This window comes from Parasutterella sp. (genome assembly GCF_057870745.1).
In genome coordinates, this window is record NZ_DBMALT010000002.1 from 57672 (window position 1) to 115342 (window position 57671).

Below are 57671 nucleotides of genomic sequence, written 5' to 3' on the forward strand. Positions count from 1 at the left end.
CCGTAAAGCACGGAAGCCGGTCCTTTGATCACTTCAATGCGCTCAATAGAACTCGGATCGATCAGAATCGAGGCGCCGGACATGGATTTCTGTTCGGAAATCTTCTGGCCATCAATAAGAGTCAGGGTTCTGAAGGTATCCTCTCCGCGGATGGAAACGCGCTTTAAGCCCTGAGAACCGGCGTTATTGACCATGACGCCCGGAATGTCTTCCAGGAGCTCGCCTACGTTGCGGGCGGCAGATTCCTGGATTTCCTGGTTAGTCACAACCGTCACAGCCATTGGAACTTCGAGAAGCTGCTGTTCCACGCGGCCGGCGGTTACCGTCACTTCAGAGGTTTGAACGGTTTCTTCGGCCTGAAGTGCGAGCGAGCAAAAAGTCAATGCGGCTGCAGCCGTCAATTTGAAAGTAAGATTAGTGGTCATTTTGTCTGAGATTTGAAGTAGTCGAGGATGTGCTGAGTCATGCGGCCCTGCCAGAATTGACCGGGAACCGTCAGTTCAAAACGGTTTCCGACGGGTGCCAGGAGCCCTGCCTCAGTCCAGTTATCGATTAACGGATTCCACAAAGTTGCAAACTTCTCAGAAAACTCGTGAGCCAGTTGGGAAGGGTTAAAGAAATTCAATTCGAGCTGCTCAGCGACCGCGCGTCCCAGTTCCCAGAACAGAGGTGGTTTGGTCATCATGGCAATCGGTTTGACGCCGCTTTCGACGGCCTTGGCCCATGCATCCGGCTGGCGGTGCTGCATGAAGCCGTAACCGCTTAAGTTGCCGCCGGCGCCGGGACCGAAAGCTAAGCAGTCGGTGCGGGTCTTTGCGTAGTAGTTATAGAAATTGCGTTCACGGGTGTTTGAAGCCCAATGGGAGATGGAAAGACGCTTCCAGCCTGCTTCGTGCATGCTGTTTACCGCTTCCTGGAACATCGCAGCGCGAAGTTCATGATCCGGTCCGGGAGGAAGTTTGCCGTTCTGAATATATTTATAAAGAGGAGACTTCTCAAACACGCGGAGCTCGTAGCAGTCGATACCGTCAAGGTTGAGTTCTCGGCCTATCCGTAAGTCTTCTTTCCAAGTTTCCAAGGTCTGGAACGGAAAGCCGTAAATCAAATCAATCACGACAGCCGCCTGATCATAGCTCATCAGTTTCTCGAGCTGGCGAATCAAGGTTTCCTTATCTGAGCGGCGGCCGACAGCCTGACGAATCTTCGTATCAAAACTCTGGACCCCCAAAGAGAAACGGTTGGCGCCCCCGGCCAAAGCGGCTTCCATTTTGTCGGTTCCAAAACCGGACAAACGCCCTTCATAAGTGATTTCGCAGTCATTGGCGAGCGGAAGATAGCGGCGAACGGCTTTGATGATTCTTTCAATATCACAAGCTTCCAAAGCAGTAGGCGTACCGCCGCCGAAATATACAGCGTGTACGGGCTCACCCTTTTGCACCGGTTTGTCTGACCAAAGCTGAAGTTCTTTGATTAAAGTATCGGCAAAAGCGTTGCTTTCTTCTTTGTTTCGATACGGCTTGATATAGAACAAGCAATACAAGCAGCGAGTTTCGCAGTAGGGAACGTTGATGTAGGCAACGGTTCGGCGTGTACGAGGTTTAGAAACGAGTTCGGAAAGCACCTCCGGCATTTCCGTAGGCAGGAGCATGGAGCTGTCCATCCCCGGATGGATATCAATCTTTTCCGGAAACGCTTCGACAATCGGATTCTCAGAAACTTTGGCCAACCAACGACTGATGTCGTCCGGCACTCTTCTCTGGAAAGCATTAAACATCGGGACTGCTTTCTCTCGGTCAGTGTGTTGTGCTTGCATAATGCTAAAATATCGTATTGATAATGATTATCATTTGAATAAATTTAGCGCTAAGACAATTTTAATACAAACGATTATTATTATCGTTTACCCGAGTTTTAACCCTCAAAATGTATAAAAATTTAAAAACTCCCGATACAAATAAATTTTTGATAACCAATTACTCCGTCGAGTTAACTCGTTGTTCATAAAAATAATTATGTTTAGTGAAGCAATTTAAAGAGGAAATTTCAGTGGCTGATTTCAGTATTCCTGCACTTCGAATTGCCGGCATTTCAAAGAGTTTTCACGCCGGTAAAAATCAGAAAAAAGCACTTTCGGATGTCAGCTTTTCGATTGAACAAGGCGATTTTTTCGGCCTGCTCGGCCCTAACGGAGCCGGAAAAAGCACTTTGATCGGTGTACTGGCCAAGACTGTAACGCCTGACAGCGGAAACGTTTCTGTTTTAGGTTACGACATTCGCCGTGACTGGCAGCAATTCAAAATGGCGATCGGCATCGTCCCGCAGGAAATTACTTTCGATCCGTTTCTGAGTGTATGGGAGACATTAAGACTGCAGAGCGGATATTTCGGCCTGCGTCACAACGATAAGTGGCTCAACGAACTGCTTGAGGTTCTGGATCTTGCCGATAAAAAGAAAGAAAGCGTCATGCGCTTGTCCGGCGGTATGAAACGCCGCGTTCTAATCGCCCAGGCGCTTGTCCATAAACCGCCTCTGATTGTGTTGGATGAACCGACAGCCGGGGTCGACATCAACCTTCGCCACTCGCTTTGGACCTTTATGGAAGAGCTAAACCGCAAGGGACACACGATCATTCTGACGACCCATTACCTTGAAGAAGCAGAACGACTCTGCAGAAATGTCGCCATGCTCAATCACGGACGCATTGCAGCCTTAGAGAACACACGCGATCTTCTGAAGGAATACTCCAAAGACCGTGTTGTTTTTACCCTTTCGGCTCCTCTGCCCTCGGACTTTCCGATTCAGGTAGAAAAGCTTCAGGACGGATTCTATTGCCTGAACTACGACACCCCGGAAGGTTTAAGAATCCTGCTCGACGAGCTTCATAAGCGAGGCTTAGAGCCCGAAGGTTTAGAACTCGGCAAAGCCAATCTCGAAGAAGTCTTTATGAGGATTACCTCTAAATGAAATTCAAAATAGAACCTCAGCCTTACCGTCCCGGAGCTTCTTTTCTTACGCTTTTGGAAAAAGAGATTCTCCGATTCAAAAAGATTGCATTGCAGACGATTTTTGCACCGGTTCTCATGGGACTTTTGTATTTGCTCGTGTTCGGGCAAGTCTTAGCCGGCAAAATGCCGACTTTTGACGGCGTGAATTACCTGCACTTCCTTGTTCCCGGTCTCGTAATGATGACGATGCTGCAGAACGCTTTCGGAAACAGCTCTTCTTCGATGTTGTCTTCGAAAATCATGGGAAGTCTGATTTTTATCCAGCTGCCGCCCTTTGCCGGCTGGGAGCTGTCATTAGCGATGATCGGCGCCTCTATTGTACGTGCCTTAATCGTCGGCGCAGGTGTTTTGCTTGCTTCGTTCCTTTGGTCTCCTCCTCCGATGGACCATATTCTTTGGATTTTGGTCTTTGGGTTTATGGGCGCCGCTCTTATGGGGTCCCTAGGCCTTATCTGCGGATTATGGGCTGATAAGTTTGATCAGGCCGGAGCTTTTCAAAGTTTTGTTATTCTGCCGCTGACATTCCTGTCGGGTGTCTTTTACTCGATTAACCAGCTGCCGCCAGTTTTCCAGACGTTGTCGAGATTTAATCCATTCTTCTACATCATTGACGGATTTCGGTACGGGTTCTTCTCCCAAAGCGACTTCAATCCTTGGGTCAGCCTGTTCGTTGTAACGATCTCCGGCGTAGCAGCTGCAGTCTTTGCGACATATTTATTGCAGGTCGGTTACAAAATCCGCAAATGATTGTTAACGGAGATTAAGCACGAACAGGCTATTTGGACAGTCGACAAAATAAAGAATCGCCGGTTGCTCAGGTACCACGGCATATGAATACTCAGATCACTGCCGTTCCTTTCGGTTCCTGAGAGCCAGCTGGCTTCTTCCTTGCTCAACAAGCAGCGCTTGCGCAACAGAATGATCAACGCAAACTTTACCGACCGGCTGAAGCAGAGTTCCAAGCGATTTAGCCATCACAATGGCAACCGGAATACCGATAATGCTGCAAAAACAGCAGACAATCTGTACCAGAGAGAGTATGACCATCGGGATACCTAAGAAGATGACGTAGACTGCCTTCAGGATAAATCCATAAGTTCGCCAAAGGATATTTTTATTTGCATCGCCGTCTATCTCAGATTTAGAAACCATGTCATAGGAAAACGGCAGGAGCAAAAATTTCGAATACTGGATGAGACCTAGACCGATCGGCGCTGCGATGATCGTAACAACAAACAAAAGGCCAATCAGAAAAACGAGAGCCGCCGTAACAAAGCCTAGAAATGGGATGTTCCAAATAATATTTCCTAAGGTACGCATTCAATATTTCCAATCAAGTAAGAGGCAATTAAGCGGAGATATTTTACTGAAGAGGCCTTCCTGAACTCGGGTTAGACGGCGATAGGTCATTGTCCGCTACGAGTTTTTCTAGCCATCGCATAATTCAAATCATCGGCGCGAACTTGAGTAATCTTATTTCAACAAAAAGTGAGTTGTAAAAAAAAATCGACAGACGAATCAATGATTCTGCCTGCCGTTTTCCCAATGATTGCACGCTAGGTAAGATTGCATCGTTCAGGGAAAAAAAATCGTTTCACCACATATCTTGATTATTTAAATGGTATTTTCAAATTCTAATAATGATATTGCTTCTAAATCAACGTTTATTCTAATAAAACTGACAAATATGTCGCAAAAAAGCAAATAAGGTTAAAGAGTAAGGGATTTAAATCGAACAAATTCTTTCTTTGAGACATCAAATAGGATTTCTTGCTGCCTGCTGACAAAAACTCTCTTCTCGAGTTTGGCTTATATCTGTCGCCTAGCTATAGAGTTTAGGAGCCGCTCTTCTCTGAATCCTCTTTTGTTTTCCGAAGTTGCCAAAGCCAAAGTTCATAAAAAATAAAGAAGAAATTCTCTTTTCCTCCCCCGTACAGGGGTATCGATCAGCTGGCTGCCTCACTAGACTGACTATTGTCTATCAAGAGGTTTTCACATGAAAAAACTTTTACTCACTTCTGCCCTTCTAGCCGCACTTCCTTTGGTTGTCCAAGCTTCTGATGTCACTTTTAGAGCTGGGACTTATGAGGCTTCTGCCGATGGAATTCACGGCCCCGTTGTAGTCAAAACAACCTTTTCAGAGCATAAAATCGATTCCATTCGGATCGTTAAGCAAACGGAAACCGAAGGAATTGGCACTGTAGCAGCTTCCGAGCTTCCGAAAAAGATTCTTAATGCGCAGTCAACTAAGATCGACGGCATTGCAGGAGCTTCGATAACTTCCAAGGCTATTTTCTCTGCGGTAAATAAATGCATTGAACAAGCAGGCGTAAAGCCCGACCAACTCATCCCGGTAATCGCTAAAAAACAAACCAAAGAAGAAAAATTGTCAGCAGATATGGTTGTTGTCGGAGGAGGCGGATCCGGAATGGCTGCTACGATCGAAGGCAGAATGAGGGGATTAAAAGTAGTCCTCGTTGAAAAAATGCCTTACATCGGCGGAGCTGCCGCGATTTCGGGAGGCCAAGTCGTTGCTCAGGGATCAAAACTTCAGAAACAATTTGGTTCAACCAAAGACAGTCCGGAATCCATGATGAAGGACTTCCTTGCCAACGGGCATAATCTTAATGACAAACGCATGCTGTCTTTGTACGCTCATAATGTTGGACAAACAATCGATTGGCTGCATGACAAAGTCGGAGTGAAATTCATTCCAAATGATTTGCCTTATCTTGCGGAGTATTCGCATCGACGCGCGCTGGAATTCCAAGGGGGAGCCAAGACGATGGCTCAGCATCTTAAGAAAGTGATCAGCGAGAACGGTGCCAATGTTCTTTACAACACACGTGTACAAAAACTTTTGACAGACGACAAAGGAAATGTCACAGGGGTGCGCGCTGTCGATAATAATGGCGTGACTTACACTATCACTTCAAAGGCCACTCTGCTGACAACCGGCGGATTCGGAAATAACAAAGAAATGCTTTCCGAACCGGTCAAGAGTGCCCTGTATTATGGGCCTGTCTCTTCAACCGGCGACGGACATCAAATGGCCTTGTCTTTAGGCGCTAAGACCCAGCTGATGCAGTATGGAAAACGTTATCCAAACGGTATCGAAGTCTCTCCCGGAAAAGCAAAATCCACGATTTATGCCAACGTCGGTGCCTTCGACCACTCAGGAATCCTAGTAGACGTTAACGGGAAGCGATTTGTCAATGAAAAAGCGAGCAATCGCCATATCTTGGACCCGATGATGAAAACCTCCAACAAACAGGCCTACGTATTTATGGATGAAGGCTCTTGGAAAGGTTTTTACAAACGCCTTCCCGAAACAGGTGTTTTCCACGAAGACGCTGATAAGTATTTAGCACAAGACGGAAAGTCGTCTCCTCTCTTTGTTAAAGGCGCTACGCTCGAACAAGCTGCTAAGAAAGCGGGGATCAATGCTGAAAATCTTGCTAAGACCGTTGCTCGTTACAACGAATTCGTAAAAACCAAGAAAGACGCTGACTTTAACCGTCCCCTCCAATACATGAAGAGCGAAATCTCTTCTCACGGACCTTATTACATCGTAGAGCAGAAACCTAGATTCGCTACTACGATGGGCGGCTTAGTCACTAACGATAAACTCAATGTCGTTCGCAAGGATGGCAGTACGATCGGAAATCTATACGCTGCCGGTGAATTGGTCGGGGGCACAATGGGAGATGATTCTCCTGCCGGTGCCAATGTCGGTTGGGCATTAACCAGCGGTAAATTTGCAGCAGACCGTATTGCTGATCAAATTAAATAAGAGTTCCTCTACCGTCCTGGAAGACCTTGTGAGATCCACACAAGGTCTTTTTATGTCTTATCCCGAAAACGGAATAAACCTTAAGATCGAGCTGCATTTTTACCGCTGATGCGACCCATTACTAAGCAATTTGCCAACGAGCCTCCGCCGATCCTGTCTTTACCAAAAATACCTCCCACAACCTCTCCGGCCGCAAATAAACCGAGAACTACTCTGCCGTCCTTGTCAAGAACACGAGCCTCTTCATCGGTCTTCAGTCCGTCCAGACTCGTATGGACATAAATATTTTCTTTTCCCCAATAGAACGGAGGTTTTTCAATCCGCTGGGTAAATACCGTTTTACCGAATTTATCTCTCCCGGCTTCGACAGATTGGTTATATTCATCTAAAGTTTTACGAAGCTTTTCTTCCGGAATTCCCATCCCTACCGCCACCTCACGGATAGAAGAGGCTTTCTTAACAATTCCGCTCAGTAGTTTGACTCCAAGAGTCGCTCCTTTCTCGGACTGCGTATCTGTAATGACAGTGAATTCAGTTTTCGGCCATTCCAAAATGACCTCTACGATCTTATGCCATGGAAGATTTTCATCGACAAATCTTTCTCCCTCAGCATTTAAATAAATGTCGCCTCCAGCATAGTCAAGAACCCGACCGCCCCAAAAAGGAACAATCTGATACCCGTTCCCCTGAGTAACTTTTAAACCGATTTTCTCTCCGATATCTAATGCATCTCCGTCTGCACCGTCCCAATTATTTCCCCACGGATTAGCACTGGTTTTTAAATTGATTCCAAGGCGACGATCATAGTCGAGACGCCTAAAAACATTAGCAGTCGAACCGCCGGTTGCCAAAACCAACGACTTGGTTCTAAAAGTTTTATCCCCCTCTGGAGTGTCAGCCAACACAGACCAGCCCTCAGCGATTGGGATTAGCGCTAGAAGTCGATGCTCAAGAAAAAGCGGGATATTCTCCTGCACACGAGCATGATTCAAAATCATGACATAACTTCTGCCTGCTGAATTTCCCGGCATAGCAAACCCACGTGCGCGCAAGCCGGATTTAGCCTGAAAAGGTTCTCCGAAAACCACACCCTTCGCCTCTAACCAATCCAATCCCTCTTCCGAATAAAGGGCGATTTGTTCCAAAATTTCAAGATTTCCTTTTCTTTCACCTAATTCATAGGCATCTTTGACGAAAAGCTCGACGCTGTCTCGAAGTCCTTTACTACGTCGTTTATCCCCTCTAATCATGGCTGAAATTGTCCCGCTGGAAAAAAGGGTGTGTCCTCCGATTAAAGGTCCTTTTTCTAAAATCAAGACTTTTTCTGCACCATTTTCCTTGGCAGACAACGCGGCACAGAGACCTGCCATCCCGCTGCCGACAACGATCACGTCCCATTCAAGTTCTTCCGGGAAGGCTTTAGGCAAGTAAGCTGATGAAACGCAAAGAGGAAAATAAGTAATTAAACTCCTTCTGGAAATCATGGAGCCTTCTCCTTAAAAACGTCTCCGGGCACTTTCTGAAGCCATTGATAAGCTTCTAACCGAGATCTCACCCCCAGCTTGCCGTATGCGTTTGAACAATGCATTTTTACTGTTTCTTGTCCGATTCCCAGTTGATCAGCAATTTCACGATTGCTCGCCCCTTTGGCTGCGAGCACAATGACATCTTTTTCCCGGTTCGTCAAAGAATTGAAGGTTTCTTCAAACTTTTCCTCTTCTTTTTTCTGCCTCCAGTATTGACGAGATCTTTCGCAAGCCTTGGAAACAGAGTCTCGAAGTTTGAGAGGATCACCGCGTTTTTCGAAAAAATCTACAGCCCCATATTTCATGGTATATACGGCCGTTTCGATATCTCCGTGACCCGTCAAAAAGATAATGGGTAACTTATTGCCTCGTACGTAAAGCGCTCGCTGCAATTCAAGGCCCGTCATCTCAGGCATTCTTATATCGAGCACAAGACAACCAGGGACGCGGGGATCGTCTTCTTCCAAAAAGCGAACCGGATCAGCCCAATCTTTCACCTCATACCCGCACATAGATAAAAAGAGCTTTTGGCTCTCCCTGAACGCGTCGTCATCATCAACTAAACGAACCAGCGGAGAAATTTCGGACATAAACTTTCTATCCTCCTATTTGAGCAGACTGACCTTCCGGCAAGATGTCGAACCTTAATGCAGCTTTCAATTTTTTGTCAGCTAATTGAAAACTTAACGATGCTCCATGACGATCACAAATTCCGCGGCAAATACTCAAACCAATCCCAAGACCAGTCGTTTTTGTAGAGACGGAATAACTTTTCTCATTAATCATTTCAAGCTGAGACTGAGACATTTGAGAGGCTGGATTTTCGATTTCACACAGCCATTGTTCTGCTTTTGCGTCTTTTGATATCTTAACGTGAATCGTGCCGCTAACGTCGTCAGATAACGCATCAGCCGCATTCCTAAGAAGGTTCAAAAAAAGAATTTGCAGCTCCAAAGCATTCCCTTTTATCGGGTAGTATGTGCGGACGGACCAATCAAAAACAATCTGATTTTCCAATTGTCTTCCGCGCTCGGCGATCAAAGAACCGGCTGACTTCTTAAGCAGCAGAGCTAGATCACAATCCTCCTGGCGTGAATAATTATTTTTAGCGTACCCCCTAACACGGTCAATGATTTTTGACATAGTTAAAACCTGCTCTTCAATACCATTGAGTGCTTTTTGTTTTACTTCTTTGGAAAAAGGTATTTTGGACGAGCTCTCCATCTTCAGCAGCGTCACATAGGTTCTAATGCTTCCTAACGGAGAGCTGAGTTCGTGGGCAATCATGCCGCTCATCTGCTGCACAATAGAACGTTTCTCGTAAGCATTCAGCGCTTTTCTGACTTTGATGGCTTTAGCTTCAAAATTGTCTTTTTCCAAAAGAGCATTGGCAAGCATTGCCGTACGTCTTTTAATAAGAACATTCAAACGGAGTTCATTCAACAGCAAAAATACGAACAAAAGGAACACAAACCAGACGGCTCCTTTATGTCGTTCATACAATGCAGCCGGCGTAATATCTCGAAGATACCGGTAAGGTCCTTCTTTCAATCGCTCAAACAATTCCATGATCCGGCGTTCACTAACATTTGGCACCCACTGGCGACTCAAATCTCCGCCCGTTTTATACAACGCAATCGTCAGGTCTTTCACTTCTTCTCGCGGCGTACCCTCCGCCGCCCACAGGCTGATATCCGGAAATAGATCTGTGGAATGCCTACAGTCAAGCGGAGAGTCTTTCTTTTGATGAACAATTCGAATCAATCCCTTCTTAATCAGACCTTGTTCTTCAAGGTTTTCCAGAAGACAGGCAGGAATAATTCCGACATCTGCTTTTTTATTAAGCAGTGCGCTTAGTACGTCAGGATATGCGTTATTGCTGAAGGATATCTTCGAAAAAAAGTGTTCATCATCATAATGATTTTTCTTCAATTCATTGCGAACGCTCAGCCAGCTGTCAATCGTATTCGGAAGACCGCTCTGCGCTGTTTTATGTTGCAGATCAGCAAGAGATACGAGTTCTTTTCTGTCATTCAACACAGCGAGCGCTGCACCGACAGACTGTTCAGGGTCCCCGCTCTTGAGATTGATTCGAGTAGCAATTTTGTAGGTATTTTGTGCCGGAGAACCGTCTATCGTGGCAAAGAAACCTGTCGGAGCCAAAATAAAATCCGGTTTGTCTTTTCTCAAGGCATCAAGACCATCAGCAGCTGAAAATGTTATGGTTGCTACGTGATATTTGGGAAGACTTCGCCTGAGCTCGGAGAGCATTTTTTGAAGTTCGATAACATCTTTGGGATTGACAAGCGTATCAGGGATACCAATTGTCAAAGAAGGCTGCGAAATTTCTATCGGTGCACTTGCCGCATTCGCTTGAACTACTAAAGGCTGAGAGAAAAATAATCCAACGACAAAAATCAGTTTGCCGACCACTCCTTTCTCCGCCAAAAAGAAAAATTCGACAAAAAATCCTTGACTCTGAGGTTGTTCAATCATTTTTGTTTTTTCCACCCATTCGGGGGTATCAGAAAAAGCCTTCAAATCTCAAAATACTTCCATACGAGATCAATCAATCTCAGTTTTAAATTCTATTAGGAGTCCATAAGATGCAAAAAGCCAAACTTTCCCTTATCGCAGCCGCTCTTCTCGTTCCCGCATTCGCACTTTCTGCCTATGCTGCAGATTTTGTTCGCCCTATGCCTACCCACCCGATCCAAGCCGGTCCAACTCTTCTTGGCGGTGAACAGCCCGTTATTTGTTCTCCCCTTGTAGGCAAAAATCTTAAAGCCATCAAAGCAGAAGCGAAAACAGTAAAAGCTCTGAATCCGGACATGGTTGAAGTTCGCGCCGATTATTGGGACTTCATTGAAGATACCGATAAAGCCATTGAAGCTCTCCAAGCAATTCGTAATATTATCGGCGACACACCGATTCTTCTGACAGTCCGTGTCGCGGAGGAAAGAGGTTTCAAAAAAGTTGGTCAAAAACCGAAGTTTGATTTTTACAAGAAGGCCGCAGCTCTCAAACTACCTAACCTGATTGACGTCGAATTGGTGTATGGGGCAGACACTATTAAAAATCTCAAAAAGGATTTAAACGGAGTCCCTGTTGTCGTTGCCTATCATGATTTGAAAGGTACTCCGAGCAGCGAAGAAATTGCTAACATTCTCAAAAAGGAAATTGATGCTGGCGGCGATGTCGCCAAAATCGTGGTGAAACCCAATTCTCAAGCCGATGTTCTCCGTTTCCTCAATGGAACACTTGAATTTAGAACGAAGAACCCTGCATATCCGGTCATTGCTTCTGCCAGTGGGCAGGAAGGAAGAATCACTCGTTTAGCCGGCGGCCTTTTTGGTATTGATTTGACGTTTGCATCCGGTGTTAAAGGCTCCAATCCCTGGCAGATGCCGGTTCAGACAGTACAAGAGATTAACAAGGTCATCTATCCAGTTACTAAGAAGTAATGTTTTCTCCGCCGAAAAATCGAGTATCTGGTTAGATTAACTCGATGAGGTGATGCTCCGGCTCAAAAGTCGGAGCATTTTTGTTCAGTGAACGTTGCTGCACAATGCTAGAGAAAATGTGAAAAAAGTATTGCTTGAGTGAGTCTTCGCGTATCAGCTCCAACAAACGCTAGGTATAGATAAATTTGCCACGGTTTTCCAAGACAGACATTCCATTTTCAAAGGACTTAACGATAGTGATGCGTCTGACTGCTTTAGCATTCACGGTAACTTTAATTACTTCTGAGTCGCTTTTTTCTCCAATGCAAAATGATCGAAAAAGATATATGTTATATAGCTTCTCCCCTTTCGGACTTTTCCCATTCTCGCAGAAAAAAGGAAGCTCTTCCGAAGTTGCTCCCAAGTTATGAAGAAATTCAGAGACATTGAAACGAATAATATCAATGAGACAAGCTTCTTCGGGGAATTCTGAAGCTGAGAGTGTAATCTCTCGGCTATAGCGAAAAATGGAATCACAAGCATATGGCGTCAGCTTAGAATGCTGGAAGTTTTCCGATAACAAACAGTTATCCCCTTGGAAAATATCCTTGCTGCCAATGGGAAGCTCTTTAAGAGACACAAAGCCGAAATTTTCCTTTGCGCACCCAAGTTTCTTCTTACCCATAAAAATAAATAGCCTTCTATCCGGAATCCATCTTCTAAATATCACATTGGAGAGCCAATCCCTAACAATTTCCTTAAAGCGGTCTTTGAATATGTAGGCAATCACGAGAGCGAAGAATAAATTCCGGCTCAAAGACCCATATTTGTCTTGATAGAAGAATGCCACCACCGTCGCAAAAAGCATCGATAGTGCCGCCGCTGATCCGTAAATAGAATGCGTAAGTAAGGGAGCACCTTGCTTATAACGAATGTCAAGAAAAAGAGAACTCTGAACAAGTTTTTTCAGAAAGGACCATCGCATCAAGAATGCCGATTCCTTACTCTCTCCTTCGATTGATTCAACCGGAAAGCGGCTTGCGCGGTATTTCTCAACTTCCTGCCAAAAAGACAATATTTTGTTTCTCGGCTCACCGATGCAGACTTCATTGAGATCTCTAAGGCAGAACGCGGTCACCACAGTGAGATATTCGTCAAGTTTATCGAGCAGCCGAACCTCTCGTTCTGAATTTTCTTGTGAGAACTTTATGTTTCTAAACTCATCAAGCAGCTTATAGACAGTCTGCAGAAAAGTTTCAGTTTCTTCCGCGGACAGTTCTTGTTTCTCCATCAAAGAGCGGCTGCTCTCTTGAAGTGCAGTTTTATATTTGAGACAGAAGCGTTTGAAGAAATCATCAAATTTCTCCTCTTTGCCTGAAGATATTCTCCGAGCAACAAGTTCCTTGAGGAGACCATCCAGACTAGGGCTTTGCTCACTCAGACTAAGGTAGCACTTCAGATTATGTTTGAACTCTTCTTTTTTGAAATTATTTTCCGTGATTTGAAGCGCGCCGGAAAAAATAAAGAATGTGTCAACCCGGTACTTGAGTTTTTTAGTTTTATCTGTGATGCGGATTTTTTGCTTAACTTCGATTTGTTTTTTGCCGTGCTGCTTAATCGCGTCTATGAGCATGAGTTCTCCTGCAAAATAAACCGACTAAAGAGGATGGAAAAACATCGTGTCGCAAAGTCTTAGGAAACTTTGCGGCACAGCGTATCATTATTTCGTTAGAAGAATCCGGGAGTGATGCCGAGCCATTTAAAATAAGTTGCTCCGGCAAGCATCAAACCGAGCCAGTAGAGAAAAGACATAACGAAGCCATAGTAGAAAGATTCGCCCATCGTATATTTATTTGTACCGTAAAGCATTGCGTTCGGTTTAGCATTAAACGGGAGGCTCCAGCAAACGTTAATGCAGAGTGCCACAGGAATCGCTAACGAAAGAATATCGATCTTTAATTCCTGCGCAATACCAATAACTATCGGCATGAAAATAATCGTCCTCATGTTCTTGCTTTGGAAAATGAAGTGACTTGCGATAAAGATGCCGGTCAGAAGAGCATACAGACTGAAATAGCTCATAGAAACCAGTCCTAACCCGTCCATCATAGCTTTGGTGAGAGTGTCCATCAATTTAGTAGCTGTGAGTCCTGCCCCAAGCGCATAAGCTCCCGCGGAGAAGATCATTAGATGCCAAGGGATATCAACATCGTTCCAATTTAGCAATTTGAACTGTGGTGCAAGCATAATGACGGCGCCAGTCATAGCCACAACTGTTGCATTGATGCCGTGAATTTTATCCGTGGCCCAAACTAAAAGTACCAAACCGAAGATAGCGATTGCCTTTAGCTCGTCCATCTTGAACGGCCCGAGCTCCTCATATGCCTTTTGAAGGGATTCCATGCCGCCCTGCAGCTTCGGCTGTTTGTCTTCTTCGGATACGGGAAAGATAAATCGCATGCCGAGTCCGTACCCGATAATTCCAAATCCAATAACAAGCGGAAGGCCGGCCATTAGCCAATCAAAATAGTAAATCGTGCATCCGGCTCCCGCGAGCAAAGCGATTGCAAGAAGGTTGGCACCGGAACCAGTCATAAACGCGTTGCAGCTGGCGTTGATCATGACTAAGTTGTAAAGTACCAAATTTCGAGAGAAGTTATTCGTTGTATCAGTCCCCGGAGCACCGTAAACAGCAGAGATGACCATGAAAAGCGGCATCATAAGCGCAGCTTTCGCTGCTGTGGCGTTTACAAACGCAGCCAAAAGAACGTTAATACCAAGAAAAGTCAGAAAGATTGCTGAGGCATTTCGTCCAAAACGAAGAATCAGCCAAAGCGCTACTCGCTTAACTAGTTGTGTCTTCACTAAAGCGCTTGCAAGAACAAATGCTGAAACGTTTAACCAGATAACCGGATCCCCCAAGGTTGCCATTGCCGGTTTCGCTTTTAAAATTCCTGTCAGCACAAGGCCGCAGATTAAAAGCATTGAGGTAACGTAGTTCGGCAGCGCCTCGCTGATCCAAAGAAAAAGAGCTGTTGCAAAAAGGGCAAACATTATCTCTTGTTTCTGATTCAGAATGGGGATTTGTACGACATACGCAAGGACAAAGAACAGAATTGCAGCAATCGGTAGTCCCCATTTCTTAAAAAATGCCCCGGTTTTAGTGAGCTTTTTCTTAGGAAGCCGATTTAGAGAGTAGCTGTTTAAATCCAGAGGGTCGTAATTGGTTTGGACGGTGCTCGTTGTCATAATTTTTACGGTGGCTGTTTAAAACCACCGTTCCGGTTAATTCCAATAAAACTTTAGTTCATGCCGAGAACTTGTTTAGCAGCTTTTAGATAGTTTGTATTGGGCAGCTCTGAAATACCCAGAGCCTGCGTCGCTTTTTTCATGCCTTCATAATTCTCGCTTTCGCAGCAGGCTGTCTCCACCATTGCGCCATTGAACCAAACCTGAGCATATTCGCAGATGATTCCTTCAACTGAGAAGCCATAGCGTTTCTTTTCCACACGTACGACAGCTAGGTCCGAATTCTTTTTGGCCATATCTATAAACTCCTCAAGGCTGTAAACGTCTTTTGTCAGCTCAAGCGGGACTTCGAGATGTTTGAGGATTTCGGCCAACTCTTCCTGTTTGACGGGGAATTGGAATTTGCCGCGAGGTTGGAAAATTTCGTAACCATCTGGCGTTTCTCCGACTTTGGTTTTAATGTCAAGCAAACCGTCGCGAACTTTGACATTGGCTTCGTTGGTGCGTCGAGAGAGGAAATAAACCTCCTCCGGCATCACGCGAGCAGCGTAAAGCGTGGCTTTGCATTTCCACATATGTTCCTGAACGCCGGCAATAATATCTTTTCCAAAGACGCGAAATTCAGCGCGGGGAATGATTTTGGCCGCTTCATCAGCACTAATTGCTTTATTTTTGTCGTATGGATTTGTCATTTGATTACCTACTTATTCCATGTGGTGTAAGGATGAGAGACGAGGTTGGAATTGAAATAACGAGGATCTGAAGAGACCTCTTCGCCAAGCCAGTCAGGTTTCTCGAAGGATGTATCTTCGGAGGGAATTTCTATTTCAGCTACGATCAAACCTTCATTAACCCCATGGAATTCGTCTATTTCCCATGTAAGCCCGTTCCCTGCCGGAATCTTGTAGCGAGTTTTTTCGATAATCGGTTTTTCTGCAAGCTCATCGAGCATCTTGACGCAGTCGTCATATGGAATTGAATATTCAAACTCAAGGCGTGTGCAGCCGACCGTCAATCCTTTAACCGTAAGGAAAGCCTTGTCATTGATTGTTCTGATACGAACTGTGCGTTCCTTAACGCTGTTCAGATAACCTTGGCGGTAATGAGTGCCGACTGCGTTTTCACGCCATCCGTTGCCGATGACGAGAAATTTTCTTTCTATTTCTTTTGCCACTTTAAAACTCCTTGATTTCGATTAAAAGCTACGAGTAAATTCTGAGCTTTAGGCGGCAAATTTAAAAATTATCAAATCATATGCTTCCCATAAGAAATTCTTATAAGTACAACTCAAATTTGATCTTTCGGCTTCATACTCTCTGTAAGGAGGGAGATAAATTCGAAAGCTGCCGGAGAAAGTTCACGTTTATCGTTGTAGCCAAGAAAATAATCCGCTGTAACAGAAAAATTTTCTACCGAAAGCATAATCAGCGATTCTCGTTTTAATTCCTGTCTGACTGCTATTGATGGAAAAGCCGCTGCACCGAAACCTCGCGCAATTAGTTGTTTAGAGCTTTCAAGACTATTAACTTCAATAACAGGCGTCGAGAGGAATTCATAAACTCCGACACATTTAAACCACTCCTCGAGCTTGGAACGCATACGACTCCCTTTTTGACGCATGACAAGATAATTTTCCGCGAATTCTTTTGCAGAAAGCGACCTTTTCATTGCGGCTAGAGGAGATGTAGGTCCACAGACACAAACGTACGGCTCTTTGATAAGCAACTTCTGTTTGCAGTGCTTGAGATTTTTCACGTGGCGGCTTAAAGCTACATCTGCAAGCCCCTCTTCTACGAGGTGCGTAACGTAGGCAGAGTCCCCCATTTCCAAACGAATGGAAATCAGAGGATATTTTTTATAAAACTCCCCAATAAAGGAAGAAAGAAAATAGTTACCCATCACTGCGCTGGCGGCTATCGTGAGCTCTCCCGTCAAAAGGTGATTCAAATCACTAAAGACGTTTTCGATTTCACGAAAAATCCCAAAGAGCTTCTGAGTATAACTAAACAAGATTTTTCCTTTAGCGGTCAGTCGTATCTGACGTTTACTTCTATCGAAAAGCGGATTGCGGAGTGCATGTTCGATCCCCTGAATTTGCTGAGAGACCGCTGGCTGCGTCATATAAAGCGCCTTTGCCGCTTCAGTAAAACTGCCTAGACTGGCAACTACGTGAAACGTTTTGAGATGCTCTAGATTCATTCGGGTGATTCCGAACTGATTTTTGTGCATACAGACGCTCCCTGCTTTTAGAAAACACTATTTGAGAATTCGGTCTGTCCTCAGTTTACTTGATGAACCACAGCTCATTTGGCATAAACATGAAATAACAGCCTGAATTCTCGAAAGAACGGGAATTCAGGCTGAAGGACTGCATGTTAAGGAGATAATTTAGAACCTATGCACCACACCCAAGGAAGTATTCCATCCGCTCAATCCGGGCGCTAGATTTAAAGCGTTATGTGCTTTTCCCCATGCTCCCTGAACGTACATCAGCGTCCTCTTAGAAAAGTTGTACAAGTATCCGCCGCCGATACTGTAAGCGTTGAATTGTTTATCCAAGTCGTCTTCAAGTTTGTCATCGTTCTTGTTTTTGCCAAAGACGTACTGGCCTTGAACCATTAAGTCTCCGCCAGGCACTTTTACAGACGTTGAGAGTGAGAAAGCATGGTAGTTATTCGCTCTGCCCGCGTTGTAGGCTTCTGCCATCTTTTCTTCAGCAAATTCAATTCCGGGCAAAGCAGCATGCTGTGCAAATTCATACGCACCGAACACTTTGAAGGTTCCGAAGTCGTAAGAGGCCCCGAGGTTCAAAAGACGAGTCTTTTCTTGGTCTGTGGCACCTTTGTGGTCCAACAGTTCGTAGATCACATCGACGGAAAGTTTGTCTTTGTTATAGGTCAGCCCAGCGCCGTAGTAATGAGAGTTATGCGACCACTTTTTCTCATCGGTATCCGTTCCGTTCGAGTACATCAGGTGTCCTTGAATACCTCCGAACTCCGGCGTCACATAAGCCACAGAGTTGTTGTAGCTGTCGGTCAGATAGAAGGCTCCATACATATTGCCGATCGTTGAGAACGAAGTGGAATATGCAGCTCCGCCTAAGATGCTGAACGTTCCACAGTCCGAAGAGAGTCCCCGAAGCGTCCGAAGCCTAACTTACCCCAATCGCCGCTCAAACCTAAAGCCGTCTCACGATTGAATGCCTTTCCGGCCACAGCCTCTGAACCGTTGCTTAAGTTGAAGCCCTGCTCCAGCTTGAAATACACACTGTTTCCGCCGCCAAGATCCTCTTGGCCCATCAAGCCCCAACGATTGCTCAGCCAATTGCCGTTGGTCATTTGAACTTTGGCGGATTGATGCTGCAGTTTGCTGACGGAAACGCCCCCGTCAAGAATTCCGTACAGTGTCACCGACGGTTCTGCCATGGCAGCAGAACCGATAGCCATGCCGACCGAAATCGCTAAAAGATGAAGGTTTTTCATTTAGAAGCTCCGATCATTTGATGACGTGGCAGTTTTTGCAGAGATTCTGCTGAGGCTGATGCTCTCTATGGCATTCAAGGCAGCTTACGGTGTCTCCGTAATGCGGAGAGTTGTGATAGTTCTTCTCATTGACGTTAGCAGGAAGCTGGATGGAAGAAGATTTTCCGTGGCATTGGATACAAGTAGTGTCCTGAGGAGTCTGCATTAGCTGTGTGTTGTTATGGCATTGAGCGCATTGAACATTAGCGTGGAGACGAGCCATTGATCCGGACATGGTTTGGTTTTGTGCGAAGGCGGGGCTAAGGAGGATGGAGAAAGCGGCCGCCATAGATAACACGATGTATTTCATGATTTTTTCTCTCTTAAAGGTTGGCTGCGACAGATCTTCCGGCGATGCGGCCCATAACAAGGCAGTCAGTAGAAGAACAGCTGCCTAAACGGTCCAAGCCGTGGACACCGCCGGTAATTTCGCCGGCTGCATAGAGATGAGGAATGGGTTTGCAGGTCTTCGTGCTGATCACTTGAGCCTGATCGTTAATGCCGATGCCGCCCATGCAGTAGTGAAGTTTCGGCCAGAATCTCATTGCGTAGAACGGAGCCTTCAATTCGACTCGCTTATCCAGAGGACGACCAAAGAGCTCGTCTTTACCTGCTGCTACCATCTTGTTCCATTCAGCGATCTGCTGTTTCAACGGCTCAAGCGGGGCTCCGTAGAATTTGGCGAGAGCTTCAACGGTGTCAAACTTCTTGACCGTACCTTCGCGGAAACTTGCTTTGAAACCAGGACGATTAACTGTGGTCTCTTCAGAACAGAATCCGAACGGCATAACCGGCTTGCCCTGCTGGTCAACGCACTTCATTTCGGCCTCTGAACGTTCTCTGCGAGAAGCCAATTCATTTACGAAGCGTTTTCCGTTTCTGGCGTCCACCATGATGCCTTCGGCAAAGATGTAATCGGCAAAAATCGAAGCGGCGCCGGCGCCGAATTCATCAGGCGTTGCCCACGGACCGACCTGATAAATGTCTAAAAGGACCGGCATCGCGCCAAGTCCGAGGAGCATACGGACGGATTCAGATGTGGCGCCCTTCTGGCTGGTACTTTCGAGTGTGGAGTACTGCGGAGTTGAAGCGGAAATGAATTCATTGTCAGCGCCCCAGCCGCCTGTCGCAAAAACCACGCCCTTCACTGCCTGCACTTTGTAGGTGTTCTTATGTGTCTTCTTGTCGAAATCATATTGGCCTTCGACTTCGACACCGCGGACAACGGCGTCTTTATCTGTGAGAACTGCACTGCAGAAGCTCTTATTTCTGAATTCAACGCCGTGATCCTTCAGCCACTTGTGCATAGGAACGCAGATACCGCCGCCGGCGTAGTTTTCTGCAAAGATGGTTCTCGGAGCGCTGTGGCCGCTGAGACGGATGACTTGATCGGCAAATTTGACGCCGCATTTCACCATCATGTCGTAACAAGCCGGAGACTCTTTCACAACGGCCTTGACCAGGGCCGGATGGTTCAGACGCTGGCTGACTCTCAGCATGTCCTCTTCCATGAGTTTCGGGCTGTCTTTAATGCCCTTGCTCTTTTGGAGTCCGCTTCCTGCCAAGGAAATCTGTCCTCCATTAATGCAAGAGTTGCCTCCGAAAACATTCATTTTTTCCAGCACTAAAACGGATTTGACGCCGTTTTCCAGAGCACTGTAGGCGGCAGCCAGACCTGCAAAGCCACTGCCGATAATGACCACGTCATAGGTTTCGGTCCAATCATCTTTTTCTGCTGCGCTGATAGCCGGTACGGCACTGCATGCCAGACCGATCAGAGAACTTCTGATGAGACTTCTTCTTGAGATGAGGTGAGATTGCATGATTTCTCCTTTAAGTTCACCACATTCTCTTTATTGACTTTTATTTTCTCTATTAGAGAGAATTTAACATCTTAAAACGAATATTAAAATTCCTTAACGGAAATTTTTATTGGATCAAACCCTGTATCGAGTAAACCAGGTCTGCCGTTATAATTAATTGTTTCCTGACCATTAATTGAAATGCCTGAAGTTCCATCCCAAGAAAACCGACAATTCAGACTGGATCGAATTGTTGAAGTGCTCGAGCTGCTTTCTACTTCCAAAGAAGGCGTTTTGCTGATGGATATCGTGACGGCGCTCGGCATTCCCACCTCAACTGCCTACAAACTGCTTGCAGAAATGCGAAGAGTCGGGATGATCGAAGCCACAAACGGCCGAGGCAGACAGCGTTTGACCAAACGCATGACCGAGCTCGGAACCATTGCAGACAGGAATGCCCAAAAATTTGCTTCCGTTGAAAAGTATTTCGATCAGCTGGCTGACGAATTAGCTGAGACGGTTTATTTGGTTCAATTAAGAGGTCGCCTCATCTCCCTTGTCGGTTTCTCCCAACCGATTGAAACGACCGGACTACACCCGGGTTTTGCCTTTCCGATTCACGCTTCTGCGGCCGGAAAAATCCTTTGGGCATACCAAGATGAAGATCTTTTAGAAACAGAACTAAAGCGCTCTCACATCAAGTTCCAGGACAAAACCAAAGTGAATCCTGACGAGGTAAGAGTTGCTCTGAAGGATTCTCTCGAAAAAGGCTACGGCATTCACGATGAGGAATGGGATCAAGGCGTTCTTGCCATTGCGGTTCCCGTCTTCTTGGGCAGAAAAATGCCCGTGATGGCGGTCGGCATTGTCGCGGTCAAAGACCGAGTTCTTAAGAAGTACAGTATTGAAGAAATCGTAGAAAAATTAGAGAAGCTGAGAGACAGAATCTCTCCGATCTTAGAAGAGGCGTGACATGGATCTCGCTCAGATGGCGGGATGGCTGGCGGCAGCTGCAGCCATCATAGCCATGCTGCAGAAGTCTGATTTACGGTTAAAGCAGGGTTTAATCATCCACACCGTGCTTTATGGGATTCATTTTGCGCTGCTTGGACTTCCGACGGCCGTCGTGTCATGTGTGATCGCGCTGGCTCGAATCACGTTGTCGATCTACACGCGATCTCTGCTCTGCGCTGCCGCACTAATCATCATCAGCGCTGCGATGGCTTTAGCGCTTTCGCGGTCTACAGTAGATATTCTTCCGTTGACAGCAAGCGTCGTGCTGACGCTGTCATTGTTCCGATTTGACGGAATCAAACTGCGCCTCGGATTATTGGCGGGTTCAATCCTTTGGCTCATTCATAACGTCTACGTTCAGAGCTGGGGAGGAATTTGTCTTGAGACTTGTTTTTGTCTGTCGACACTTTGGGGACTCTGGACTATGGTTCGAGAGCAAAACGAAAAGCCAAAGAAAGAAATTTGTCTTTAGTGCTCCACAAAAGAGAAAAAAGCCGCTTTTGCGGCTCATAAGAATTCTTTCGTTTAGGCTGACTTCAAGGCGTGGAATAAAGACGAGAACAGTCCGAGCTTCTTCTCTACTTTTTCTGTCGAAATGTCTTTGACTTCATAACCGCCGTCTTTCAGCGCTTTTCTAAGAAGATTTCCGCTGGGAATGAAGCTGCCTTCAACTGTCAGCGTTCCTTTTCTATGTGAAGCAGAAAGTTTTGCGTCCGGCAAAATTTTCATGACCAGAGACTTAACCTGAGACTCACACATAGAGCAATGCATTCCGTCCACAACAACTGTCGTTTTGTACATTTCGAGACTCCTTGTACCATTTATTGAGAATTATAATCACTTCGATTGAAGAAATAAATAATATTCGTTCTCATTAATTTCCAAGTTTGAGTTGAAAGAGTCTCAGAAAACCTTAAGGCCGGAATGCCGGCCTCGTTTTCAGTTACTTTTGGTTTGAAGGATTTTTTTTCGTTTCTTTTGGTAGCTCTTTAGCAGAAGGAGTTGGCTTTGGAGCCTGTTTTCCTTCATCCATTCTCAGCTGCTTTCTTTTTTCTTCGCCTTCATGTTTCAAACTTTGAGCGATTGCACTTAAAGTTTCGCCGACCGTCTTTGGTGCGGTTTCAATTTCTTTTGCTACCGCCGACTCCGACGGAGTGACGTAGTAAACCGCGAGGGCTATCCATCCGATCAAAGCTGCAATAAAAGCGACATTTCTAATTTTCATGTGATGTCCTCCTATAAAAGTGAACACCTTTCTTTTATACAGGGTTTCTACCGAGATTCGAAGTTCTGAGTAGCTCATTTGTGAGTGTTTGTTCTACTTTCATTTCACGGAATCAGTTCTTTTTTACTCAAATGTGAGACGTTCCGGGTATATTCAAAGAAAAACCGGATGTAGTAGAAAAGTCATGGATCACAAGCTGAATATAGAAGATTTGCAGGAGAGTCTTCAAACCTCATTCATTTGCAAGAAACACGATTCTTCAGAAAAATACCGCTCCAAGTTCCTAATCAATTCTGGTCAATTTTCAGCCGGAAACATTCAAAAAGTTATATGCGATATTCTTGACGAACTTCGCGGTTGCGAATCCTTTGATATCAGCGTTGCTTTTATCACGGACGGCGGAGTAAATCTACTCACCCAAACGCTCTTGGAACTCAAAGAAAAAGGTATAAAAGGTCGAATTCTCACCACCGACTACAACCTCTTTTCCGAACCTAGCGCATTAAAAGAACTTGCAAAATTCGAGAATATTGACGTTCGAATGTATCGCTGCAAAGAAGGATCAGGCTTTCACGTTAAGTCCTTCATTTTTAATCATTCTTCTCAATGTAACGTCATTATCGGTAGTTCGAATCTCACCCAGAACGCATTAACAACGAACCAAGAATGGAACGTCAAATTCGTATCCACGTTTGAAGGTGAGATGGTCTTCCTCATCAAAAAAGAGTTCGAAAAATTATGGAACGATCCTCTCTCCTTCCCCTTGGAAGAAGTCATAGAGGAATATGAACAAGAAAGAAAAACTCTAAAAGATTTACAACGCAAGGCAAATGCCTACATTTCCTCTTTGCCTCAGAAGGTTGAGCTCAAGCCCAACAAAATGCAGGAATCTTTTATTAAGAAGTTAGACGAAATTTATCATTCCGGTCAAAACCGTGCTTTATTAATTTCTGCAACTGGAACGGGTAAAACTTACGCTGCTGCCTTCTCTGTTAAGCATTTAATGGAACAAAAAAAGCCTGAGCATCATAAGCGACCGATCAAAAAAGTCTTATTTGTCGTCCACCGTGAACAAATCGCCATTCAAGCTAAGAATAGTTTTGCAAGAGTCATAGGCTCTGAGCATGGGCAAACCTACGGCCTGCTCTCCGGGAATCATAAAGACAAGGAGTGTACGTTTCTCTTCTCTACCATCCAAACGCTTTCTCTAGACCGCATTCTTAAGGATTTTGCACCAGACGCCTTTGATTTCATCATCATTGACGAAGCCCACAGAAGCGGAGCCAATAGCTACGACAAAATCATGGCGCATTTCCAGCCAGAATTTTGGTTAGGAATGACTGCAACCCCGGAACGCACGGATGACAAAGACGTTTTTAAGATATTCAACCATCAAATCGCATACGAAATCCGCCTGAAGGATGCGTTGGATTACAACCTACTCTGCCCGTTCCATTATCACGGTATCAGCGATCTCAAAATTAATAATGAGGAACAAAAGGACTTCTCAAACTTTGCCTATCTGACTTCTGATGAACGTGTCAAACATGTCTTACAAAAAGCCGAAGAATTTAAATTCTCAGGAGAACGCGTCAAAGGTTTGATTTTTTGTTCCAGCGTTGATGAAGCAAAGGTATTATCAGAGAAATTAAACCAACACAACCTTCGTACCACTTATCTCACTGGGGATTCAAAACCTGAAGCACGCCTCGCCGCAGTTGATCGATTGGCCGGCGCTGACGGTCCCCAAGCGTTGGACTACATCCTAACCGTCGACATTTTCAATGAAGGCGTCGACATTCCTGAAATCAATCAAGTCATTTTCTTAAGACCGACACAAAGTCCGATCATTTTTACCCAACAGCTCGGACGAGGACTTCGCAAAGCTGCTGGCAAAGAGTATGTAGTGATTCTCGACTTCATTGCGAATTATGAGAAAAACTACTTGATTCCTGTAGCTCTGTCAGGAGACAACTCTTATGACAAAGACAGTATGCGCAAACTTGTGATGCTCGGAACAAAAGTCATCCCGGGAGCCTCAACGGTTGAGTTTGAAAAAGTCGTCCGCGATCGTGTCCTTGAATCTATCGATAATGCCCGCACCAACACTGTTGAACTCTTGCGCACATCCTACCAAGCAATTAAGAACAAACTCGGGAGAATTCCGAACCTCGTTGATTTTTACCCGCACAACGGTATCGATGCTGTGAAGTTTTTTGAGAAAAAATGGGCGCACTACGGTTCCTCTTACTATGGTTTCTTAGCGAAGTACGAAAAAGACTACACAGGCAAACTGTCTCCTCTGCAAGCCAAAATGCTCAGCTATCTTTCTGGACGATTCGGGAACGGTAAGAGAGTTGCGGAGGCATTGTTAATCGAGTCCATCATTAATAATAAAAACACCAATGCGGACTTCTTCAAGGAACAACTTCTTAAGCGCTTTGGCATCGATGCGTCCGACGACTTGTTGAAAAATATCGTTTTGAACTTGTCGAATCAATTCAACTTAACAGGGGACCAAAAAGAGAGAAACAAAGACGTTGTATTTGTTGAACCAATCGGGACGGAAGATTTCCGAATCGCAGACGCCTTCAATCGAGCATTAAACGATGAAACCTCTTCTGATTTCATAGTGCAACTTAATGATCTTATTGCGTTTATTTATCAGAGATATGATCTTCGTTATTCCAAACGTTATCGCTGCATGGACTTAACGTTGAATGAGAAGTATTCCTATGAGGACATTCCCCGCCTTCTGAATTGGTCTAAATACATCAGCGCGCAAATTATCGGCGGCTATAGATATGACGATGAAACGAATACGCTTCCGGTTCTAGTGAACTACAACAAGGAAGATGATGCCATTGCCTACGAAGACCACTTCGAAAATGAAGAATACTTAATCGCACTTTCGAAAACTAATCGAAAGGTTGACAGTAAAGATGCCGAAATCATCTTCAGAAAACAACCTGAGTATAAAAACACTAAAATTTTGCTTTTCGTAAGGAAGAACAAAAACGACTCTGAGACCAAGACTTTCTATTTCTTGGGCGAGATGAATGCTATAGGAGGCCCTGAACCTGTGGCCGTTCCGAAACGAGACGGCACAGGAGAAAAAGTCTCGGCATTTAAAGTTCGTTATCGATTAGAGTCTAATGTTCGACGTGATATCTACGAATACATTACCGAGAGTTGACAATGAAAACTATTGAAGTTGTTGCTGCCATTATTCATCACGATGGAAAGATCCTCGCAACTCAGCGCGGATACGGTGACTTTAAAGACGGCTGGGAATTTCCCGGAGGAAAGATGGAGGCCGGCGAGACAGCCGAGCATGCGATCGTTCGCGAAATCGAAGAAGAGCTCAATGTGGAGATCCGACCCGAAAAGCTTCTTCACACCGTGGAGTACGACTATCCGAACTTCCACTTAACAATGCACTGCTTCATCTCGGTCATCACGAAAGGAACCATCGAGCTGATTGAGCACGAAGACGCAAAATGGTTAAAGCCTGATGAGCTGGATTCGGTTGCTTGGCTTCCGGCTGACGTGGAAGTCGTCGAAAGGCTCAAACTCTATCTAAAAGAGAAGAACGAACTCTAAAGAGTTGACATGGACTTATGCAACGTCCGTTGGCAAAGCCACTTTTCGTGCTCAATGGACAGGGTTAAGCAGAAAGCCTTGTCTTTGCTTTGCCGAGAATTACTTTTCAGCCAGTTTATTGAGGTTTTCCTGAGCCGAGATTAGGTCAATAATGCCGAAGGCGAGTTTTTCGACTTTTGTATCCGGAGAATAATCTGTCGGCGCAATATAACTGCAGCGATTGTCCGCAAGAAGCTGACTGGCCTTCTCTTTCTTCCGCGCCGGATAAACCGCGATAGAAAAACCGCCCTCTGCTTTAACAAGTTTCATGCACGGAACATCGGTATCGCCGTCGCCGAAATAAACCATTCTTCTGAAAGGCACACGTCGTTCATCCTGAGGAATGTACTGATTTACCTTTTTGACATCGGCTAAATCTAAGGAATCCTTATTAATGCGAAAGATATATTGCGTCTTTGTCGTGAAATTCACGATCTGAGCCGGCCAAACCGGCTTGCCGTAAGCGTCAAAAATGAAGGCCGAGGCAAAAATTTTTCTGAATTCTTTAGCAATCGGTGTCCCTTCGATGATTTCCTTGAGCCCTGAGGAGATAATGAAGTGCTCAACTTTTAAGCCTTTGGCATGGGCGTATTCATTAATTCTCTTAAACCAAGTTTCAACTCCGGGAAAGAGATCGACGGTTTGTCCGAGCTTGATGAGGTTTTCCTTACTAATGTTGAGAGCTCTGCTTTCCGTTTCTTTGATCATTAAATGCATATACGCGGAAATCGGATCCATCTCGAACCTTTGTGCTTCTTCATTGGATTTTCGCCAGAATTCCGTGCTGCTCTCGCCTAACTTATCTAAGAATCCGTATTCCTGCATATTTCCAGGCGACAACGTCCCGTCAAAGTCATACATAAATGCAACAACAGGTTTACCGGATCTACTCGTCATAACAAATAGTGGAAACAAAAGAGAAAAAGTTAATTGAAGTATAAAACCGACGTGATTCCGGGATAACCTATCCGGCCTTCTTGTTACCAACTTTGCACAAAATTGGCATCACGAAAAAAGAAAATTGAAGACTAAAGGCAGCTATAAGGCACCAAAGACAATCTTCCAAAATATATAGATCAAGAAGAAAAATCCTCCAATAAGTGCCGCTGTGAATACCGCCACCAACAAAATCAATCCTGCTATTAATGCAGCAATAGGTATTGCTAAAGCGTAGTAAGCTGGTGCAGAAAGCAAAAGAACAAAGAAGTAGAAAATTTTACTGAGTAAAGAAGGCGCTTCCCTAACTACCCCAAAGGCCCAGATAATGGGATCTATAAGGACGAGCTTAATTAAACCGAAGCACTCAATTATTAGCGAGATGGGATTGTCACAACTGCCAGAGTACTCGGAAGAATTTTCCTGCTTTCGATTTAGCAGCATTGAAGCTCCGAGAATAAGCGCGGCGTCTTTCCAATAACCGTTTGAATCAGAACCTGAGCTTGAGCACATTTTGTCTTTCCCCTTTACTTATTGTATTTTTTCAAAGGAAAATGAACAAGGAAAATCCAAAATTCTGAGGCCTTAAGCAACGTATCTCTGTCAGCCGTAGAGAAGCAGATACAAAAAGAGCTGCCTAACCGCCTAGTGGTGTCAAAAATCGATAAAGCAAAACCTCAGCCTCCAGCCTCTTCGGCCGGTCTGAGGTTTGAGTTCTTGCAATAAAAACGCACCAATAGAAACGAAGGCTTTTATCCGCCTGCGCCTCTACCTTGCGCTTCCGATTGCGTAGACAGCAAAGAAATGATGACTATTCTGCAGCGTACTGAAGAACCGTCGGGCTTTCGACATCAACGCCGAATTCCTTTGCTCTCTTCAAGATGGCACGTGCGAGTTCAGGCTTCAATTCTTCAGGGCAATATCTGAAATAAGCTTCAGCCGCTCTTACGTGTGCGGCGTCAGGCATCGGGTACTCACGTCTTTCAGGCAATCCAAATACAGAAGTAGGAAGTTCTTCCTTTTCTTCATAACTAAGTCTATTGCTCATGGTTCCTCCCATATCAAAGATGATCCGAGTATAGGAGTTCGTTTAATTGCATCAGTATAATTTTGAGCATAAGTGGGCACACATAATTACAGACCTCAACCATGTTTCCCTTGACATCCTTTTTGCTCTATACATTCGTAACGTCCATCACACCCGGACCAAACAACATCATGTCTATGTCTTTGGGCCTCAAGGTCGGATTCAAAAAAACGCTTTATTTCAATGCCGGTGTCCTCACAGGATTTTGCATCATTACCCTTCTTTGCGCTTTCTTTTGCGCAAAGCTAAATGAATGGATTCCTGAAATTCGTTTACCCATGTTGGTGCTGGGAACACTTTATCTAATTTGGCTTGCTGTAAAGATTTTGAGGAGTATTTATGACACAAAAGCCGTTGAACCGAAAAAGGGACAGGCTTACCTCTCAGGTTTGTTTCTGCAATTTGTAAACGTAAAAGTAATGGTGTCAGCCATCGTCTCCATCCAAATGTTTGTACTTCCCTACTATCAAAGTACCGAAGCACTCGCGGCTTTCGCAATCTTCATCGCGATCGCCGGTACAAGCTGTAATTTGGTTTGGTCTGGTTTTGGCTCAGTCGCTTCCAGACTGTTTGCCAATCACACGAAGTTGATAAACACCATCTTGGCAATTTCGTTAGTTTTCTGCGCAGCCGGCTTCTGGTTCTAACGGGAATCCATAGATAAATGCCTTTTGAAATTAAAAGGTACTGATCAACGAAGAATTCTTGTGTCCAATCACATGGACGGCATGATAATTATTGACAATCTTGTTCTGTTCAATGGTTCGAACCAGCTTCTCATCCGCAATCTAAACATCGTCTTTTTTAATTCTTTTTCTCCAGACAGGACTCTGCGCCGGAAAGCTTCATCTTCAATGGTGATCAGAATCGGCAGGCCGCCCATCACTGCCTTCCAGTCTTTTCCTTTTCTGAAATTAGAAGATTTGACTTGAATCGCTATGTTTTTCAGGAGGTTTTCTGAAAATTCATATCTATCGGAAAAATCCTCTCTACTATGAGCAGCTGGAGCAAGATATTCAATAACCATTGGACGCACCGGTTTCCTCAATCTTCCCCGCTAGCCTCATGGCTTCTTCTAGCCTTTTATTCGAAATAAAACCGTTATCAATAACCGAAAATAACTCTCCTGCGTCATTGCCCGAAAGAAGATAGTGGTTATTTTTGTCTATGGCCTCTTTTGCCGCGGAGATGGCCGCTTTTCGTATGAAGGCAGACAGAGAAAGTCCAGCCATAGATGCGGCTAATTGAAGAAGGGTTTTATCTTCGCAACTTACTAGAAACTCGCACTTTTCAAGCAAATTTCTCGTCATACCTGGCTCCTCCTATTCTTTCCTAATTTTAACGAGCAAAAGAGGATTCTGAACTCACAGGCCTCAGGCCTTTGCCTGGTGAGCCTCGAGGCTATATCGTAAAAGTGAGGCCGGAAAAATTCCGGCAAGTACTTCTTATTTACCCCAATCCATCCTTCTATCTTCTGATGGTCCTCCTGATCAAACTCAAAAGAGAGGAATGGAACGAAGCGTCAATTTCTTCATAATTTCCTCTTGATGCAAAGAAAATAAAAACACACAAAGCAGTAAACGCTTCAGGATCGAGTTTGGAAACATCCTCTGTTTCATCAAAAGTAGGCAATAAAGATCCGGCCTTGTCTTCTACTTTCTCGATCGCTCCTTCCAGGTAATACCCCTTGGGCAGTGCTCCTTTGATAGAAACATTTATTAATTTCTGGTCAATGCGCCTTACAAACTCTACGAACTCTCTCTTGACCACCTCAAACTTCGAGAGGAAATCATATGAATGAGTCACATACATATCTACATCGGATGCCTGGAAGCTCAGCTCCAACTTGGTAGCTAATTCAAGCAAAAGCTTGACTGTTGGGTCTTCAGTTTCATCGACAGGAATCTCACTTAAGGGCATCGCGGCTGATGCATCATACTGACTCGGTGCGGACCTAGAAGCGCATCTTGTTAAAGTTTTACTGAAACAAATATTATTTGAATCAGGATAAGCCTGACTCAAAACCCAATTGTCTTCAGGGACCATCTGCGGTACAACCATTAGGTCAGGATTAGTCATCCCCTTCTCATTTTCTTCTCTAACGAAAGACAAGAAAAAGTTGGTTTCAGGTCCGGCGATATTGTATTTGACGCCGATATCTCTTTTTTCTTCCTTTATATCGGTAGAGAGCATGCGCTGAGCAGCGACGAGCTGGCAAAGTTGGTAGCCATAATCATGTGATATGACCTTCGCACCGATCTCTTTAATTTTTCCGTCTTCTTTCCAAGAGAGTTTTACAGACTCTGGCAGTTCCTTCAAAAAAGCGAAGCCAGTGTAATTATCCTCAGTGAAGAAAGACTTGCCTTTCTTAGAAGACCAAAATTTAGGAGCTCGCCAATGAATCTCAGGCTGTACTGCAACTTCTGACCGAATGCGTTTAAGCATTCTTTCAACTGCTCCCTCTATGTCATACCAGTTATAGACTGCTTCATATGCACCGCCGGTCTTGTCCGCCAGTTCGACAAGGAGATTGCTATAAGGCGCCATTCCGATTCCGAGGATGAAGATTCTTCTTTTAGCCTCCAAAGCAGCCCTGATCATGGGCTTACAAGAATCCCATACTTCGCCGTCAGTAAGCAAAAGCATGGCGCTTTGTTTATTGCGGCCCGGAAAAAGATTCATACAGCTGACAATCGCCTGTTCTAACTCTGTTCCTCCGAGATCAGCATCAAGGTAAGAAACCGCTTCAGCAAAATTTCCTTGAAATTCTTCGAATTTCATTCGGTTAGGAAGAAGCTTCAACTCAACAGAACTGCCGAAAGCTGTCAAACTTACTTGGTCGGCGGATTCAAATTTGGAATTTAATTTTTTCAGGGCCTGCTTCATCCAATTAATTCTTGAACCTCCCATTGAGCCGGAACAATCTGCCAGGATGCTCAAGTCCAAAGGAAGCTGTGCAGGCTCATTGGACAGAATGAAATTGGCAACCGCCGCCCATCCTGAATCATCTTTTGCGACGTAGACGGCACTTTCAATAGGCGCCTCGATATCCAGGACTAAATCTTTATCTAGTTTTGCACCAAGAAGTCTGACAACGATATCTTCTCCTTGTTTCTGGACTTCAATAGAGTGAGTGGGTGAGGAAATTTTTCCTTTAGCTAAAGCTCCTTTGAGCAATACGCTCCCGTCCAAATCGTAATCAGCAAAAAAATTATGAGTGATTTCAAACCTTCCGAAAGGCTGCTCTTCTATGTCAGAGGCATATCTTTCTCCTATCACGGTTGGAATGGTCAGTCGAAGTTTGTGATCGCAGTAATTTAATAGCTGAAAATATTCGAGTTCAATAGACGCATCTTCGCCGGGCAGAATGTTGCCTAATGAAGTTGTGCAAAAATCTTTCTCAGTAATCTCCAGCATGACGGGAGTATCGCCTGACTCGATAGCGTCTTCATATTTTTGTTCGGCTACTTTTTTCGGATAAGCTTTGCCCTCACGAACCACACCATTGATGTTGGCCCTGAACTTTGAAATAACACTCTTTCCATAGGGGAGCGGAAAACTGTAGTTGATTTCTATCGGATTTTGAGTGTCATTGTGGTAATGCTGACTCGACGTGTAACTCATCAGCGGACCATCAATGACCGCCTGCCAAACCACTTTCTTCAAAGGAGAATCTGATAATTTTTCTCTAGACATTTTCCTGCTCCTTATTCTTAAATTCCTCGATGAATTCGCAAAGCGCCGCTGCGAATTCTTTGAATTTCTCTCCGGACAATTCAGAAGACTTATGGTCAACAACCAGTGTCAAACCAGCGCCTAAACAAATGTGCGAACAGACCGTGACGCTTCCGACATGAAGAGTCGGCCTTTCTTCTTCGGTATCTGCCTTCCGAATCTCGTTCAAAGGAATATGTTTTTCCGTCATTCGCTTAATGCGAAGCAAGTCCTCCAAATGCTCCGTCGTGTAATAAGCGCCTCGCTTTTCTCCTTCCGGTCCGTTCATTAGTCCCTTCTGAATATAAAAGCGGATGGTTCTTCTGGAAATTCCCGTAAGTTCGGACAATTCCTCCAAACTGAACTTTTTCTTGGTTTCCATCAATTCAGACATATTCATTTCCTCAAACTTCGGATTTTATTATACACTTATTTATGACACTATAACTGTCATATAAAATTGAGCGGCAGAAAAAAGAGGACGGTTTTTAGTCGTCCTCTTATTAATTAGTGGAAGCTGATTTTCTGCTTAGTTTTGTTTCTGCGGCAAGATCTTCTTCATGTACCACAGAGTGGCAAATGCCGGCGCCATATCGACGTCAATCAGCTTGCGCTGGAGATTTAAGAGATCTCGATAAAGTTTGGTGTTTTCAGCACGCGGCTGGTAAGACTGATCGATCTGGAGAATCTTCGAGAGTTCAGGAATGATTTCCGGAACGTCTTTAACGGCGTAAGCCGCAAAGATGCAGTTTGTCACAACGGCTCCGCCTGCGTTCTTATAACGGACGACTTCGGCGTCGAGCATATCGGACTTGATTTGATTCCAAAGCGAACTGCGGCTTCCGCCTTCGGCAACCGTCAAACGCTGAAGGTCAACACCAGCAGAACGGTAAAGATCGCAAATTTCCATGTAGTCAAAGCCGATGGATTCCAAAACCGAACGCCACATCACAGACTGATCGTCATCAAGCGTCAAACCCAGGAAGCAGCCGCACTTCTTATTGTTGATATCCTGACCGCCGGTAAGGTACGGAAGGAACAAAACACCGTTGGAGCCCACCGGAACCTGGGCGGCGCGATCATTCAGATCGTTGTAGTAAACCGCGTCATTGGCCTTGTGGCAGACATTGTCTTTAAACCAGCGCAGCGCCAAGCCGCCGGTACGAATTGTTCCCCAATAGAAATAAGTGTCGGGAAGAGAGCCGGAATTAAAGATAAGGTTGTTGCCCTTCTTACTTAACTCCGGAATGATGCCCTTCGTAGAAACACAGAACATCGCGCAGGTGCCTGCAACATCCACGCCCTTGCCTGCTTCGTAGTTGCCGCAGCCGATCATAGACTGCATGGTGTCGCCGGCGCCGGCACAAATCGGTGTGCCTTCGGGCAAGCCTGTCTTTTCAGACATTGCTTTGGTGAGACCGCCGATAATGTCCCAAGGCTTCAGAATACGCGGCATATATTTTTCGTTGATGCCGAGAATTTCGAGCTGTTCCTTGGACCATTCTTTCTTCATGACGTTGTAGCCCAAGCCCCAGCCGGACATGGCGCCCCAGTCGATAAAGGCATCTTTGCCTTTTAATCCGGCCAAGTGAGCAAGAATGTATGGAGCGTTGTGCATGAACTTAACGCCCTGCTGCTGGAATTTGGAGTTGTTTTTCAGGAACCAGCGGGCAAACATCGCCGGGAACATCGTGCAGGCTTCCGGATTCCCGGTTTCTTTAACCCAGATGTCCAGGTTCATGTCATTGATGAAACGAACGTCATCATCGGTGCGGGTATCTAGGTAATTGATATAGGGCGTGATTGCGTCACCCTCTTCGTTCACACCGGCAATGCCGCAGATAATGCCGTCGCCCATCACAGCGCGGACGTCTTTGGGATCGTAGCCGAGCGCTTTAATGTCATCGACACAGCGCTTGATGCATCGAACCGTAATGTCCAAAAACTCATCCAGGTCCATTTCAACCCAGCCGGCGTGCGGATAACGAAGAATCGTGGGCAGGCTCTGCGAAGTGATGCTCTTGAGATTCTCATCATAGACAGATACCTTCACGCTCTGAGTTCCCGCATCAAAGCCTAAGTAAAGTTTGGACATTACAGACTCCTTCTTATTAATTTCATTCTCTAAATAAGGCCGTCGGCGCGGCAGTCAATTCTTTCAAAAGCATTAAGGCTCAGCGCGCCAGCGAAATCAAGATGACTCCTGTCATCATAGCAAGAACACCAGCGGTCTTTAAAGGCGTTACCTTTTCATGAAGGGCTTTCGCTCCGATAAATAAGGCCAGCATCATAGAAACCTCTCGGGTTGGTGCGACATATGCGAGCGGGGCATAAAGCAGTGCAAACAAAACCAAGAGATAAGCAGCCGGATGCGCAATGCCGATATAAAGTGCGTACTTCCAGCGCTTCCTAATATCTTCTTTAAAGCTTTCGCGACCCGATTTCTTTGAAAGAATTCCGGGGCCGAGGAGCAGAAGGCGAACTGCCATCCCCGGAACGTAATACATCAAGGGAGTCAGTCCAATCAGTTGAATCGCAAACCCATCCAAGCTTGAGTACGAGGCAATAAATACACCGGTTAAAACGCCCCAGCACAATCCTCCTGACAAAGAGCTCTTCAGCTGCTTGTCTTTGCCCGGATACGCTAGCAATACGATACCTAAAAGCACACAGACAATGCCCGCAAAACCGAGAGGGGCGAGTTTTTCTCCGAATAGAAACACGGCAACTAAAACCGTAAACGCCGGACCCGTTCCTCTTGCGGTCGGATAAACAACGGAATAATCCGCTTTTCGATAACCGGTCTGGAGGACTATGGTGTAAATCACATGAAGCACTGCGCTGAGAATGATCAGCAGCCACATCTCTAAAGGAAGAGACAGGAGCCTTTTGAAATCCACCAAATAAAGCAGCGGCATGTAAATCAAAAAGGCAAACGTCTCATAAAGCAGGACAAAAGATGAGCCGCCTCCGCTCTTCTTAGAAACAAAATTCCAAGAAGCGTGCAGCACAGCTGCAAAGAGAACAAGCGCAAGTGCTATAGCATTCATTTCAAATAATCAATCGGATCTTTAACGCCGTTAGCTTCAAAGGCGGCTTTGCGGTCAATACAGGTGCCGCATTCCCCGCAGGCTTTTTCTCCGCCGTCATAACATGACCAAGTCAATTCATAAGGAACTTTCAGCTTCAAACCTTCGGCAACAACCTGCGCTTTATTCCAGCGGTTCAGAGGAGCGCGAAGAGAAACAAGTCCGTAGGTCCCGATGCTGATCGCCTCATTCATCGCATTATTAAAACCTACAGAACAGTCGGCATAAGCATTACCTGCCGCATCATCAGCATGAGCTCCAATCCAAATTTCGCATTTTTCTTCCGGGAACAAGGACTGAGCCAAAGCGGCTCCGGCTGAAAGCATTAAGCCATTTCTAAACGGAACGTACGTCGAAACCTTACCCTCTCCGTTTTTTGCGATTTGATCCGCATAGCTTTCGTGAACAGGTTTTTCCGTGCTGTTTGATAACAGAGAGCAGTTACTAAAAGAAAAGATCTGAGTCAGATTAAATACGACATGCTTCACACCGAAAAAATCTGAGACCTTCTGCGCACTCTCTAATTCTTTAGAGTGTCTTTGTCCGTATTCAAAAGACAAAGTGACAACGTTTTCTTTGCCTAATTCATGCACCGCCATCGCAAGACATGTTGTGCTGTCAACCCCGCCGCTGCTGAGAACAATAGCTTTCACCGTTTTTCCTCTTCTAATTATTGACTAATGGTTCGTATTTTAATAAGCAGCTAAGATGATTTCTTGCCTCTGAAACGATTCAGTCCGCCTTTTAGACGGACTGAGTTGACTATTTCTTAGTTTGAACTACTTGATTTTGAATTGGATTTCAGCAGGGAACCCTTTAACCAAGTCGCCGGCCTTTACACCTCTGAAAGCGTTTTCTTTATCGACGCCGGTTTTGACCGCTTGTTCGATTGAGGCTTTATTGTCGGCTTCGGGAGTTTTGCACATCGCTGTGTTGACTTTAAAAGCGGCGTCTCCGGCAATCGCATTCACCGTTGCTCCGCCTTTAAAGTCGGTAACGACAGCACAAGGAAGTGCTTTTTCCAGCTCAAGAACGGCTCGGCTTCCGGCGTGAACGGCATTCGTGTTGCCGTAACTTCCGTTGGAATGGCCGCCGGGGCCAGTAATCGAAACATCATAGGTTGCCGCAGAAACAGCTGATGCGGTTAAGGCGCAAACCAAGGCTGCTAATAATTTATTCATTTTCTGCCTCCTTATTTGTACAGCTCTTCGGTTGTTCGCTTACCCCCAGGCGACGCCAACGGCGGAACGACTTTACCGTCGGAGGTATGGTATCCCGCCGCCATGAGTCCCATCAGAATCATTCGATAAACGCGTTTGCCTTCGTCCTGACCGTTTCCGGGAATACCCCATTCATACCAGGCATGTCCACCCCCACCGCCGGCGTTCGTGCCGACGTTAAAGTTCACTGTTGGAACGCCTACAGCAGCCGGAACGTTGTCGTTCAGCGATGCGGCTCTTTCGTTGAGCTTTTCTCGAATATCGATTCCAACGGTGCGCGCTGACTGCCAAAATGCCTGCATTGCTGGATCATCATAATTCTTACGCTTATGAGCCGGACGGTCACCGAACCATACGAGTTCCATCTTCACGGCTTTGGCATCTCCGTCTTTCAGACCATACTTAGCGTTTTCCTGTTGGAGTGCCTTTGTGAAAGCGGGTTCAATCTTGCTGCGAATATCTTTCAGCGGTCCGGGTGTCGGACTTCTCATATCGACGAGAAGTGTGCACTCTTTGCTTCGTTCACCTTCCGGCGCCGGTGTGCAGGAACCAACACCTACGGTGTAAGTCGTTCTTTCTGCTTTTTTATCCAGATCGTAGGGAGTTTTCAGATTGGAAATCATTTCAATGGCACGGTTCATAGCCATTAAAGCGGAAGGCTGGTTTGCGCCGACCTTCACTCCGGCAGGTTCCGAGTATTTAATTTCGAAACGGTAAGAACCCAAGTAGTTAACCGTTCCGGAACCGGGAGATGTACTGTCAGCGCCGAAGTTGGCAACGAAGTTCAGAGCATTGTTGCCTTTGCCGGTGTCTTGGTTATAACCGTAAAGCTGCTTCATGCCGCAAAGGTTGCCTTTGCCCTCTTCACCGGTCGTACCGCAAATCCAGATGTCATAAACCGGCTTGATCTTATATTTATTGAGCATGTAAGCGGCTTGCATGACAGCCGCCGTGTTAATCATCGCGTCGTTATAACCAGGAACATAAATTCTCAGAGCGCCGCGACCCAAAGCGTCTTCATAGTCTTTATAACGCTGATAGGCCTTCTTGTAATTCTCGTCTTCGATGACTTTTCCATCTTTGTCGAAATGAAGCTCATCCGGCAAAGCTGCAAGCTCAGAGCGTGTTTTTACCAAGGGATCTGTTGCTTTCTGAAGTTTGACGGAGACGAACGGAGCAGAAGCCGGAGGCAGTTCGGCCGGGTTAACCGTATCAATGTGCCCTTCTAAAAGAACTTTCGGGAACTGGCCTTTATAAGACTGTGCATTCTTTTGCTGAGAGTAAGTTCCGGGGATTCTTACGCATGCGTTATAAACGGGCAAACCGTCGACTTTCTGAAGTCCAGCGTCTTTAAGGATGCCGTCCGTACGGGTCATAACTTGAGCCGGCGAAAAACCCCATTCTTCTGTGAAACGGCGCATCAGCTCCTGCTGTCGGCGCATTTCTGATCGGGACGGAGATGCAATTCGGACGATTTCCATTTGAGTATTGAATCGCCACTTTTGTCCTTGAGGACTCATGAGCTCTGCCAACATTTTCTGCATCGGAGCATCGGCGTTAATCATGTCAGCAGATTTTTTCGCTTCCGGGCTGACTGTCGGAGCAGCAGCCATCGCAGACAAAGAAACGGCCGAAAGGACAGTTAATAAAGAGAGCATTCGAATGCGCATATTCCTCCTCAGTTTGGTTTTTAGTTTTCCTTTTATTTTACCCCTCAGAGTTTTCCAGGTGTTCAATTTTTCTTTACTTTACTTGAGATTCTTGAGTTTTCTCTAAGTTTTGCTTTGCGTTTTTTCTTTCAGCGCAAACAGTATCCGTACATTAAGTTCTTGCCTCCCAGACAAGCCGCAAAAATAGACAAACCGCTTCTTTTGAATCGTTCTAATATTAATAAGTTATATCCGCAAAACTTTTTAGCGAATAAGGAGAAAGAAGTGAGCGATTGTTGTACTGATTCCTGCGGCTGCGGCAAAGTGATTAATGCGCCTGTCGTTACACCCGTTATCGGGTCCAAACGGGTTGAACCGGGCAAATACAAAGGATCTGCGGCGAAAGTTTTCTTCTCGCCGATCATTGACGCTGAGCACCTCATCAAACTCTATAACTTAGTGAACAGCGAAATTTACGGCAAAGTTGCGATCAAACTGCACACCGGTGAAAAACACGGTCCGAATATCCTTCCTCGTGATTTAGTCCAAACCCTTCAGGCGACGATTCCAAACAGCAACATCGTCGAAACAAATACACTTTACGAAGGCGACCGCTACACAACGGAAAGCCATCGCGAAACTATCAAAGTCAACGGCTGGACATTCTGCCCGGTCGATATCATGGACGAAGACGGCTTTGTCAACCTGCCTGTTAACGGCGGCTTCCACCTGAAAGAAGTTGCTATGGGCAAGAACATTGTCAACTATGACTCCATGCTGGTGCTGACTCACTTTAAGGGTCATGCTATGGGTGGTTTCGGAGGCTCGATGAAGAATATCGCCATTGGCTGCGCTTCCGGCCAGGTTGGTAAACGCCAGGTCCATGGCATCGAAGGCGAACCTCCTGCCGATTGGAATGCATGGCCGGCCAAGGAAAAGCTAATGGAATTGATGGCCGACTCGGCTAAAGCCACGATTGACCATTTCGGCAAGAAAATCACTTACATTAACGTCATGCGCAACATGTCTGTTGACTGCGACTGCGCCGGCCTTTCCGCTGCTAAACCGACGATTGCCGATATCGGCATTTTGGCTTCTACTGACCTGCTCGCTATTGATCAGGCTTGTGTCGACTTGGTTTACTCTCACCATGGAGACAATCATGATCTAATTGAAAGAATGGAATCCCGTCACGGCCTGCGCCAGCTGACCGCAATGGCAGAGCATAAGATGGGCAACACCCAATACGAATTGATCGAAATCGACTAATTTCCTTCAATGCAGTATGAAGGCTCCGATCTACGGAGCCTTCGTCGTCTCAGGCGGAAAATGACAATCGGTACTTGGTGTGTTTTTTCTCAATGGTTTGTGAAAACCATTTGGGTGCATCGCCTCAGGATTTATAGCTAGCCGCCGAAATTTAAGATCGCGATCAGTTAAGATAAAGAAAATTAATCCCGAAGGACTAATTGAAGCTTTAACGGAAGAATATTAAGAATGCTCGCACCGGTTCGTATGATTGTGACTTACCCTCTTTACATGGCAATGGAAAGGGCTATTTTTCATTCTCAGACTTTTGAGAAAACCTGGTCAGGCCTTCGTCCGAAACTCGAAAAAGGTGTCGAACTGGTCGCTCAGGAAGTTCATCCTCAGGGCCGTAACTTTATTCGCCGTTATGTCTATCAGGAACCGGCCACCCGAAGAGTCTGCACAGAATGTTTTGAAGAAATGTTCAACAATGAAGTGATGTCCCTTCTAGGTGTTGTCAAAAATATCCGTCGGGACATCCGAGGACGCCAAAAACAAATCCTTGAATGGGAAAAAGACTTAATCGCGGCTCCTAAAAAAACTTGGAACATCCTTAACAGTACACAAAGCAATCTGAAGGACAAAATCAACCGCTCGCGCAGCAAAATTGAGTACGACGAAAAGCAGATTCTTGTGCTTTTGGATAAGGCGCTGGGATCTCTTCAAGCCCGTGGTGTTCGAATTGACCGCGACCAACTGGAAAGTCTTATTGAATCGGCTGAAGGGGAAGATTTAGCTGCTATTCTTTCGGTTGCAGATTGTGTCGGGCAAGTCTTAAAACGCCTGGAGTCGCAGCTTGAAGAATCAAACCCGACCCCTGAGCTTTCTAAAACGTATGCCGGCTTCTACATGATGTGCAACCGCCTCTATTTAGAAGCGGTAAATCGAGCGTTGTATCAAATCGGCAAGGTTTACATGAAGCGCGTTGCAGGAATCGAAAAAGAAGCCTTCAAACAGATCAACACCGCGGAAGAAAAACTTGTTTCCCCAAATCTTTCGGAAACCGCTCGTGCCACGTTGAAAAACAACGTGAAGATCAACCACGAGATACTTGAAGTCGTTAAGTTCTACACTCGCCACTTAAACAAGCGCACAAAAGAACTTTTAGAAATTCGAGAAAAAGCTGCGCTGAACTTTGAAGTTTCTTTAAATACCTTTATGACCATGAAGATCGGCGCTGATCTAGCTGACTGCATCTCGAATGCAGAAAAAGACATCTCTAAGATCTTTGCATTTGAGCCGCCTGCTCTTTCGTCCCTCTACGATGTCGGATTCAAAGAACAATTTAGAGCCGTCACTCGACAAATTCGTAACGACTAAAAAGAAAACCGGAGCCTAAATCAGATTCCGGTCTCACGTGAACAAGTCCTTCAGAATGTGCTCTGAAGGACTTTAATTTTGAATTAGCCTAACTGAATTTTCTTCCAAACGTGCCGGATGGAAGGAACAGCCGGCGTCTTGCTCCGATCATCGTAAGAGGTATGAAGCAGCTGATGCGCTTTGTGAGAGTTCGGTTCTCCCAAATAATCGTCATAAAGCTCTTTGACCATCGGATTATTGTGAGACTGACGCACAGGACTGTTTTCGTCGGCTCGCTCCAGCACTTCGAAACGTTTTGATGTCGCATTCAAATAATTGCCTCGGCTGCGAATCGTGCCGCCGCCGTTGACACAGCCGCCCGGACAAGTCATTACTTCAATGAAGTTGTAAGGGCACGTACCCGCTGCAACCTCGTCGCAAATTTTATTGGCATTAGCGAGTCCGTACACCACGGCGATCTTCAGCTTCACTCCTCCTTCTTCCATTTCCGCTTCTTTATATACGTTCGGATGAGTAGAAGGCTTGAAAGGCACGTTGTTAACTTCTTTACCTGTCAGAACATGATAAAGCGTTCTCGACGCAGCCTCGGCTACACCGCCGCTCTTTCCGAAAATCACGCCGGCGCCCGAGCCTCGGCTCATAAAGGGTGTATCAAATTCACCATCTTCGATCTCTTTCAGATCTATCCCACGGCTCTTAAAGAGTCTTGCCAATTCGCGGACGGTTAAAACCAGGTCCGTGTCCGGCACGCCGTCTTTGGCCAACTGTGGGCGTCCTGCCTCGATCTTCTTTGCTGTGCACGGCATGATGGAAATCATACGGATCTTTGAAGGCTCGGCGCCGATTTTTTCCGGTAGCCACGTCTTGGCAAGAGAACTGAGCACAGCCTGCGGAGAGCGAGTGGTGGAAAGATGGTCCAGCATTTCAGGACGATGCTGTTCAACAAAACTCACCCAGCCGGGGCAGCAGGAAGTAAACATCGGCATCACTGAGTGCTTATCTTTGATTCGATTAAGCAGCTCGGTACCTTCTTCCATGATCACAACATCAGCTGAGAAGTTGGTATCAAGAACATAGTTGGCACCCATCATCTTCAGCCCGGCAATGATGCGTTTTTCAACATTAGTTCCGGAAAGCGTTCCGAATGCATCGCCTAGTGTTGCGCGAACGGAAGGTGCAAATTGAACGACGGAAATAACACTTTCGTCTTCAAGAATTTCTCGGGCCTTATCCACATTATCTGTCGACATTAAGGCCCCTGTGGGACAGACCATAATGCACTGTCCGCAGCGAACACATTTAGTGGAATCCACCCAATCTTTGGTACCGTTTAGGCATACGCCGGCTTTCGTTCCGATTTCATCAATACGAAGCGCGCCGATGCCTTGGATCTTATTGCATACCTCCACACAGCGCATACAGCGGACACACTTATTAACATCGAGCTCGATCGCTGGATCGGTATGGTCAACCTTACGTTCTGCAATAAATTTACCGGTAAACGGCGCCTTCTGTACTCCTAAGTTGCGAGCAAGCTGAAGAAGTTCACAATTTCCGTAACGACCGCAGGTCACACAATCCATGTCGTGATCTGCGAAGATCAAGGCTACCTGAGTTCGCTGCATTTTTTTGACCTGAGAGGAAATGGTGTCCACTTCCATTCCGTCCTCCAAAGGTGTCTTGCAGCTGGTGAGCGTAAGTTCCTGACCGTCGGCCCTTTTTACACGGACAATACAAACCGCGCACGTCCCGGGTGTATGACAAAGCGGTTTAAAAGCACAAAGCGTCGGGATAAAGAACCCCATCTGTCTGGCCGCTTCTAAAATTGTAATTTCTTGATCAAAATCAAAAGGTTTGTTGTTGATATAGGCTCTCATTTCTATTCTCCTTTTTCTTATTGAGCCTTTTGGTTAAAACCGGGAATCGGCAGTTGGGTCACAACGCCGAAAAGGCGGTAGCAGCGCATGCAGCGTTCGGCTTCTTTCTTGGCTTCTTCTGAAGTTAAACCGAGTTCGACTTCTTCAAAGTTATGGGCGCGAATTTCGGGCGCCAGTTCCGGCATCTGCTGACGATCCTGATGAATGGTCGGAAGAACGGGTTCAGTCTCCTCAAGAAGATTGCATTTCTTAATCATCTGAGTCATGCGTGATCGCGGTTCAAAACCGACGGAACCTCGGGTTAGATATTCATGAATAGATTCGGCAGCTGTTTGACCCTGAGCCATACCTCCGATCAGCGTGGTCGGTCCGGTGGCACAGTCTCCGCCCGCAAATACGCCGGGACGGCTTGTAGCCAATGATTCCGTCACGGAAATGTTGCCGCGCTTATCAAACAGAATATTGTCTTTCTGTTCAAAAATACTTTGATCAATTCGCTGTCCGATAGCACTGATGACATTGGAGCAAGGAATGACAAATTCCGTACCCGGAATCTCGATAAGCTTTCTTCTGCCGTTGGCTTCAGGCGCGCCTTCGCGAAGTTTGATGCAGCGAAGTCCGGTAACTTTACCGTTTTCGAGCGCCAGTTCTTTTTGAGCTGTCAGGAAATGGAATTCGATGCCCTCTTCTTTAGCCGCCTTGATTTCCAAAGGATCTGCCGGAGCTTGAGCTTCAGTTCTTCGATATATGACATGAACTTTGCCGTCGGTCATACGCACAGCAGAGCGAGAACAGTCCATTGCAACGTTGCCGCCGCCGACAACCACAAAGTCTCCGGAGAAGGAAGGAGCCTCACCTTCTACGACGCCGCGTTCAACCTGAAGAAGAAAATCCAAGCCGTTGTAATAGCCTTCAATTTGTTCATTGTCCTCGGGGAATCCAAGTTTCATACCCTTGGCACAGCCGACCCCTATAAAAACAGCATTAAATCCCTCGTTAAAAAGGTCATCTAATATGAAGTCTTTCCCTAAACGCCTGCCGTAATGAAATTTACCGCCCAACTGCTCAATCGTATTGGCTTCAGCCAATAGAATATCTTTCGGCAAACGATACTGAGGGATACCGACTAAAGCCATCCCCCCGGCCTTTCGCTGTGCCTCAAACACTTCAACTTTGTAGCCTTTCAGCAGCAAATGATATGCGCATGTGAGTCCGGAGGGACCGGCGCCGATAATTGCGATTCTGGGAGAGAATTCGCTCGGTTCTGCGGCGGCACCTTCGAACATTTTGTCAACGGTGTACCCCAATGAGTCAGCGCAATAACGCTTCAGATTCTTGATGTCGACAGCTCCCTCCAGACGATTTCGTCTGCAAGCCTTTTCGCAAAGACGGACGCAGACTCGTCCGCAGGAGCCGACTAACGGGTAGTGACGAAGAACTACACCCGTAGCGTAATCCGTACGTCCTGCCTTTATGTAATCAATATAACGAGGCACGTTGACGTGCGCCGGGCAGGCTTCAATGCAGGGAGCCGTCATTACTTCATAGTCGCCCCATGGCATATCAGGAAGCGGGACGAGTTTTAGATCTTCGGGAAAAGCTTTGATCGCTTCAATTAAAGCTACCGGCGAAGTCTGACCCACCCCACAGAAACTCGTATTTCTCATCATGCGGGCGATATCGAGAAGATTTTCCCAATTAATCGGGTCTCCTCTCAATGCTTTTTCCAGCGCCTGAGAAATGATGATTGAGCCGCTTCGGCAAGGAGTACATTTACCGCAGGAATTGTCTTTTACCGTTGAATAGTATTTATTCATGGCAAAAAGCAAGTTTGCATGCGGGTGGAAAACTAAGAATCCCCGATGCGAGATAAACGTCATAACGGGGTTGCCATTATTGAACTGCAGAAGATTTTTAAGATCCAGACCCTCAGGTTCTTTGTAATCAGCAGTGCCGCGGTTGTCATAGACGACACTGTCCCACACGCCATAATGAAGCCGCATATTCTTTTCCTTGTTTTGAGAGCAATTGTTTTATCGTAATGAATTCCATTTTAGGCGAGCCACGACTTCATTTTTACATTTCAACATTTTTTACATGTTGTGAGCTGTCGAAGTTCCTCCTTCGTCCATTTCTTATTTATTGACTACGAATAGATGTACTACTTTGAGAAGATCACTGCAAAGATTTTCAGAATTGATCATTAGAATCTATTTGAAGTGAGGAGTTTTATGAAAGTCGGATTAGCACTTGGAAGCGGTTCAGCCCGCGGTTTTTCCCACATTGGCATTATTGATTGTTTGCTGGACCAGGGAATTGTTCCGGATGTTGTTGCAGGTACATCAATCGGAGCGATAGTGGGCGCCTGTTATGTCAGCGGACATTTAGAACGACTGCGAAAACAAGCCCTTGCTATTAACCGCTTAAATTGGACGACGTTTTTTAATCCGAGCTTTTCTATCGACGGGTGGATCAATTTGCATCAAATGCAGATGTTCCTCGTAAAGAGCGGCGTAGAACGGAAACAAAAATGCATTGAAGATTTAAAAACCCCTTTTGGAACCGTAACCTGTGATCTTATGAGCGGCAAAGAAATCTGGATTACAAAAGGTCCGGTTTTTGACTCCGTTTGGCCTTCAATGGCCATGCCGGGCGTCTTTCCGCCCGTTGAGGGGCCTGAAGGCCGGTGGTATATCGACGGCGGCATCGTCAACCCAGTCCCTGTCTCTTTATGCCGGGCTCTGGGAGCCGATGTTGTGATCGCGGTAAACCTTAATAACGACCTCCTGAGGCGGGTTGAAATTGAAAAACAGTCAAAAGGCTCCAACAGAAAAAAAACGAGCGAAGTCGCAAAAATTTTTGCCAAGGCCAAAAATCTGATTCCGTCGATCAAAAAGGAGACTGAGTCCGATAAACCTAAACCCCCGGATTTCTTTGAGACGATTTCCCGCTCTATTAATATTGCTCAGGACCGTATTACTAAAACCCGTCTCGCCGGCGATCCTCCCGAGATCATCCTTTGTCCGAAAGTCACCGACATAGGCTTATTAGAAACTTACCGTGCCGAAGAGGCTATTCGAGCCGGGTATAAATGCTGCGAAGCAAATATCGCTGCAATCAAGGACGCTATCGGTCACTAAAACGATACGTCTTAAGCCTTTTTGATATTGGCGGCAAGGTAAAGCATTCCAACCAAAACTGAACCGCCGATAATATTTCCTATCGTCACCGGAACCAGATTGCCCGCAACAAATGAATAAAAATCAGCTTTAAGTGCCGCAGCCTTCCCAGCTTCCGCTAAAGCGATGTAACGAGGATCAGTTCCAGTCAGGAGTCCGAGCGGGATAAAGAACATATTGGCAATGCAGTGCTCCATACCCAAGGCAACGAAAGCCATGGTCGGAAACCAAAGTGCGGCAATCTTTCCGATTGTTTCCGTTGAGGCGGCTGCAGCAAATACAGCTAAGCAAACCAGCCAGTTGCACCCGATTCCGCGAAGAAGCGCCTCTGTAAAACCTAATGAGCATTTAGCGTTAGCCAAATTCACGACGGCCGCTGCCCAAGGCATCGTCCCGCCGACACTCTCAAAAATCAGCCCCGAAAGATACGCAATAAAGAAAGCGACAAAAAGCGCTCCCGCAAAATTACCGAGCCAGGATGTCGCTAATGTAAAGACCGTCTGGCCGAAGGTAATCTTTTGTTTGGCTTGGGCTGTCGTCAGCGTCATGCAGCTGCCGGTAAACAAATCCGCACCGCAAAGCACCACGAGCATCAGTCCGAGCGGGAACACAGCGCCGAAAATCAGCTTAGACATTCCGCCCCACTGCTCCCAAGGCAGTGCAAGCCCGATGCGAATTGCCAGGAAACCGCCGATCGCAATATACATACCCGCAAGCAGTGTGTTCGCTGCTCGGGCAATCCAGCATTGATTGGCTTTGGAGACACCCATGCTCACGGTGGCATTCAGGATTTCTTGTGAAGTAAGTGTGGCCATAATCTATGGAAAAAAAGAGGTCGGAAATTGAGCAAAATTCTAAGTGAAAAATTTCGCCTTTTTGAAAAAGCGAACTGACTAAAAAGAGGATTTCAGTCGATCCTTTCTTATAATTTCCCGTACACTTATATCAAGTATGTTTCATTAAGAAAATAATTATGAAAAAATTTCAATTGGCTGCTGTCATCGCTGCTGCCGGCATGGTGATCGGATCAGCTTATGCGGCTAGTCTCGACGCACCGGTTCCCCCTTCTTTCAACGATGCTCCTGACAACATTCAGAGACCGTCAAAGAGCGGTGAAACGATTGAGGAAAAAGTCACGAACTTAAACCAGAAAAACCAGGATATTGTTAATTCCAAAGCCGGTAAAAAAGACACCAAGGCTGAGGAAGCTCAGTCTAAGAAAGACCTAAAAGCCGCCCAAAAACGCTCTAAAGACCCTTCCTTGTGGCCGAAGACTAAAATTGAAGAAACGGTGGACAACCACAATCAGGTCACTGAAGTGAAAGTCACTCCCATGTCCACTCAGGTTCCTTACGTCATGACTCGTGAGGCGCCGAGCAACAAGACGGGCGGAAGCGGCCCCGGCACCGGAAGCGATAACACGATGAGCGTTCCCAAATTCATTAACTTCGGATTCTAATCAGAGCATCAAAACACAAAATGGCCGTATTTACTGAGATTTCTAAGGCTCAGCTCGGTGAACTATTGTCTCATTACGACATCGGGCAGGCTCAATCCTTAAAAGGCATAGCCAGCGGTATTGAAAACAGTAACTTTTACTTAGACACCGATAAAGGTAAGTACGTTCTTACGATTTTCGAACGTCTGAACAAAGATCAGCTTCCGTACTATCTTGAACTGACCAGTCATCTCGGTAAAAAATGCCTTGCAGTAAGTTACCCCATTCCGCGCAAAGATGGCGGCTTGCTTTCCGAAATCAACGGCAAGCCATGCTCCATTGCTCCCTGCCTCAGCGGAACTTACGTAGAAAAACCTTCTGCCAAGGCTTGCCGTGAAATGGGAGAGATGCTTGCCAAGATGCATAACGCCGTTGAGGACTTTCCGCTTTCGCAGGAAAACACCAAAGGCTCGGCATTTTGGCTCTCTTCCATGCCTCTGCTTAAACCTTACATTCCCGAGCGTCTCTATCAGATGCTCGAAAAGGAAGTAAATCATCAGCTTGAACTTCAAAGGTCTCCTGAGTACCAAGCTTTGCCCTCCGGCGCCGTACATGCCGACTTATTCCGCAATAACGCTTTGATCAGCGTTGACGGTAATGTCGAGTCTCTGGCCGGTGTCATTGACTTTTATTTTGCCTGCAATGCACCGTTCCTCTATGACCTTGCCGTCACATTAAATGACTGGACGATTGATTTAGAGACCGGAGAATTCGAACCCGATCGTGCTCAGGCTATGCTTGAGGGATACAACAGCGTCCGTCCTTTAACCGAAGAAGACCACAAGCTTTGGCAGGACATTCTCTCGGCTGCGGCCCTTCGATTTTGGGTTTCACGACTTTACGATTACTATATGCCGAGACCTGCGTCGCTTCTCACCCCGCATGATCCGGCGCATTTCGAACGTATTCTTAAACTTCGCCGCGAATCCGCGCCTGAAGATTTACCTTGGATCTAAACCTTACCTTTTATGGAAAATTATCACCTTCCTTTTAAAACGGGAATGGACTGGCTGCGAGGCGCATGTGTTGTTGTCAAACGTGCGCCCGCAACTGTTTTCGGCATTCTCGGCTGTTACGTACTGGCTTTATTCGTCGCCAACCTGCCGTCTGAACTTCTCGGCTTGTCCTGGCTCGGCGCGATCCTGAGCTCTCTGGTGACACCTTTCGGAGCCTTGGCTTTTGCCGCCTGCGGCAGAGAGCTGGCTAGAGGCTCCCGTCCGACACTCTTCTCCTGCTTCGGTGAAGGCTGGAACGACATGGAGACACGCAACAAGCTGATTTTATTGGGCCTGATTTACGGACTTTGCGTCATCGTTATCGGCTTGATCGTCAGCTTGCTCACTTCCGGAGACATCGCTCAATGGAAAAATGTCCAAGGCCAGATTGATCCGCAGAACGTGCTCAGCCATATTCCTTGGCTGGGCTTCATCGTAGGCGCCGTCCTCTACGCTATGCTGCTGGGCATCACATGCTTCTCTCCGATGCTGATTGCCTGGAAAAAACAACCCATTGGCAAAGCTTTCTTCTTTAGCCTCGTGGTTTGCTTCAGAAACATCGGTGCGATTGTCTGCCTCGGCCTGCTGCTCTTCCTGCTGGCTTCCGGCGGCGCAGTTGCCTTCGGCGCTTTAGGCGATTTAGGCCAGATCTTGGTCATCTTGTGGGCACTTTTTGTCACAGGACTTTCCTACAGCGCTCTTTATCCGATGTGGCGCTCGATTTTCGAATCCGAGGTTCCGCCGCTTCGTTAATGATTCGTTGCACATTCCAGGGCCTGCATCCGCAGGCCCTTTTGCTTCTCGATTAAGCTATCGAAAACAAAAAATCATTTGGAGTAGAAATGCGTAACTTAATTCTTTGTCTTGCTCTCGGCGCAGCCGCCTCTTCCGCCTTTGCGCTGACTAATGAAGATCTGGCTGCCAATACCTGGATGCCGCTTGAAGAACAAACAGAATCTTCCTGCGACCTTCCGGCCATGATTGATTTCCATAAGGACGGTACGCTCTCTTCCGAACCCGGCTGCAACACTATGTCCGGCCGTTACAAGATCGGTGAGGACGGGAAGATTGAATTCACCGAAATGGCAATGACGCAGAGAATGTGCGCTAAAGAGTACATGGATCAGGAAATGCGTTTCACTGCCATGATCAATGATACGCACTTCATTAAAAAAGAAGACAAACAGCTGATCCTTCTCGATGCTGACAAGAAAGAAGTCGGCCGCTTGGTTCCCGAAAAAGCCAAAGCCTGCAACTAATTGATATTTCGGCGCTTTTTGCGCCTTCATCAAAAAACGCTCGGTTGATCCCGAGCGTTTTTTGTTAATGAGCGGCTTCCCAATTGCCTCCGACGCCGACTTCCGCGATCAGCGGAACATGGAGTTCGGTCACCGAGTCCATTATCTTCGGAAGGTTTTCCTTCACCAAGTCAACTTCGTCTTCCGGCACTTCCATGATCAGTTCGTCATGAATTTGAAGAATCAATTTACTCTTGAATCCCTTCTCTTCAATCCATTTTTGAACGGCAATCATGGAGAGCTTGATCAAGTCAGCCGCCGTGCCCTGCATCGGCGCGTTAATCGCAGCTCTTTCGGCGGCGGCACGACGAGCGCCGCCCGCATGGATCTCCGGAAGCCACAATCTTCTGCCGAAAGTCGTCTCAACATAACCCTGGCGATCGGCTAAAGCTCTCGTGCTGTCCATGTATTCATGAACGCCCGGGAATCGAGCAAAGAATTTATTGATGTAATTCTTCGCCTCGTCCCTCCCGATGCCGAGATTCTTTGCTAAGCCGAACGGGCTCATGCCGTACATCAAACCGAAGTTAATGACTTTGGCAATCCGACGGTCATTCGGTGTGACTTTGTCTTTTTCCTTACCGAATACTTCCGCAGCCGTTGCTCGGTGAATATCTTCATTGTTTTTGAACGCTTCGACCAAACGCTTGTCTGCGGACAAATGCGCCATGATTCGTAATTCGATCTGAGAATAGTCAGCGCTGATCAATTTGCAGCCGGGCGCGGCTATGAAGGCTTCACGAACTTTACGGCCTTCTTCTGTTCGAATCGGAATATTTTGAAGATTCGGATTGGTAGAAGACAGACGGCCCGTGACCGCGACGGCTTGTTCGAACGTCGTATGAACTCTTCCATCCTTAGGATCAACCATCTTCGGAAGTTTTTCCGTGTAAGTCGTCACGAGTTTTGTGATAGTACGGTACTCTAGAGCGATCTTGGCCAAAGGATAATTCTGTGCGAGTTCGGAAAGAACCTCTTCGCTGGTGGAATAGTTACCGGAGACTGTCTTCTTAGGCTTAGCTCCGTCAAGCACGACACCCATCTTGTCAAACAAGATTTCGCCGAGCTGTTTCGGGCTCGATAGTTTGAATTTCTCGCCTGCCGCTTCAAAAGCCTGCTCTTCTAATTTTTGAGCTTGGGCGTTGAGCTGCACTGTTTGCTGATCTAAGAGCTTGGTATCGATAAGAACGCCGTTTTGTTCCATTTTGAAGAGAACTTCAGACAACGGCATTTCAATATCGCGATAGATTTTCTCAAGCTTCGCATCATCAGACAAAGCTTTCTTAAAGAGACGGTTTAGGCGGCTGACAATAAAGACCCTTTCAGAAGCAAAATCCGCTGCCTGTTCAACGGGAACCTTGGAGAACGAGAGCTTTTTAGCTCCCTTTCCTAGGAGTTCCTCTTCCCCTCTGAGCTCATACTTGAGCCAGTTGGCTGCAAGCTTTTCAATCGTATGGGAACGATGCGCCTCTAAAACATAGCTTTCGAGCATTACGTCATCGGAAACACCTGCAAGATTAATGCCGACATTGGCAAAGACGTGCTTCATGTACTTGCTGTCATAGCCGCATTTAATCGGTTTCTTGTGTTCAAGCACCTTTCCGAAAATCTCTTTGAAAGTTCCGAGCGTGAGGCCTTGGGCCAAAAGAACGTCGTTATCAATCGGGACGTAACTGGTCTTGCCGTCCGTGGTTCCGAAAGCGACGCCCACAGGCACGTATTCCTGCTGGGAGGAACCATCAGATAAGACATAGAATTCAAAGCCGTCTTTAGTCACTAAGTCTTCCAAGTGAAGCGCCAGCTCTTTGGCTTTAGTCTCGTCCGTAACGATTTCAAGCGTTCTTTCCACTTCGGATTCTTGTTCCTGAGAGAACAAATCAAGAGTATCGCCTTCAATCGGCGCGGCTCCGACCGCAGCTCGCTTTTGAGCTGTTGTCGATGTTTCCAACGGCTTCACTTCGCCCGGTACATCGGTCTTCTTTAATTCTTTAGCCCAGCTTCTGAATTCCAGTTTGTTGTAGTAATCCAGAAGTTCTGTACGATTCGGCGTCTTTAACTTCAGAGACTCTAAAGAAGGAACTTCGGCAGATAAATCAGCATCGGTCTTAATCGTGACGAGCTGACGGGCAATCGGCAGGAAGCCCAAAGCCGAGCGAAGATTTTCTCCGATCTTGCCTTTTACTTTTTCGGCATTTTCGATCACGCCGTCCACGGAACCGAATTCAGTGATCCATTTAGCGGCGGTCTTTTCACCGCATTTCGGAACGCCCGGAACGTTATCGATCTTGTCTCCCATCAGAGCCAGGAAATCGATGATCTTTTCCGGAGGCACTCCGAACTTCTTCTCGACGCCTTCGCTGTTTAACCAGCTGTTGTCCTTACCCATTGTGTTAACGAGAAGGACGTTGTCATTCACGAGCTGAGCAAAGTCTTTGTCACCAGTGGCAATAACAACATTGAAGCCCTCCTCAACGGCTTTTTTTGTGAGCGTTCCGATAGTGTCATCCGCTTCAATTCCAGGAACCTGAAGGAACGGAATGCCTTCTTTTTGGACACCTTCAAAAATCAAGGGAATTTGCACGGAGAGATCTTCCGGCATAGGAGGACGATTGGCTTTGTAGTCAGGATAGATTTCCGAACGGAAAGTTTTGCCTTTCGGATCCACAACGCATGCGACGTAATCCGTGGGTACGTCCTTCATGAGCACTCTGAGCATGGAGAGGAAGCCGCGAATTGCATTCGTGGGTGTTCCAGTCGATGTCGATAAAGGAGGTAGCGCGTGATAAGCACGAAAAATGAAATTTGAACCGTCAATAAGAAGAAGCGTTTTTTTCAAGATAAGGTTCCTTTTTCCCTAACTACGGATGCACTGAACACAAATTAGAAGCGTACCAAAGAGTGAGATGTTTGGTGCGAATTCATGCCGAATATGGACAATTCTTCCATTAGAAAATATCCGATTGGTTGATCCATAAGATTCGCAAATTTGGACCTTAATTCCTTCGGGCGTCTACTGCTCGATATTGCGAAGGCATAAAAACAAAATCATCTTGGCTGTGAGTTATATATTTCTCTGGAAGAAATTAGAAACGGCAGAGAAATACAATCTAAATAATTTTTAGACCAAAGATAACAGAGACTTCTCTTCTCATATTTACCTTCAAATTGAAAACTAAACCTCTGCAAACCTATATCTCTTTGTTTTCGTTCAAGTTAAAGAAGGACGTTATGAAGTCTATAAATAAGCATTTGGGGCAAATAGATTAAAAAAAATAGATTTCGATAAAAATAAATAAATTTATTTCCTTTATAATTTCTTTAGGTAGGACAATTATCTAATTTTATTTTTCTTTTTATCAACCGGTGTCCAAATGGCAACTTTAGAAGACCTGATTCGTCAAAAACAAGAATTAGAAAAAGAAATTGAAGAAGTTACTCGCCGCGAACGTATTAACGCTATTAATACTTGCCGCGAATTGATTCAAAAATTCGACCTGCAGCCCGCAGAAATCGGACTTAAGAAACTCATGCGCAAGGGCGCGATGATTCCGAAATTTATGGGACCTAAAGGCGAAACCTGGACTGGCCGCGGCCGCAAGCCTATCTGGCTTCAGCAGGCTGAACTTGAAGGCAAGAGCCTTGAAGACTTCCGTATTACTTCCCCCGTCGCAATGGAAGAAGACGAAGAAGCGCGTTTAGAAGAACTGACTCGTCCTGACAACGTAAAAGCCTAATCTCTTTTCATTGTCATCAAAACCGCAGGAAAATATTCTCTGCGGTTTTTTCTTACCGAAATGAAAGATTTTGATTCTTAAAATAGGATTATTCCGTGGTAAGGATTCTATGTTTAAACTGGATTCACTGAAGACAAATCATTCGTAATCGTTATTTATTCTTAAAAAAGACTTCTCCTTTTCCATAATTTACTACTCACATTGTGTCTCTTAGGAATCAAAAAATCCTTCCCGTAATCCTGAATTTAATCAGATTTGGGACTTATTTCCTTATCTAAAAATACCAAAAGCGCTAAATCAAATTCATTCTTGCCTAGGTTAACGGCTTGGACTTATTCTTTTGCCGCAGAAACAAATTTTTTGCAATTGTGAATTCCTACTCTCCACAATCCCTCTGCTAGTTCTTTATTTTTTCGGGCGAGAGAATACGGAAAGCTCCTCTTTTTCAGCCTGATGAATAATCACCTGAACATTGAAAAAATCTAAAAAATATTCTCTAAAAACCGTGTTCAAAATGCTTTCTCCGGCTTCCCGGGATTAGCTTTGGGTACATTTCGGAAGTGCTTGCTTAGGTGGTAATCCTCTTGATCAAACATCAATTCACGTCTATGCTCGACCCATTCCAATAGGAGGATTAAAACAATGATTGAAGCCGTTTCCAAAGATAAGTGTCTTCCGGAGATTCTTGCCCTTTTCCCGGATTTAGTTGCCCATCGCCACGATATTCATCAGCATCCCGACTGCGGCTTTGAAACTCAGAGAACCATCGGAAAAATCAAGGAATTCCTTGAAAAACACAATGTTTCTCCCAAAGACATGGATGACGCCTCTTGCCCCGGCTCTTTGTTTGTCGAAATTAAAGGCAACCTCCCCGGCAAGACCATCGGATTCCGCGCTGACATCGACGCTCTTAAGATGAAGGACAAGAGCGAAAAAGAATGGAGCTCTAAGATTGAAGGCCACGCACATGCCTGCGGCCATGACGGTCACCAGACATGGCTGATGGGCGCAGCCGCTTATATGGCTGAACACCGTGACTTCCCCGGCACACTCGTCTGCCTGTTCCAAGGCGCCGAAGAAACCGGTAAAGGCGCTGAAAGCGTCGTCAAATCCGGCTTCCTGGATAAGTACAACATTCAGGAAATGTATGCTGCCCACGACGAACCCTTCTTAAAGAAAGGCGAAGTCGGTTTCAAAGTCGGACACCTGCAGGCAGCCTCTGATTCGTTCGCTGTTAAGTTTATCGGTGCCGGCACACACGGCGGTCGCCCTCATCAAGGGATGGATCCGATTCCCGCTCTCTCCGAAATGTATCTGGCCATGCAGACAATCGTTTCCAGAAAGGTTGACCCGCTGGAAAGCGCTGTTGTTTCCGTCTGCTTTATGAATGCAGGTACGTTGGGAACTTATAACGTGCTGCCGGGCGAAGCTGTCATGGGCGGTACAGTGCGCACCTTCCTCCCCGAAGTTCGCGATTTGGTTGAAAACACCATCAAACGTATGGCAGAAGGAATTGCCTTGGCCCACAATTTGAAAGCTGAAGTCACCTACGAACGTCTTATTTCTTCTGTAAATAACGACGAGCGCCTGACCAAGGAAAGTGTTCGAATTGCCCAGGATTTGTTGGGCGAAGACAAGATCTACCCTGACTTTAAGCCCTTCATGTCCAGCGAGGACTTCTCCGTTTATCAGGAAAGAGTCCCCGGTACGATCTGCAGAATCGGTATTTCCGACGAAAACCACACCGTCCCTCTGCACAATCCGAAGTTTGATTTCAATGATGAAGTACTTGCCCTGGCCAGCACTTTATTTGTGAAGATCGCCCAAGAACGTCTGAATGCACTGAGCAAAGAGTAATCCGACTCTAATGCAAACAATCACGGCTCCATATTGAGAAATAGGGCTAATGGCTAGCCCTTGAATATCTATTCAAACTTGCACATACTCATCTTCCTTTGGAGGGTGAGTATGAGAGAAATTCACAATTTGATGACTATCGGAGAAGTCGCCGGATCATTCGGAGTTTGTGTGGCAACCGTAAGACGGTGGTGCAAAAACGGCAAGTTTTCCCGAGTTATCAGGACCATTGGAAATCAAAGGCATTTTGATCCTTATGAAGTCCATGAAATGCTTCATCCTACCGGCGGCAAAAGGATCATGGTCGGATATGCAAGAGTCTCAAGCTATGATCAGCGCTCGGATTTGACAGCCCAAGCCGAAAGACTCAGCCAATACGGATGTCAGCTGGTCATTAAGGATCTCGGAAGCGGACTCAATTGTAAAAAGCCGGGGCTAAAACGCTTATTGAAACTTCTTTTAACCAAACGCGTCGGTGCATTAGTTGTCACTCACGATGATCGACTGCTCCGATTTGGCACCGAACTGATCTATTTTATCGCTCACTTGATGGACACTCGGATTGTTATCCTTGATGAGCCGGAACAGCAGTCTTTCGAAACAGAGCTCGTCAAAGATGTTATTACCTTGATGACCGTCTTCTGCGCTCGCCTTTACGGGAAGCGATCAAGGAAAAATAAGGTAAAGGAAAATACGGGTATAAAAAACTTAAGTTTTCGGTAATATCTAATTATTACTTTATTTTTACCCCTAAATTCCCAACCTTGAGTGAACACTTGTGCGTCAGTTTGAGATGCCCAATGAAACAGATAGAGCTGCATTGGATCGGATGTGTTCGTCGTACGGATTTGTGGCATCAAAATTTCTTTTTGCCTTTCAAACGAGAGAACTTCGAAGTGAGGTAAAGGACTTTCGCGCTTTTCGAAATAGATTGGTAACTGCTCTGAGCAGGACACCTGTTGAATTTAACCAAAAACTCGCAGGCTTGCGAGCCAATGGGAAAACAGCAGAGGCAACTCTCTTGACTTTGCTCAGAGAACTCAAAGAGACTTCGGGGCCTCATCTTCAGGCGCGTCACTGGAAGCTTGCTTTGGAGGAAACATCCAAGATGGCAATGACGCATTGGAAAAGCGTCATTGCAGAATCAAAGAAGGAACTTGCAGATACGTTAAAGCGTTTTCACGATCAGGATCGTCACTACGCGTACTGGCTTCTTTGCGGCATAAACCGCCAATTTTTTGAGCTGTTAGACGGAAAGGTCCTGGTCCCGAATCCGGATGAATCTTTCGACCGCAATTATTGCCTTAGCTACGATCGCCCGCTTTCTTCGAAGACGCTCCGCTCAATTGCAGGAATTGTCAGGCGCACGGTCAATAGAGTTCGCAGAGACATCGTCTGCTATCCGAGAACAAAAGCCTTTCACAACCGCATTGACTTTGATTCAAGCTGCTATAAGGTCAGATCAACAGAAGCCGGTCAATTCCTTGAGCTCATGTCGCTGCAGCCCGGGAAAAGAATCTGCCTTCGCCTAAAAGGTAAAAGCAAAATACGAGGAACGCTCCAGCTGATACGTGATACTGCGGATACGTACTCATTAAGAGTCTACGTACCCCAACAGTGTGAAAGAAAAGAAAGATCGGTGCTGTCATCGGAATCGATCTCGGCTACACAGAGATGATGGCAACGAGTGAACAGGAACTTCTTGGAACGGATCTGGGAAAGTATTTTTCTGAGATAGCCGATAAAAGAGGAAAAAACAGTGAAGGCCGAAACCGAATGCATGCGCTCTTTCTCAACCTTCTGAAAAAGACCAGCAAGGACAATCTCGCTAAGGCAGAGCGGATTAGAAAACATAACCTCGGCAGAAAGAAGCAGCGCGCAAGGTACATCCGTGACATCGGAGTTATCAAGACCGTCGTTAACAGAGAACTAAACTTTCTATTTACTCGGAAGACAAATCCGGTCAAGGCCATTGTCGTTGAAGATTTAAGTGCTCGGATGAAGGCTCACTTTTGCAAAAAGTGGAATAGATGGCTGAGCGGCTGGATGCGAGGATACCGGATCAGATATAAAGCAAAGAAACATGGAATAGAAGTAAACGAAGTAAACCCTGCTCACAGTTCACGAGAATGCCCCCGGTGTCACTGCACGGACAAAAAGAACCGACAAGGGGATGTCTTTAAGTGCTCGTATTGCGGATACCACGAACATGCTGACTTGGTTGCTGCGTTAAACATACTCGGCCGTTTAGGTGATAAGGAGATCCGTAAAGGTATGTCTCCGTCTCGGGTGAAAGCAGTACGGTCGGCACGTCGGTTGGAAATTATTGAACGATACCGTTACCGACAGGACTTCAGATGAAGCGCGTGTTGTGGACGAATCTCCCCGTTCAGCTTCATCGAAGAGCGAACTGAGAAGTGGTGTACAGGTTTGTACAGCTTCCTGATAACGGAGCCGTAATTGTTTGGTGAAATCAGAATTTCCGCAGCCGAAAAAAACGAAACGGCGCTGAAACGGCGCCTGCGCAAGAACCGCAGAACTGGTCTGCGGTGTTCGTTCCGAAGTTTTCAAACAGTGAGTTAATGTGCTGTTTGATGGAAAAGATCATTCAGTTCCGGATGATCTTTTAAATCCAATTTTCCACGCGTCTGATAACGCTGAAAGCCCAACATAAAGAGGCAGCGTCTGCG

At 45.9% G+C, this 57671-nt stretch carries 55 protein-coding genes (2 of these 55 cut by a window edge); 21 read left to right on the top strand and 34 right to left on the bottom strand.

Going from position 1 to position 57671, the window contains the following annotated elements; translation table 11 throughout:
* Nucleotides 1-425: the 5' end (the start) of a TonB-dependent receptor plug domain-containing protein gene (locus tag ACZND6_RS01075; RefSeq protein WP_302178933.1), read on the bottom strand. Its footprint begins 1654 nt before the window's first position; the window shows 425 of its 2079 coding nt (coding positions 1-425); its start codon is at nt 423-425; the stop codon falls past the left edge of the window.
* Nucleotides 422-1813 carry a heme anaerobic degradation radical SAM methyltransferase ChuW/HutW gene (gene hutW, locus ACZND6_RS01080; protein ID WP_418572148.1) on the bottom strand — a complete coding sequence of 464 codons (1392 nt, stop codon included), beginning with the start codon at nt 1811-1813 and terminating at the stop codon, nt 422-424. Before hutW ends, ACZND6_RS01075 begins: the two co-directional genes overlap by 4 nt.
* A gap of 233 nt (nt 1814-2046) precedes the next feature.
* On the opposite strand from hutW, the gene ACZND6_RS01085 reads away from it, so the two are divergent.
* Together ACZND6_RS01085 and ACZND6_RS01090 are read left to right on the top strand one after the other, a co-directional pair.
* Nucleotides 2047-2964 (top strand): ABC transporter ATP-binding protein, encoded by a 918-nt coding sequence (locus ACZND6_RS01085; protein ID WP_287531673.1) that lies wholly within the window; start codon nt 2047-2049, stop codon nt 2962-2964.
* Nucleotides 2961-3752, top strand: coding sequence for an ABC transporter permease (locus ACZND6_RS01090; protein WP_336299129.1), 792 nt, complete (start codon nt 2961-2963; stop codon nt 3750-3752). Before ACZND6_RS01085 ends, ACZND6_RS01090 begins: the two co-directional genes overlap by 4 nt.
* A 96-nt stretch (nt 3753-3848) precedes the next feature.
* Here ACZND6_RS01090 and ACZND6_RS01095 read toward each other — a convergent pair whose 3' ends face one another.
* Entirely contained in the window at nt 3849-4325 is a 477-nt protein-coding gene (locus ACZND6_RS01095) for a YccF domain-containing protein (protein ID WP_489524303.1), read from the bottom strand.
* A gap of 676 nt (nt 4326-5001) precedes the next feature.
* Here ACZND6_RS01095 and ACZND6_RS01100 point away from each other — a divergent pair.
* On the top strand, nt 5002-6798 hold the full coding sequence (locus tag ACZND6_RS01100) for an FAD-dependent oxidoreductase (protein ID WP_489524304.1): 1797 nt from the start codon (nt 5002-5004) through the stop codon (nt 6796-6798).
* A gap of 80 nt (nt 6799-6878) precedes the next feature.
* Here the strand turns inward: ACZND6_RS01100 and ACZND6_RS01105 are convergent, their stop codons facing one another.
* The 3 genes from ACZND6_RS01105 to ACZND6_RS01115 are packed head-to-tail and all read right to left on the bottom strand — an operon-like array spanning nt 6879 to nt 10835.
* The gene (locus ACZND6_RS01105) at nt 6879-8282 is read right to left on the bottom strand and encodes an FAD-dependent oxidoreductase (protein ID WP_290064667.1); all 1404 of its coding nucleotides are present in this window, start codon (nt 8280-8282) and stop codon (nt 6879-6881) included.
* Nucleotides 8279-8914, bottom strand: a complete 636-nt coding sequence (locus tag ACZND6_RS01110) for a response regulator transcription factor (protein WP_008864234.1) — start codon at nt 8912-8914, stop codon at nt 8279-8281. Before ACZND6_RS01110 ends, ACZND6_RS01105 begins: the two co-directional genes overlap by 4 nt.
* Before the next feature lie 7 nt (nt 8915-8921).
* Complete coding sequence (locus ACZND6_RS01115; protein ID WP_489524305.1) at nt 8922-10835, bottom strand: sensor histidine kinase; 1914 nt, start codon at nt 10833-10835, stop codon at nt 8922-8924.
* 95 nt (nt 10836-10930) lie between these two features.
* On the opposite strand from ACZND6_RS01115, the gene aroD reads away from it, so the two are divergent.
* Complete coding sequence (gene aroD, locus ACZND6_RS01120; RefSeq protein WP_008864236.1) at nt 10931-11788, top strand: type I 3-dehydroquinate dehydratase; 858 nt, start codon at nt 10931-10933, stop codon at nt 11786-11788.
* Nucleotides 11789-11957: 169 nt separating this feature from the next.
* Here the strand turns inward: aroD and ACZND6_RS01125 are convergent, their stop codons facing one another.
* The 9 genes from ACZND6_RS01125 to ACZND6_RS01165 form a co-directional block, all read right to left on the bottom strand.
* The gene (locus ACZND6_RS01125; protein WP_489524306.1) at nt 11958-13400 is read right to left on the bottom strand and encodes a hypothetical protein; all 1443 of its coding nucleotides are present in this window, start codon (nt 13398-13400) and stop codon (nt 11958-11960) included.
* Nucleotides 13401-13495: 95 nt separating this feature from the next.
* The gene (locus ACZND6_RS01130; RefSeq protein ID WP_293738629.1) at nt 13496-15016 is read right to left on the bottom strand and encodes an SLC13 family permease; all 1521 of its coding nucleotides are present in this window, start codon (nt 15014-15016) and stop codon (nt 13496-13498) included.
* A 53-nt stretch (nt 15017-15069) separates the two neighbouring features.
* Entirely contained in the window at nt 15070-15708 is a 639-nt protein-coding gene (locus ACZND6_RS01135) for a hypothetical protein (protein ID WP_293738628.1), read from the bottom strand.
* 8 nt (nt 15709-15716) lie between these two features.
* Complete coding sequence (locus ACZND6_RS01140; protein WP_293704997.1) at nt 15717-16190, bottom strand: CYTH domain-containing protein; 474 nt, start codon at nt 16188-16190, stop codon at nt 15717-15719.
* Between the two features lie 113 nt (nt 16191-16303).
* Nucleotides 16304-17245, bottom strand: coding sequence for a LysR family transcriptional regulator (locus tag ACZND6_RS01145; protein ID WP_293738627.1), 942 nt, complete (start codon nt 17243-17245; stop codon nt 16304-16306).
* Between the two features lie 159 nt (nt 17246-17404).
* Entirely contained in the window at nt 17405-18073 is a 669-nt protein-coding gene (locus tag ACZND6_RS01150) for a porin (RefSeq protein ID WP_300875579.1), read from the bottom strand.
* A gap of 41 nt (nt 18074-18114) precedes the next feature.
* Nucleotides 18115-18498: a porin gene (locus ACZND6_RS01155; protein ID WP_300875582.1), complete on the bottom strand. Its 384-nt coding sequence runs from the start codon at nt 18496-18498 to the stop codon at nt 18115-18117.
* Between the two features lie 13 nt (nt 18499-18511).
* Nucleotides 18512-18847, bottom strand: coding sequence for a cytochrome c3 family protein (locus ACZND6_RS01160; RefSeq protein WP_022099346.1), 336 nt, complete (start codon nt 18845-18847; stop codon nt 18512-18514).
* A gap of 13 nt (nt 18848-18860) precedes the next feature.
* Complete coding sequence (locus ACZND6_RS01165; RefSeq protein ID WP_300875586.1) at nt 18861-20360, bottom strand: flavocytochrome c; 1500 nt, start codon at nt 20358-20360, stop codon at nt 18861-18863.
* 180 nt (nt 20361-20540) lie between these two features.
* On the opposite strand from ACZND6_RS01165, the gene ACZND6_RS01170 reads away from it, so the two are divergent.
* Both ACZND6_RS01170 and ACZND6_RS01175 read left to right on the top strand, forming a co-directional pair.
* Nucleotides 20541-21311: an IclR family transcriptional regulator gene (locus ACZND6_RS01170; protein WP_489524307.1), complete on the top strand. Its 771-nt coding sequence runs from the start codon at nt 20541-20543 to the stop codon at nt 21309-21311.
* 1 nt (nt 21312) lies between these two features.
* The gene (locus ACZND6_RS01175) at nt 21313-21825 is read left to right on the top strand and encodes a YgjV family protein (protein ID WP_008864243.1); all 513 of its coding nucleotides are present in this window, start codon (nt 21313-21315) and stop codon (nt 21823-21825) included.
* 53 nt (nt 21826-21878) lie between these two features.
* On the opposite strand, the gene ACZND6_RS01180 is transcribed toward ACZND6_RS01175, so the two are convergent.
* A complete protein-coding gene (locus tag ACZND6_RS01180; RefSeq protein WP_008864244.1) occupies nt 21879-22154 on the bottom strand; it encodes a heavy-metal-associated domain-containing protein in 276 nt (91 codons plus the stop codon).
* Between the two features lie 142 nt (nt 22155-22296).
* Nucleotides 22297-22656 carry a hypothetical protein gene (locus ACZND6_RS01185; RefSeq protein ID WP_489524308.1) on the bottom strand — a complete coding sequence of 120 codons (360 nt, stop codon included), beginning with the start codon at nt 22654-22656 and terminating at the stop codon, nt 22297-22299.
* A 106-nt stretch (nt 22657-22762) separates the two neighbouring features.
* On the opposite strand from ACZND6_RS01185, the gene ACZND6_RS01190 reads away from it, so the two are divergent.
* Together ACZND6_RS01190 and ACZND6_RS01195 are read left to right on the top strand one after the other, a co-directional pair.
* On the top strand, nt 22763-25774 hold the full coding sequence (locus tag ACZND6_RS01190) for a DUF3427 domain-containing protein (protein ID WP_300817088.1): 3012 nt from the start codon (nt 22763-22765) through the stop codon (nt 25772-25774).
* Nucleotides 25775-25776: 2 nt separating this feature from the next.
* Nucleotides 25777-26181, top strand: a complete 405-nt coding sequence (locus tag ACZND6_RS01195) for a (deoxy)nucleoside triphosphate pyrophosphohydrolase (protein WP_293737909.1) — start codon at nt 25777-25779, stop codon at nt 26179-26181.
* A 99-nt stretch (nt 26182-26280) separates the two neighbouring features.
* Here ACZND6_RS01195 and ACZND6_RS01200 read toward each other — a convergent pair whose 3' ends face one another.
* From ACZND6_RS01200 to ACZND6_RS01210, 3 genes are all read right to left on the bottom strand, one after another.
* The gene (locus tag ACZND6_RS01200) at nt 26281-27117 is read right to left on the bottom strand and encodes an HAD family hydrolase (RefSeq protein ID WP_300875598.1); all 837 of its coding nucleotides are present in this window, start codon (nt 27115-27117) and stop codon (nt 26281-26283) included.
* Nucleotides 27118-27258: 141 nt separating this feature from the next.
* Complete coding sequence (locus ACZND6_RS01205) at nt 27259-27669, bottom strand: hypothetical protein (RefSeq protein WP_293737907.1); 411 nt, start codon at nt 27667-27669, stop codon at nt 27259-27261.
* 298 nt (nt 27670-27967) lie between these two features.
* A complete protein-coding gene (locus ACZND6_RS01210) occupies nt 27968-28204 on the bottom strand; it encodes a hypothetical protein (protein WP_293737906.1) in 237 nt (78 codons plus the stop codon).
* Nucleotides 28205-28305: 101 nt separating this feature from the next.
* Here ACZND6_RS01210 and ACZND6_RS01215 point away from each other — a divergent pair, with 101 nt between their 5' ends.
* Nucleotides 28306-28890, top strand: a complete 585-nt coding sequence (locus tag ACZND6_RS01215) for a LysE family transporter (protein WP_293737905.1) — start codon at nt 28306-28308, stop codon at nt 28888-28890.
* A 68-nt stretch (nt 28891-28958) separates the two neighbouring features.
* Here ACZND6_RS01215 and ACZND6_RS01220 read toward each other — a convergent pair whose 3' ends face one another.
* From ACZND6_RS01220 to ACZND6_RS01260, 9 genes are all read right to left on the bottom strand, one after another.
* Nucleotides 28959-29270, bottom strand: coding sequence for a hypothetical protein (locus ACZND6_RS01220; protein WP_293737904.1), 312 nt, complete (start codon nt 29268-29270; stop codon nt 28959-28961).
* Nucleotides 29260-29553, bottom strand: a complete 294-nt coding sequence (locus ACZND6_RS01225; protein WP_293737903.1) for a type II toxin-antitoxin system TacA family antitoxin — start codon at nt 29551-29553, stop codon at nt 29260-29262. The genes ACZND6_RS01220 and ACZND6_RS01225 overlap by 11 nt, the downstream gene beginning before the upstream one ends.
* A 157-nt stretch (nt 29554-29710) precedes the next feature.
* Complete coding sequence (locus ACZND6_RS01230; RefSeq protein ID WP_293737902.1) at nt 29711-31939, bottom strand: VIT domain-containing protein; 2229 nt, start codon at nt 31937-31939, stop codon at nt 29711-29713.
* Nucleotides 31932-32357, bottom strand: a complete 426-nt coding sequence (locus tag ACZND6_RS01235; RefSeq protein ID WP_489524309.1) for a MerR family transcriptional regulator — start codon at nt 32355-32357, stop codon at nt 31932-31934. The genes ACZND6_RS01230 and ACZND6_RS01235 overlap by 8 nt, the downstream gene beginning before the upstream one ends.
* A 129-nt stretch (nt 32358-32486) precedes the next feature.
* Nucleotides 32487-34052 (bottom strand): FGGY-family carbohydrate kinase, encoded by a 1566-nt coding sequence (locus ACZND6_RS01240; RefSeq protein WP_293737900.1) that lies wholly within the window; start codon nt 34050-34052, stop codon nt 32487-32489.
* Nucleotides 34053-34131: 79 nt separating this feature from the next.
* Complete coding sequence (locus ACZND6_RS01245; RefSeq protein ID WP_293737899.1) at nt 34132-35007, bottom strand: DMT family transporter; 876 nt, start codon at nt 35005-35007, stop codon at nt 34132-34134.
* Nucleotides 35004-35699 carry a 7-cyano-7-deazaguanine synthase QueC gene (gene queC, locus ACZND6_RS01250; RefSeq protein ID WP_293737897.1) on the bottom strand — a complete coding sequence of 232 codons (696 nt, stop codon included), beginning with the start codon at nt 35697-35699 and terminating at the stop codon, nt 35004-35006. Before queC ends, ACZND6_RS01245 begins: the two co-directional genes overlap by 4 nt.
* A 126-nt stretch (nt 35700-35825) precedes the next feature.
* Nucleotides 35826-36227: a peptidase dimerization domain-containing protein gene (locus ACZND6_RS01255; protein WP_293737895.1), complete on the bottom strand. Its 402-nt coding sequence runs from the start codon at nt 36225-36227 to the stop codon at nt 35826-35828.
* 11 nt (nt 36228-36238) lie between these two features.
* Nucleotides 36239-37936 carry a zinc-binding metallopeptidase family protein gene (locus ACZND6_RS01260; protein WP_293737893.1) on the bottom strand — a complete coding sequence of 566 codons (1698 nt, stop codon included), beginning with the start codon at nt 37934-37936 and terminating at the stop codon, nt 36239-36241.
* 264 nt (nt 37937-38200) lie between these two features.
* On the opposite strand from ACZND6_RS01260, the gene ACZND6_RS01265 reads away from it, so the two are divergent.
* Nucleotides 38201-39184 (top strand): DUF362 domain-containing protein, encoded by a 984-nt coding sequence (locus ACZND6_RS01265; RefSeq protein WP_293737891.1) that lies wholly within the window; start codon nt 38201-38203, stop codon nt 39182-39184.
* 228 nt (nt 39185-39412) lie between these two features.
* Nucleotides 39413-40543: a hypothetical protein gene (locus ACZND6_RS01270; RefSeq protein WP_293737889.1), complete on the top strand. Its 1131-nt coding sequence runs from the start codon at nt 39413-39415 to the stop codon at nt 40541-40543.
* Between the two features lie 83 nt (nt 40544-40626).
* On the opposite strand, the gene ACZND6_RS01275 is transcribed toward ACZND6_RS01270, so the two are convergent.
* Nucleotides 40627-42420 carry a [FeFe] hydrogenase, group A gene (locus ACZND6_RS01275; RefSeq protein WP_293738305.1) on the bottom strand — a complete coding sequence of 598 codons (1794 nt, stop codon included), beginning with the start codon at nt 42418-42420 and terminating at the stop codon, nt 40627-40629.
* Nucleotides 42421-42437: 17 nt separating this feature from the next.
* A complete protein-coding gene (locus ACZND6_RS01280) occupies nt 42438-44423 on the bottom strand; it encodes an FAD-dependent oxidoreductase (RefSeq protein ID WP_300875621.1) in 1986 nt (661 codons plus the stop codon).
* 228 nt (nt 44424-44651) lie between these two features.
* Between ACZND6_RS01280 and ACZND6_RS01285 the strand changes: the two genes are divergently transcribed.
* On the top strand, nt 44652-45560 hold the full coding sequence (locus ACZND6_RS01285; protein WP_293704185.1) for a patatin-like phospholipase family protein: 909 nt from the start codon (nt 44652-44654) through the stop codon (nt 45558-45560).
* A gap of 11 nt (nt 45561-45571) precedes the next feature.
* Here ACZND6_RS01285 and ACZND6_RS01290 read toward each other — a convergent pair whose 3' ends face one another.
* Nucleotides 45572-46414 carry a formate/nitrite transporter family protein gene (locus ACZND6_RS01290; RefSeq protein WP_293738307.1) on the bottom strand — a complete coding sequence of 281 codons (843 nt, stop codon included), beginning with the start codon at nt 46412-46414 and terminating at the stop codon, nt 45572-45574.
* A 158-nt stretch (nt 46415-46572) separates the two neighbouring features.
* On the opposite strand from ACZND6_RS01290, the gene ACZND6_RS01295 reads away from it, so the two are divergent.
* The 4 genes from ACZND6_RS01295 (at nt 46573) to ACZND6_RS01310 (ending at nt 49351) form a co-directional block, all read left to right on the top strand.
* Nucleotides 46573-47058, top strand: coding sequence for a hypothetical protein (locus tag ACZND6_RS01295; protein ID WP_293738308.1), 486 nt, complete (start codon nt 46573-46575; stop codon nt 47056-47058).
* A 20-nt stretch (nt 47059-47078) separates the two neighbouring features.
* Nucleotides 47079-48053 carry a homoserine kinase gene (locus ACZND6_RS01300; protein WP_293738309.1) on the top strand — a complete coding sequence of 325 codons (975 nt, stop codon included), beginning with the start codon at nt 47079-47081 and terminating at the stop codon, nt 48051-48053.
* A 45-nt stretch (nt 48054-48098) separates the two neighbouring features.
* Nucleotides 48099-48845: a BPSS1780 family membrane protein gene (locus tag ACZND6_RS01305; protein WP_293738310.1), complete on the top strand. Its 747-nt coding sequence runs from the start codon at nt 48099-48101 to the stop codon at nt 48843-48845.
* A gap of 89 nt (nt 48846-48934) precedes the next feature.
* Nucleotides 48935-49351, top strand: coding sequence for an META domain-containing protein (locus tag ACZND6_RS01310; protein WP_293738311.1), 417 nt, complete (start codon nt 48935-48937; stop codon nt 49349-49351).
* Between the two features lie 64 nt (nt 49352-49415).
* Here the strand turns inward: ACZND6_RS01310 and polA are convergent, their stop codons facing one another.
* Nucleotides 49416-52226, bottom strand: a complete 2811-nt coding sequence (gene polA, locus ACZND6_RS01315; RefSeq protein ID WP_489524310.1) for a DNA polymerase I — start codon at nt 52224-52226, stop codon at nt 49416-49418.
* Nucleotides 52227-52761: 535 nt separating this feature from the next.
* Here polA and ACZND6_RS01320 point away from each other — a divergent pair.
* The 5 genes from ACZND6_RS01320 to ACZND6_RS01340 all read left to right on the top strand — a co-directional run bounded on the left by ACZND6_RS01320 (nt 52762) and on the right by ACZND6_RS01340 (nt 57342).
* Complete coding sequence (locus ACZND6_RS01320) at nt 52762-53124, top strand: H-NS histone family protein (RefSeq protein WP_008811854.1); 363 nt, start codon at nt 52762-52764, stop codon at nt 53122-53124.
* 642 nt (nt 53125-53766) lie between these two features.
* The gene (locus ACZND6_RS01325; protein WP_418805347.1) at nt 53767-54981 is read left to right on the top strand and encodes a M20 metallopeptidase family protein; all 1215 of its coding nucleotides are present in this window, start codon (nt 53767-53769) and stop codon (nt 54979-54981) included.
* 111 nt (nt 54982-55092) lie between these two features.
* Nucleotides 55093-55704, top strand: a complete 612-nt coding sequence (locus tag ACZND6_RS01330; RefSeq protein ID WP_021868375.1) for an IS607 family transposase — start codon at nt 55093-55095, stop codon at nt 55702-55704.
* 208 nt (nt 55705-55912) lie between these two features.
* A complete protein-coding gene (locus tag ACZND6_RS01335; RefSeq protein WP_302972350.1) occupies nt 55913-56659 on the top strand; it encodes a hypothetical protein in 747 nt (248 codons plus the stop codon).
* Nucleotides 56656-57342, top strand: a complete 687-nt coding sequence (locus ACZND6_RS01340) for a zinc ribbon domain-containing protein (RefSeq protein WP_489524311.1) — start codon at nt 56656-56658, stop codon at nt 57340-57342. Before ACZND6_RS01335 ends, ACZND6_RS01340 begins: the two co-directional genes overlap by 4 nt.
* A 218-nt stretch (nt 57343-57560) precedes the next feature.
* On the opposite strand, the gene ACZND6_RS01345 is transcribed toward ACZND6_RS01340, so the two are convergent.
* Nucleotides 57561-57671 carry the 3' portion of a hypothetical protein gene (locus tag ACZND6_RS01345; RefSeq protein WP_155166104.1) on the bottom strand. Its footprint extends 75 nt past the window's final position, so only the last 111 of its 186 coding nucleotides appear in the window; its start codon lies off the right edge, out of view; it ends in the stop codon at nt 57561-57563.

Bases quoted from the DNA above. Each gene is read 5' to 3' on its own strand.
- ACZND6_RS01270 (WP_293737889.1), top strand. From the start codon at position 39,413: ATGCTCGCACCGGTTCGTATGATTGTGACTTACCCTCTTTACATGGCA.
- ACZND6_RS01135 (WP_293738628.1), bottom strand. From the start codon at position 15,708: ATGACAAATCCATACGACAAAAATAAAGCAATTAGTGCTGATGAAGCG.
- hutW (WP_418572148.1), bottom strand. From the start codon at position 1,813: ATGCAAGCACAACACACTGACCGAGAGAAAGCAGTCCCGATGTTTAAT.
- ACZND6_RS01340 (WP_489524311.1), top strand. From the start codon at position 56,656: ATGATGGCAACGAGTGAACAGGAACTTCTTGGAACGGATCTGGGAAAG.
- ACZND6_RS01180 (WP_008864244.1), bottom strand. From the start codon at position 22,154: ATGTACAAAACGACAGTTGTTGTGGACGGAATGCATTGCTCTATGTGT.
- ACZND6_RS01205 (WP_293737907.1), bottom strand. From the start codon at position 27,669: ATGTGCTCAAGCTCAGGTTCTGATTCAAACGGTTATTGGAAAGACGCC.
- ACZND6_RS01285 (WP_293704185.1), top strand. From the start codon at position 44,652: ATGAAAGTCGGATTAGCACTTGGAAGCGGTTCAGCCCGCGGTTTTTCC.
- ACZND6_RS01145 (WP_293738627.1), bottom strand. From the start codon at position 17,245: ATGCACAAAAATCAGTTCGGAATCACCCGAATGAATCTAGAGCATCTC.
- aroD (WP_008864236.1), top strand. From the start codon at position 10,931: ATGCAAAAAGCCAAACTTTCCCTTATCGCAGCCGCTCTTCTCGTTCCC.
- ACZND6_RS01240 (WP_293737900.1), bottom strand. From the start codon at position 34,052: ATGTCCAAACTTTACTTAGGCTTTGATGCGGGAACTCAGAGCGTGAAG.
- ACZND6_RS01095 (WP_489524303.1), bottom strand. From the start codon at position 4,325: ATGCGTACCTTAGGAAATATTATTTGGAACATCCCATTTCTAGGCTTT.
- ACZND6_RS01110 (WP_008864234.1), bottom strand. From the start codon at position 8,914: ATGTCCGAAATTTCTCCGCTGGTTCGTTTAGTTGATGATGACGACGCG.
- ACZND6_RS01320 (WP_008811854.1), top strand. From the start codon at position 52,762: ATGGCAACTTTAGAAGACCTGATTCGTCAAAAACAAGAATTAGAAAAA.
- ACZND6_RS01210 (WP_293737906.1), bottom strand. From the start codon at position 28,204: ATGAGCAATAGACTTAGTTATGAAGAAAAGGAAGAACTTCCTACTTCT.
- ACZND6_RS01230 (WP_293737902.1), bottom strand. From the start codon at position 31,939: ATGTCTAGAGAAAAATTATCAGATTCTCCTTTGAAGAAAGTGGTTTGG.
- ACZND6_RS01305 (WP_293738310.1), top strand. From the start codon at position 48,099: ATGGACTGGCTGCGAGGCGCATGTGTTGTTGTCAAACGTGCGCCCGCA.
- ACZND6_RS01090 (WP_336299129.1), top strand. From the start codon at position 2,961: ATGAAATTCAAAATAGAACCTCAGCCTTACCGTCCCGGAGCTTCTTTT.
- ACZND6_RS01310 (WP_293738311.1), top strand. From the start codon at position 48,935: ATGCGTAACTTAATTCTTTGTCTTGCTCTCGGCGCAGCCGCCTCTTCC.
- ACZND6_RS01330 (WP_021868375.1), top strand. From the start codon at position 55,093: ATGAGAGAAATTCACAATTTGATGACTATCGGAGAAGTCGCCGGATCA.
- ACZND6_RS01125 (WP_489524306.1), bottom strand. From the start codon at position 13,400: ATGCTCATAGACGCGATTAAGCAGCACGGCAAAAAACAAATCGAAGTT.
- ACZND6_RS01325 (WP_418805347.1), top strand. From the start codon at position 53,767: ATGATTGAAGCCGTTTCCAAAGATAAGTGTCTTCCGGAGATTCTTGCC.
- ACZND6_RS01225 (WP_293737903.1), bottom strand. From the start codon at position 29,553: ATGACGAGAAATTTGCTTGAAAAGTGCGAGTTTCTAGTAAGTTGCGAA.
- ACZND6_RS01155 (WP_300875582.1), bottom strand. From the start codon at position 18,498: ATGAAAAACCTTCATCTTTTAGCGATTTCGGTCGGCATGGCTATCGGT.
- ACZND6_RS01150 (WP_300875579.1), bottom strand. From the start codon at position 18,073: ATGTATGGAGCCTTCTATCTGACCGACAGCTACAACAACTCTGTGGCT.
- ACZND6_RS01290 (WP_293738307.1), bottom strand. From the start codon at position 46,414: ATGGCCACACTTACTTCACAAGAAATCCTGAATGCCACCGTGAGCATG.
- ACZND6_RS01190 (WP_300817088.1), top strand. From the start codon at position 22,763: ATGGATCACAAGCTGAATATAGAAGATTTGCAGGAGAGTCTTCAAACC.
- ACZND6_RS01200 (WP_300875598.1), bottom strand. From the start codon at position 27,117: ATGACGAGTAGATCCGGTAAACCTGTTGTTGCATTTATGTATGACTTT.
- ACZND6_RS01175 (WP_008864243.1), top strand. From the start codon at position 21,313: ATGGATCTCGCTCAGATGGCGGGATGGCTGGCGGCAGCTGCAGCCATC.
- ACZND6_RS01295 (WP_293738308.1), top strand. From the start codon at position 46,573: ATGAAAAAATTTCAATTGGCTGCTGTCATCGCTGCTGCCGGCATGGTG.
- ACZND6_RS01105 (WP_290064667.1), bottom strand. From the start codon at position 8,282: ATGATTTCCAGAAGGAGTTTAATTACTTATTTTCCTCTTTGCGTTTCA.
- ACZND6_RS01160 (WP_022099346.1), bottom strand. From the start codon at position 18,847: ATGAAATACATCGTGTTATCTATGGCGGCCGCTTTCTCCATCCTCCTT.
- ACZND6_RS01245 (WP_293737899.1), bottom strand. From the start codon at position 35,007: ATGAATGCTATAGCACTTGCGCTTGTTCTCTTTGCAGCTGTGCTGCAC.
- ACZND6_RS01130 (WP_293738629.1), bottom strand. From the start codon at position 15,016: ATGACAACGAGCACCGTCCAAACCAATTACGACCCTCTGGATTTAAAC.
- ACZND6_RS01260 (WP_293737893.1), bottom strand. From the start codon at position 37,936: ATGCGCATTCGAATGCTCTCTTTATTAACTGTCCTTTCGGCCGTTTCT.
- ACZND6_RS01255 (WP_293737895.1), bottom strand. From the start codon at position 36,227: ATGAATAAATTATTAGCAGCCTTGGTTTGCGCCTTAACCGCATCAGCT.
- ACZND6_RS01275 (WP_293738305.1), bottom strand. From the start codon at position 42,420: ATGAGAGCCTATATCAACAACAAACCTTTTGATTTTGATCAAGAAATT.
- ACZND6_RS01195 (WP_293737909.1), top strand. From the start codon at position 25,777: ATGAAAACTATTGAAGTTGTTGCTGCCATTATTCATCACGATGGAAAG.
- ACZND6_RS01300 (WP_293738309.1), top strand. From the start codon at position 47,079: ATGGCCGTATTTACTGAGATTTCTAAGGCTCAGCTCGGTGAACTATTG.
- ACZND6_RS01235 (WP_489524309.1), bottom strand. From the start codon at position 32,357: ATGAATATGTCTGAATTGATGGAAACCAAGAAAAAGTTCAGTTTGGAG.
- ACZND6_RS01170 (WP_489524307.1), top strand. From the start codon at position 20,541: ATGCCTGAAGTTCCATCCCAAGAAAACCGACAATTCAGACTGGATCGA.
- ACZND6_RS01185 (WP_489524308.1), bottom strand. From the start codon at position 22,656: ATGAGCTACTCAGAACTTCGAATCTCGGTAGAAACCCTGTATAAAAGA.
- ACZND6_RS01165 (WP_300875586.1), bottom strand. From the start codon at position 20,360: ATGCAATCTCACCTCATCTCAAGAAGAAGTCTCATCAGAAGTTCTCTG.
- ACZND6_RS01280 (WP_300875621.1), bottom strand. From the start codon at position 44,423: ATGCGGCTTCATTATGGCGTGTGGGACAGTGTCGTCTATGACAACCGC.
- ACZND6_RS01100 (WP_489524304.1), top strand. From the start codon at position 5,002: ATGAAAAAACTTTTACTCACTTCTGCCCTTCTAGCCGCACTTCCTTTG.
- ACZND6_RS01215 (WP_293737905.1), top strand. From the start codon at position 28,306: ATGTTTCCCTTGACATCCTTTTTGCTCTATACATTCGTAACGTCCATC.
- ACZND6_RS01220 (WP_293737904.1), bottom strand. From the start codon at position 29,270: ATGGTTATTGAATATCTTGCTCCAGCTGCTCATAGTAGAGAGGATTTT.